The following is a 57,671-nucleotide window of genomic DNA, read 5'->3' on the forward strand; positions in this document are numbered from 1 at the left end:
ATGTTTCCCGAATTCCCTGATTTGAAAGCCTAATGCACGGATATCTGGGAGGAGATCCATGATGAGCTGGAAGTCTGCGCCGTTGAGGGCGATAGTCTGTGGAAAAAGGCTTTGCTGGCTCGCCCCCTGCCGGCTCTCCAGCTGTCCGCGATATTGTTCAAACAGGATGCGCTCATGTGCGGCATGCTGGTCAATGACGATAAACCCTGAGTGAATCTGGGACACGATATAGCGATTGTGCAATTGAAACGGTTGCTTGATGTCAGACTGCGGCCGTTCAGTCATCCCCCCGTCCGTCTCGGCCTCCTCGCCATGCAGCCGAAACTGCTCATGCGAGGCTTTATCAGCAATTTCGTACAACTCGCCCCATTGCTGCGGTATGCCTGCCCGCTGCTTCACGGCGGGCGCACCGCTGTCAAACGGATTGAAATTCGGATTGAAGGTAATTGAAGGCGGAGTGACTTCTTCCAACGGCTTAGGGCTGATCATATGGCTGAATCCCGTTTCTTGGTTGAAATCGAGGGTTGGCGTAATGTTGTATCTTCCCAGCGAACGCTTAATCGCCGATTGGAGGATGGCGTATATGGCCCGCTCATCTTCATATTTGATTTCCGTTTTTGTGGGGTGTACATTGATATCGATTCTGGCGGGGTCGATCTCGATAAACAGCACATAAAGCGGAAAGCTTTCGGAAGGCAATAAGCCCTCATAAGCTTTAACCACGGCGTGGTTGAGGTACGGGTCTTTCACGAACCGGTTGTTCACGAAGAAATATTGCTCGCCGCGGGTCTTCTTGGCAAATTCCGGCTTGCCGACAAAGCCTTTCAGGTTGATGATGGTCGTTTCTTCTTCCACGGGCACCAACCGTTGGTTGTAACCGCTGCCGAAGACGTGGACAATGCGCTGTTTGAGGCTTTCCGCCGGCAGGTGAAACAATTCCTGATCATCGCTGTGCAAGCTGAAAAAAATATACGGATGCGCCAAGGCCAGCCGCTGGAACTCATCCACAACATGACGCATCTCTACCGGATTACTCTTCAAAAAGTTCCTGCGGGCAGGAATGTTATAAAAAAGATTCTTGACACAGATGCTCGTCCCTGCTGGCAGGGCCGCCGGCTCTTGCCTCACCACGGTCGAACCTTCAATCGCTATCAGGGTGCCCAATTCATCCTCCACGCGCCTCGTTTTGAGCTCCACGTGGGCTATGGCGGCTATGGAGGCCAATGCTTCCCCCCGGAATCCCATCGAGCGTATGGCAAACAAATCTTCCGCCTTGCGAATTTTCGACGTAGCATGCCGTTCAAAGCAAAGCCGCGCATCCGTCACGGTCATGCCACATCCGTTGTCAATCACTTGTATGAGCGATTTTCCGCCACTTTTCACAATCAGCCTGATCCTGTCGGCCCCTGCATCTATCGCATTCTCTATCAATTCCTTTACCGCCGATGCCGGGCGCTGGACCACTTCTCCCGCAGCAATCTGGTTGGCCACAGTGTCCGGCAAGAGTTGGATAATATCTGACATACGCTCGCTAAGTTACGAAAACGTCCCAACACCGCGCATTTCTAGTTCAAGAAAGCGCCCCGTCTGGCTCCTCTCGCACTTGATCAAGCCCTCCGGCGTGCCACTGAAAAGCACCTCTCCGCCGCCCGCACCGCCTTCCGGCCCAAGGTCTACCACCCAGTCGGCCACTTTGATGACATCCAGGTTGTGCTCAATGACCAATACCGTGTTCCCCCGGTCCACCAATCGGTTGAGCACGCCCAGCAGCACATTGACGTCCTCAAAGTGAAGACCGGTAGTGGGTTCATCGAGGATATAAAATGTTTTGCCTGTATCTTTTTTGGAAAGCTCTGTGGCCAACTTCACGCGCTGCGCTTCCCCGCCGGAAAGCGTTACCGAAGATTGGCCAAGCGTCAGGTAACCAAGCCCTACGTCTTGAAGTGTCTTTATTTTACGGTAAATGGAGGGGATGTTTTCAAAAAAAGTAACAGCCTCGTCAATGCCCATATCCAAGACATCGCTGATCGACTTACCTCGGTAGCGCACTTCCAGCGTCTCCCGGTTATACCGCTTACCGCTGCACGTTTCACAGGGCACCTGTACGTCGGGCAGGAAATTCATCTCAATGACTTTCATTCCGGCGCCCTGGCAGGTTTCGCAGCGACCGCCCTTAACATTGAAGGAAAATCGCCCGGGTTTATATCCCCGGATTTTGGACTCAGGCAGCTGCACGAACAGTGCACGTATATCCGAAAATACGCCGGTGTACGTAGACGGGTTGGACCGGGGCGTACGGCCGATGGGACTTTGGTCTATTTCGATAACCTTATCGATATGCTCCAATCCTTCCACTTTTTTATAGGGCAGCGGTTTTTTCTTCGCCCGGAAAAAATGGTGGTTCAATATGGGATACAAGGTCTCGGTGATAAGGCTCGACTTACCGCTTCCCGACACGCCGGTGACGAGAATGAGCTTGCCCAGCGGAAATTCTGCAGAAACATTCCGGAGGTTATTGCCCGACGCGCCCGACAGACGTAATGTGTGCCCATTTCCTGCCCTCCGCTGCTCCGGCATACGGATTTCCTTCGTGCCGTTGAGGTATGCCGCCGTAAGTGTGTTGGCCGCCATGATAGCCTCAGGCTTACCCTGCGCTACTACAAGCCCCCCATGCGCGCCGGCTGCCGGCCCCATATCAATGACATAGTCGGCGTTGAGGATCATGTCTTTGTCGTGCTCCACCACCAATACCGAATTTCCGATATCGCGGAGGCTCTTCAAGGCATTTATCAGCCGCTCATTATCGCGTTGGTGCAGTCCGATGCTGGGCTCATCAAGTATATAAAGCACGTTGACCAGTTGGGAGCCGATCTGTGTAGCCAGCCGGATTCGCTGTGCTTCCCCCCCGGACAGTGTCTTGGCTGTCCGATCCAGTGTCAGGTAGTTGAGCCCCACGTCGAGTAAAAACCCCAGCCGCGCACGGATTTCCTTTAGTATTTCGGTGGCAATGATGTTCTGCCGGTCGTCGAGGCGCTGCCCGACATCCGCAAACCAACTGGCTAGCGATGTGATATCCATCGACGCCAATTCAGCGATGTTTTTCCCCCCGATCCGGAAGTGAAGAGACTCCTTTTTAAGGCGGGCGCCCTGGCATGCCGGACAGACCCGCTGCGCACGGTAGTCATCGAGGTTCTGCCCGTTGGGTCCAAGTCGTTCGCTTTGCTCCTCAAGCATCTTGGAAATCCCCTCGAAAGTAACTCTGTAGTCTTTCGTATTCCAGCTACTATACGAGACCGGCACCGTTATCTCCTCGCCCCCGCCGTTCAGCAGGATATCAAGTTGCTCTTCTGTCAGCTTCTCGATAGGGGTGGTCAGTGAAAAGTCATAGCGCTTTGCTACTGCCTTCAGCACCTGGAAACTCCAAGTATCCCGGAATTCTCCCAGCGGGGCCAACCCCCCTTTCGCAATACTTAGCTTCGGATTGGGGATGATCGCATGTTGGTCGATCTCGTACACGTAGCCTAGTCCATCACATCGTTCGCAGGCGCCGTAGGGCGAGTTGAACGAAAACGTGTTGGGCTGCGGTTCGTCGTAGGAAATGCCCGATTCGGCATCCATCAAGTAGCGGCTGTAAAAATACTCCTTGTTGCCCTTGTCACTGACTTTGATCACTCCTTTGGCAGCTTTCATCGCTTGCATTACCGACGCATACAATCGCTTCCGGTCCTTTTCGGACACCAGCAGCCGGTCGATCACCATCTCAATGTCATGGATTTTGTAGCGGTCTACCTGCATTTTTGGTACGATATCCAGCAATTCGCCGTCCACCCTGACTTTCACATACCCCTGTTTGCGGATTTGCTCAAACAGCTCGCGGTAATGACCCTTGCGGCCCTTTACCACGGGAGCGAGTATGTTTACCGCCTGTCCTTCGAATTGCTGGATGATGCGGTCGACCACCTGTTCCTCAGACATACGCTCCATCTTTTTGCCCGTCACATACGAATACGCTTCCCCAGCCCGGGCGAAGAGCAAGCGCATGAAGTCATACACTTCGGTGATGGTCCCGACAGTAGACCGCGGATTTTTGCTCGTAGTTTTCTGCTCAATGGAAATCACAGGGCTGAGCCCGGAGATCTTATCCACATCGGGGCGCTCCAGACCGCCCAAAAACTGGCGACTGTAAGCACTGAACGTTTCCATATACCGCCGCTGGCCTTCCGCATAGATCGTATCAAACGCCAGCGACGACTTGCCGCTACCACTCAAACCGGTGATAACAACCAGCTCATTGCGTGGAAAGCTTACGTCAATATCTCTAAGGTTGTGTACACGTGCGCCGAATACTTGTATTTCTTGTTGATCACCTAAATCAGGTGTTATTTTAGTCGTCATTTAACCCTTGCTGTTTACCTATCATGTGGCAACGCAAATCTACAAAATTTTGTGAAATTTATTAGCAAATGTAGCGGGCCGACCGACTTCCGGCCGACCCCCACTGCTATTTCACACGTATCGGATCGGCCGGCTTTTTCACCTCTTTGTAGGGATACGTTTTCATTTCTTCCAGCAGCAGTTGCACGGTTTTTTCAAGCTGGGGATCCCTTCCCGAGAGCAGATCCTTGGGCATCTGTTCAACGAACACATCCGGTTCTACGCCTTCATTTTCAATGATCCATTGCCCGTTCACGTCGTATATCCCGAAATTGGGTGAAGTGATCCTTCCGCCGTCCAATAATGGTGGATAGCCGCTAATGCCGACGAGGATTCCCATCGTTGTCCGTCCGACCAACTTGCCGAGGCCCTTCAACCGGAACATATATGGCATCATGTCACCTCCCGAACCAGCGTTTTCATTGATGATCATAGCTTTGGGGCCGTAAATCCCGTTACCAGGCGTGGTAAAGCTCCTGCCATCCCGGATACCCCAATAGCTGATCTGCTCCCTCGACAGCAAATCAATCACATAGTCAGCTACCCAGCCCCCGCCATTATTGCGCTCGTCGATCAGCAGCGCCTTCTTATCCATTTGGGCGAAATAATACCGGTTAAAATACGTGTATCCATCAGGGCCGGTGTTAGGCATGTACACATAAGCAATCTGCCCGCCACTGAGCTCGTATGTTTTACGGCGGTTGTTTTCTACCCATTCCATACGCCGAAGCTGCGTTTCATCGCTGAAGCTGATGGGTACTACCGTTACTTCCCGGGCTCCCTCCAACGATGGGATACTGTTGATTCTAAGCACCACTTGCTTGCCCACCGTATGATCAAACAAGCTATAGATATTTGTTGCTGCCGTAAGGGGCATGCCGTTTACCGCTACAATATACGATCCCTCGCTCAGCTGCAGTCCCGGTTCTGCCAGCGGAGCTTTGAAATCCGGATTCCAGTCGAGGCGGGAAAAGATCTTGCTGATTTTATAATGGCCATTGTCGATTTCATAATCCGCGCCGAGCATACCGACGCTTACGGAGGGCGCAGATGGCTCATCGCCGGGGTAAATGTAGTTATGGCCTACCACCATTTCACCCATCATCTCGTTAAGCAGGTAGCCCAGGTCCGAGCGGTGGTTCACAAATGGGAGAAACTTTGCGTACTTTGTTTTCATGGCGGGCCAGTCTACACCATGCATATTCTCCACATAAAAATACTCCTTCTGAAGTGCCCATACCTCGTTAAATACTTGCTGCCACTCAGCTGCCGGGTCAACCAATTGCTTGATGTCTTCAAGCGTTAGCTTTCCCGTTTCTGGTGTAGCAGGCTTTTTACCCGCATCTACAATGAAATAAGAGCCACGTGAAGAATAAATCATCTTCTTCCCGTCAGCACTCACTTCAAATCCGCGGACGTTTTCGATGAGCGTCTTGTTTTCTTTCTTCTTCAAGTCATAAGCGCCAAGGGTCGCACCCCGTTGGTAAACCAGCATGCCTTCTACCGATCCGCTCAGCCGGTAGCTTCCCGCAGGCAGCGGCAGCGCCACAATACGGTTGCCGATATTTTCAACGTCTACGTTGATGTGTTCGTCGGCCTTATTGGCGGTGTCCTTTTTCTTGTCTCCGTCAGTCTTTCCATCCTCCGTGTCAGACTTCTTTTTTTCATCGGTACCTTTCACATCTTCCTCGTCGCTCTCAGGCTTAAAAATGGAGGGGGTGTCCTTTGAAAGGATGAAGGCATAAACGTGGTAGCTAGTTGGCCGCTCATAAGCCGACATATGGAGACCACTGTTGGTAAGTCCCGTGTTGGTGCTGGCGGTAAAAAACAGGTATTTGCCGTCCCTACTGAATGCCGGGCCCCGCACCGCACTCATGCCGTCGGTTATCTGGTGTTTTTCCTTCGTATCCAGGTTATACATAAACAGGGCCGAAACGGTGTTGGGCAAAGTTTTGATATAGCCTATCCATTTCGAATCAGGCGACCAAGTCGGTTGAAAATGATTGTATACGCGGCCCGTGTGCGAGCCCAGCTTATCGTCATCCACCAACACCGCCCTGCGGGAGTCGATGTCGATATAATACAGGTTTAAATGGCTGTCGTTATAAAACAGCTTTTTACTGTCGGGCGACCACGTTGGCTCAAAATAAAACGTGGTTTTCCCTAGTGGGATATAGATGGGTTCCTCTTTTGCTGCCTGGTCGCGGAGTACCAGCTGATAGCTGCCATTGGCATCTGAGATATACGAAATCCATTTTCCATCGGGCGACCAAGCGGGGAAACGCTCATGGGTCGCCGGTGAATTGGATATGTTACGGGCGTCTCCTTTTTCCTTCGGTACGGTAAAAACCTCGCCACGGCTTTCGAAAACCGCCCGTTGGCCTGTCGGCGAAATCCCAAAGGCCCGTATGCCGTCCTTCATTTCCACATAGTGAGCGCGTTTATACGGAGCATCGGCGTGCACGGTAATGGCAGGTGTGTTGATTTTGTTGTCAGTCGTCTGCAACAGGTGGACCTGGCCTGCCTGTTCGAAAGCTAATGTGCTACCGCTGCCTGTCAGCGAGCGCACGTCATAATCCCTATAATTCGTTATTTTTTTTGTTTCTTTAGCTGCGACGTCATAGCTGTAAATATTGACGATCCGTTCGCGGTCGGAGAGGAAAAAAACCTTGCTGCCCAGCCACACCGGCTTCACATTGTTGCTGTTCGCGTCGGGAATGATTTCTACATCGTGCGTTTGCGTATCGAAAATCCAGATGGCAGGCATACCACCGCCTCGGTACCGTTTAAACGCTACGCGGTCGCGCTCGGTGGGGTCCGTATTCTTAATATAGGCCCAGTACCGGCCATCGGGCGACGGCGTTCCCTGATACGCTTCGGGCATAATGAGCGGGCTTTCTACCCCGCCTTTTGTGCTTACCTGATGAAGGCGCGGACTCAGCGCATATTGGAAATCTCGGGTAGACGTAAAATAAACTGTTTCGTTATCTATCCATCCCCGCACTATGTCAGCAGCCGGGTGATGCGTCAAGCGGCGGGGTTCGCCACCTGCAATCGGTATGACGTACACATCGGTATTACCATCATAGTTCCCTGTGAATGCGATATATTTGCCATCTGGCGAGAATAAAGGGTGCTGTTCACTTGCCGGATTCACGGTAAGCCTGCGGGCATTCGAGCCGTCGCGGTCGGCTATCCAGATATCACCGCCGTAAACAAACGCAATATTCCGGTCACTTACACTCGGTGTACGCAAGAGCAGCGTTTCCTGCGCCTTACCGGATAACACGATCATTAGTAGCGCCATGAAAGCAGCGATACTGAAGGGTAGCTTGATGGACTTCATGTGTTAGGGTTTAATAGATTGCTAAGTGTATTTGAATTTAAAAAAAACAAGAACGCCCGGTCGATTATGAGTCCCCGAGCGTTCTGCGTGCTTTGTTTTTTGACTATCGCTTAGGCGACTAGCGAAGACTCTACTTCCTGTACGAGCGCTTCGTCTACCAGTATGCGGCCGCAATGCTCGCATACGATAATTTTTTTGCGCTGGCGAATTTCGAGCTGCATCTGGGGCGGGATTTTGTTATGGCATCCGGAGCAGCTGTCGCGATCGATGGAGACCACGGCAAGTCCGTTTTTATAAGTTGTCCTCAGCCTGCGGTAAACGCGGATTAAGCGCTCCTCGATATCCTTGTCGGCGTCTTCTGCCTGATTCAGCAGGTCGTCTTCTTCTTTCTGGGTCTCCGCGGTAATGGTATCCAGCTCGCCCTTCTTTACTTCCAAATCTCTTTTGGCCGATTCGAGCGTAGCAAGGGTGCTTTCATAAACCTCCGTTTTATTTTTGATTTCGAATTCAAACTCACGGATTTTCTTTTCGCTCACCTGGATGTCCAGCCCTTGAATCTCAATTTCTTTGGTGATGGCATCGTATTCACGGTTGTTCTTTACATCATTAAGCTGCCCTTCATACTTCTTGATTGCTGCCTGTGCATCCGTGATCATGTTGCGCCGGTTGACGATGGAATCCTCCATCTCGTCCAATTCGCTCCTTATTTTCTCGATGCGGGTTTCCAGTCCGGCTATTTCATCCTCAAGGTCACTTACCTCCATCGGCAGCTCACCCCTTACCTGGCGGATCCGGTCTATTTTCGTGTGTATGGTCTGTAGCCGCCAAAGGGCTTTCAGCTTTTGTTCTACCGTCTGTTCCATCTAACTGTAGTATTTTATTGGGTTTGTGTTTATTCCCGTCAAACGGACTGCAAAGGTAGGAAATTTTTTCTGAATAATTTCCAACAATAATTGCTGTGTAAACTGTTCGCTTTCAAAATGTCCCACATCCGCAATGACGATTTTTCCTTCCGCATCAAAAAACTCGTGATACTTGTAATCGGCTGTCACGAGTACATCGGCCCCAGACCGCATTGCCTGGCTGAGCAGGAACCCTCCTGCGCCACCGCAAACAGCCACGCGGGAAACCGGCTTGCCGCGAAGCGCCGTATGCCGGATGACGGTTGCGTCCAGCCGCTTTTTCAACCGGCCGAGAAACTCCAGTTCCGGCATCGGCTGTTCCAGCCGGCCGATCAGGCCGCTTCCCGCCTGTTGGTGGCTGTTCTGTAGGCGGTATACATCATAGGCGACCTCCTCATAGGGATGTGCTTCAAAAAGGCCCAACAGCACGTCACGCTCCAGGTGTACCGGATAGATCACTTCAATGCGCATTTCCTCCTCACGGTGCTGCTCGCCCGGCTTGCCGACAAACGGATCAGTACCTTCGCCTCCGCGAAACGTGCCATATCCGGTCACATTGAAACTGCACTCGTCATAATTGCCGATATGCCCGGCGCCCGCCGCGAATAGCGCGGCGCGCACAGGTTCAGCATAGCTCAAGGGCACATATACCACCAGCTTGTTGAGCAGGTCGCGCTTGGGATTCAGTATCGCAGTTTGCTGAAGGCCCAGCATTTCAGCGATTTTGCTGTTTACGCCCCCCGAAACGTTGTCCAGGTTGGTATGAATGGCATATATCGCAATATCGTTTTTGATGGCTTTCATGACCACACGTTCTACATAGCTTCTTCCGGTAAAGCGCTTTAGTCCCTTAAACACGATCGGGTGGTGGGAGATCACCAGGTCACATCCCAGGCGAATCGCTTCATCAATCACGGCTTCTGTGCAATCGAGCGATATCAGCGCTTGATTGACTTCCCCGTTGGGATCACCTACCAGCAGCCCCGAGTTGTCGTATGGTTCCTGATAGTGCAGGGGAGCCAGGGATTCAAGGTGGGCAGTCAATTCTTGGATACGCATAGACGGTCAGTTTTGTTGTCCCTTTCTGAAATTCTCGTGTTCGGCCAGTAAATTTCTAAAATTATTGAGTTTTACCCAATAAGCGATGAAATAAACAACGCTCAGCAGGCCGACGGTCATCATGATAAAGGGCGGTAGCGGGATATTCGACAATAAGAACATCCAAGCATACCACATGCCTGCGGCCCGCCCAGGATTTTCCTCTTCTGCAATCTTGCGATCAAAGAATTCGTTGGTGAGGGAATCGGCAACCCGAGACGCCACGGAAAAATTCCAGTAAATGTTAAAAAAGGGAATAACCAGCAACCAAGCTTGGTTTGGCGTCATCAACCGGTTCCCAGGTGCAACCAGCAGAAGCAGCTTACGAACCGTATTGGCGTAAAACACCCACACGACCAAGCGGATAAGCAGCACAGTAACCACTACTTGCATCAGTTCGGGCGGGAGATTATTATAGTCGATGTTCATTCGTATTTACTTGCTTTAATGGCCACATAAATCCGCGCTAAATTACGGCGATTTGCATATAACTTTGCGTTCCATCGGCAAAAGTGTCATTTCTATGTGTAAAATGCCTGCATCCATGTACGGTTCACTGGTCTGTTCAAAGCCAAGTCTGTCATAAAAAGCCTTGAGGTGCTCCTGAGCACCTATTTTTATGGATTGCCGGCCAAATAGGGTGTAAATTCCGTCGATGCTACGCAACATCAATTCTTCGCCGAGGCCTTTGCCCCGGAAATCTTTTCCCACCACCACACGGCCGACACTGGTGGCGTCCGAATAGGAAACCCCATAAGGGATAAGTCTGGTATAGGCTGCCAATACAGGCCCCTGCCACGCCATCAAATGATTGCAGTTCTGATCTTTGTTGTCCAAATCACTGTAGACGCATGCCTGTTCAAGGATAAACACTTCCTGCCGCAGTTGGAGAACCTTATACAGCTCGTCCAACGATAGCGCGTCAAATGACTTCCTCTCCCAGACCAGCTGCAGGGCCCTCGGTTGTTCGTTACGTTCCACCGCCCACCTCCTCCAGTAAATCCGCTAATTTTTCTGGCATGGTCATCTGAGGATTATGGTCCGCATGCATAAGGATGACCTTCCACCCCTTGCGTTCAGCCGACGCGGCAAAAAAGGCGAAAGCATCGCGCTCCGAATCATCGCCTTCGTAGGTCAATATGTAGGTGGTCGGTATTTCGAGCCGCTTTTCGTTTTTTAGCACAATTCGCTGGGAAAACGTCTTCGCCGGATGCGGCACGTCCCGCGGAAAACCCTGGCCTTCCTTCGTCCATAACGGGTAAACCAAGCCGTCTTTCGTCGGCATCTCGCTCCCCGGACCGCTTAGGCCCCGTGCGTTGTTTACACTTTGCCCATCCTCCGGCACAAAAGCGTCCAGGTAAATCAATTTCGCGATACGCTCGGGTATACTGTCGGCTACGCCCGTCACCACCATTCCGCCGTAGCTGTGCCCCAGAAGCACGACGTTGTGCAAGTTTTCAAAAAGGATGGTGTTAACCACATCTTTGATGTGGGTATCCAGATCAATATCAGGAGAAGCCAAATGCACCCGTTCGCCGAGGCCTGATAGCGTGGGCCGATACACCAGGTTGCCCGACTGCCGGAGCAGCGAATCGGTTTTTTTAAATGACCAGCCACCGCCCCATGCGCCATGGACAAGCACAAACGTATGTTGCTGTGCGATTCCTCCGGAGGCAAGCAGCGTGCTGCACAGCAGCAGAAAAATTATCCGGTACATCTCATCGGGTTTAATTTTACATAGTTAAGGGATTTCCGGTACATTGTCAAACATTTTCCACCCAATCACCTCTTCCATATACGTATCGATCAGATCCACGTTGAGCATATCGTTCATGTAACCGATATGCATGTCCGGCCTGATAAGCACAATTTTCGTGTTCTCGGCCTTCACCTCAAACGTATCAAATACCTGTTGGTTTGCGGGAGAATAGGGCAGATAAAACAGGTGCATCTCCCTCGGGTACTTTTGCCGCATCCAACGGCCGATAAGATGAAGGTGGTGATGGCTGATGATGCCAAGCACCAACAAGACAAACCCCGGTTTCTCACACCAGCGGTGCAGGTCGGTGTGCGCCTTCGTCTTTTCATCAAATACCTGCAGAAAGGGAATGCGGTCACCGGCCCTCACGCGCTGCCCTGCGGCGTGGTGCACAGCAAGAGACGCCTTGCGGTAATGGAAGGCCAGTTGGGCCATTTCACCGAATAGCTTATTGAGTCGCTGAGCGTTGCTACCGACGACCCGCATTCCCGCAGAGACGGCGTAATCTCTCAGCGGGCTCAGCCATCCGTCCGTATTGATAGCTAACTTGAAAACACGGTCGGTAGCATCAACCGTGGCCTTAGCCACCGGCATCCGTTCCCGCTGATATGAATGCAGGATCTGCGGCGCTATCCGGCCGCTCGCCACGCCGGCCAGTTTCCAGGCCAAGTTAGCGGCATCCTGCAACCCGCCATTCATTCCCTGCCCTCCGACAGGCGAATGGACATGCGCCGCATCGCCAACCAAAAAGCAGCGCTGTCTGGCAAACTGTTCAGCCATACGCCTTTGCAGCAAAAAACTGCTTATCCAGAAGCAGCGGCTCACTTGGAGCTCGAACCCCATTGCATCATCCACTATAGGTTTGATGTCACTATACCGGATGGCGGATCGGCGCTCCGCATCCCATTTCCGGGGCAATATGCCCACGAGGCGGTACCGGCCGGCCGCATCAAGCGGAAAAACGCCCAGAAAGCCGTTTTTCGGCAGAAAGAAATGGATCATCCGTTTATACACTCCATCGATCTGCACATCGGTGAGAAAAAATCGCCCTGGGTAGCGCCTACCTTCAAATGGGATCCCTGCACAGCTTCTCACAGTACTTTTGGAGCCGTCCGCCCCGATTATCCATTTGCATTTCCACCGCTGAATCACGCCCCCCTTTTCCAGTTCAACGGTAGCGGTCCGGTCGTCCTGAAGGAGCGACACGAGCCGGGTTTCCCAGCCAACGGGACAGGCATGCTCAGTCAACCGGTCAATCAACAGCCTTTCCGTTTTTTCCTGCCCCACCAGGTGGATGAAGGGAAAGGGAGTGGTGGGATTCTCCATCATGGAAAAATCGACACGGCCCAATTGTTTCTTTCGGCCCTGTATCTGCACGCCGTAACACGAAGTTCCCTGGCTGAGCAGGCGATCGGCGAGCCCAAGCTGGCGGAACAACTCTAGCGACCGGGCATGCACGGCGATGGCCCTCGACGTTCTGTCCGGACCGTGCTTGGCATCGATAATCATCGGATTGATACCGTAGCGGAGCAACTGGGCGGCCATCATCAGTCCTGAGGGCCCGGCGCCGACGATCAACACATCCGTATATCTGGTAGTCTCCACGTCTCAAAAGATAAGAAAGACTGCCGGTTTCTTATGGAAGTCATGTTGGCCTGCTCTCCATTGGCGAAGCGGCATGCTGATGACCTGCTCGTCGGCTGCCGTCAGGTTACATGCGACGCACAGCCGCGTTTGCGGGTTGCCGGTGCGCACGATTTCGGCCAGCAGCTGGTTATTGCGGAAGGGCGTTTCGATGAAAACCTGCGTCTGTTTTTCCCGTTGGGCCACCTGTTCAAGCATCTTGATTTTCTTGGCCCTCGCGCCCTTATCTATAGGCAGGTAGCCATGGAAGGCGAAGCTTTGCCCATTGAATCCCGAAGCCATCAATGCCAAAAGGATGGCACTTGGCCCCACCAGTGGCGCAACCTTAATGCCTCGGCGGTGTGCTTCAGCCACAATGTCCGCCCCAGGGTCCGCGACGCCTGGGCATCCCGCCTCACTCATGAGGCCGACATCTTTGCCGGCCAACAAGCCTGAAAAAAAAGACATAAGGTCTTCCCTTCCACGTGTGTGCTTACCGTAGTCATGCAAGATCAGCTCACTTTGCGGCCGCTGCAATCCCGCTTGCTTAAGAAATTTCCTGGCAGATTTTTCGTTTTCAACAATGTACTCATCTAGTGTATTAATCACCTGCATGAGATAGGGAGTATAGGAAGCCGGGGCGGCGCCATCCGCCAACGGCACTGGGAGAAGGTACAATGTTCCGTAGGGCATGCACAAAAGTAGGAAATATTAGGCTACAGCCGCTTGTTTAATTCCGCGGAAACCGGAATTAAACAGTATACATTGATTAATCGCCCCAGCAACGACAATGTCCGTACCGCTGCGGCCATCCTGCGCATCGTCCAGGATGCAAGGGCAAGCGCACAAGCGTGGCACCGGTGTGCCACGTCGCCTGATGCCACGGCAATGGGACTCATGCTCCCAATTTCTTCTCCTTTCCTTTTCTTATATGGATGACATTTAGTAACTTGGCCGCAAATAAAATGCAACATGGCTACGCAGATAACTGATGGCGTAAAAGTTTCTGTTGAAACGGTGTATCAGCCGGAATACTCCAATCCGGAAAACGAGCATTACATGTTTGCGTACAGAATTACCATTGAAAACCTTGGCGACCATAGCGTTCAGCTGCTGAGACGGCGCTGGTTCATTTTTGATTCAAATGGCAGCCGACGTGAAGTGGCGGGGGAGGGTGTCGTTGGCCAACAGCCCGTTATCGATCCGGGCGAACAACACGAATACGTTTCGGGGTGCAACCTCAAAAGTGACATGGGCTCCATGATGGGCACCTACCAGATGTTACGGGAGTTTGACGGGAGCCTCTTTGAAGTAACCATCCCAAAGTTCAATCTGATTGCCCCGCACCGGTTGAACTGACGTCAGCATTTCCAGCGCCAAAAAAATCCGAAGCCAGCCCTCGTTATTAGCAGCTCGTATTTCGCGGCCGTGAATGCCAATCGAACGGTGTAACGAGGGTATTTTTCAACAACTTTCACGTGTGTCCAGCACGTTCCAAACATCAAGAAAAATAGAAACCAGCCAAATCTAACATAACGTTGAACTAAGTTTGGCATCTAGCGGTATAGCAGATGTAACATCATCGTATTTTTATCGTTTAGGTTCGATCAAAATACGATGAAAATACGATATAAATACGATCATATTACATAATCATATAGTTTTAAGCTCTATTTAAGCTGTTAGCCTTTCCGAAACAGCGTAAAAGCGACTTCTGTCAGAATATGGGGCTCTACTACTGAAGCGATAAATTTTCCGTATTTTTGCAAAAATAATGACGGTGCAAAAATCAGCTATCATATTCGGGGCCACAGGATTAGTAGGCAGGCATGTCCTTCGTGAGCTACTAAACAATCCTAGATACGGGAAAGTCACCACGGTGGCCCGTCGGGATATGAATATAAAACACGCCAAGATTAATCAGTTAATTGCTGATTTTCAGACAATTGAAGAAATAAAAGACCAGCTTGTGGCTGATGACGTATTCTGCTGCCTCGGTACAACCCGCAAGAAGACGCCCGACCTGCAGGAATATTACCGCATCGATCACGATTACCCAGTTGCCTTGGCGAGACTAACTAAAGCGAACGGGGCCAAGGCATTACTCGTGGTGTCAGCCGTCGGTGCTGATGCGGATTCAGCCAACTTCTACCTTCGGATGAAAGGACAAATGGAGCGTGACATTGTTGCGGTAGGACTGGATCGCACACACATCTTCCGGCCGTCGCTGATCACCGGAAAGCGATCCGAAAAAAGGCGGTCTGAATCTCTCGCCAAAGGGTTATTCACAGTGATTGACCCTTTCTTAATCGGCGGGTTGTCCAAGTACCGTAGCGTCCCGGCAGCCTGGGTGGCGAAGGCAATGAACAGGGCCGCGGAGCAGGAGCATGGCGGTGTTCGTGTATATTATTGGAAGCATATCAAAAATCAACTGTGAGCATATTATCAACAGAGCGGCTGGGCCATAGCTACCATGATAGGTGGCTGTTCAGGAACCTTCATTTCGGTTTGCAAAGGGGCGATCGCATTGCACTCGTCGGACCCAATGGAGCGGGTAAATCATCCTTGCTTCGAGCCCTTGCTGGCGAGCTAGATCCAGTGGAGGGAACCGTCGTACGGGAACGGGGAGTCCGGATCGGCTTCCTTTCGCAAGACCCGGCATTCGACGAATATGCAACAGTCAATGATTTCATCTACCATGCCGATAATGAGCAGCAACGGCTTGTACGTGCTTATGAGAAGCTGATAGCCGATCCCGAGGCAGATGTCCGGCGGATCACCGAGCTAACTGAACAACTCAGCGCATTGAATGCTTGGGAATATGAACATCATATCAAGAGCATCCTGACCCGCTTGCAGATCGCCGACTTTTCACAACGCGTAGCCAACCTATCGGGTGGGCAGCGCAAGCGTCTTGCCTTAGCTAAATTGCTCATTGATGAACCGGACATCTATATCCTCGACGAGCCAACAAACCATTTAGATATTGAGACCATCGAATGGTTAGAAAAGCTGCTTACCGGCGGCCAAAAGACGGTATTGCTGGTGACGCACGACCGTTACTTTCTGGATACTGTGTGCACGCAGATCCGCGAGCTAGACCGCGGAAAAATAAACAACTATGCGGGCAACTATAGCTACTATCTCGAACGGAGGGCAGAAGCCGAAGAGGCCGCAGGAATGCAGCTGGAACGGAATCGCAACCTGCTACGTAGGGAGCTGGAATGGATGCGCAGGCAGCCGCAGGCGCGGGGAACCAAGTCGAAAGCACGTATTGATGCTTTTTATGACTTGGAGGAAAAAACCAAAGGGCAGCAAAGTAACCAAACGATCCAGCTCAGCGTCAATGTAAGCCGCCAAGGCGGCAAAATACTGGAACTTGATCGCATATCAAAAAGCTACAACGGCCGACATCTCATTGGGAATTTTTCCTATGTTTTCAAGAAAGGCGACCGTATCGGGCTTGCGGGTCGCAATGGCACCGGTAAGTCGACGTTTCTGAACCTGATTACTGGCAACGAACAGCCCGATAGCGGCGCAATCACTGTCGGCGCCACCACCGTTTTCGGCTACTACCGGCAAGGAGGTTTGGCGTTGCAGGGCAACGAACGCGTTATTGACGTTGTCAAAGGGGTAGCTGAATATATTAAGATGGCCAATGGGGAATCACTCTCGGCCTCACAGCTCCTCACTCAATTTTTATTTCCACCGGAAAAACAATTCGGCTTAGTAGGCAAGCTCAGTGGGGGCGAACGAAAGCGGCTCCAATTGATGCGTGTGCTGATGCAGAACCCCAACGTACTTATATTGGACGAACCTGCCAACGATCTGGATATCGATACGCTAAATGTGCTTGAGGCCTTTCTTCTAAATTACAGCGGAGTGCTGATCCTGGTATCTCATGACCGATACCTGCTCGACCGGCTAACCGATCAACTGTTTATTTTCGATGGTGCCGGTGCTGTATCCATCTATAATGGTAACTATGCGGCCTACAAATCGGAACAGGCAGAAGTAGAACGAGAGGTAAAAGCGATCGAAGCCCCTAAAATAGCCGAAAGTTTTCCCACACCATCCAAGAAAATAAAACTCAGCTACAAAGAACGCCTCGAGTTTCAAGCCTTGGATCAGGAGATAATGCATTTGGAGCAACGCATACAGGAACAGACCGAGATATTAAATAACATAACGGACCATACCGAACTTGCCGATATCGCAACTGAATTAACGAAACTCAATCAAGAGCTTGATGCCAAATCGGAGCGTTGGATTGAGTTAAGCGAATATAATTAAATGTTCCACGTGGAACGTAGTGGAAGTCTCGTGTTCCACGTGGAACAAAAATTTCGAAATCATGTTTAAAAAATATAACGTTATTGTAGTAGGAGGGGGGCATGCTGGCTGTGAAGCCGCTGCGGTTGCAGCCAACTTGGGTTCTTCGGTGCTGCTGATCACAATGAATATGGGGACTATCGCGCAAATGAGTTGCAATCCAGCTATGGGCGGGGTAGCCAAAGGCCAGATTGTTCGCGAAATAGACGCCATGGGGGGTTATTCAGGAATTATCGCTGATAAGACTACCATACAGTTCCGCATGCTAAACCGCTCTAAAGGGCCCGCCATGTGGAGTCCGCGGACGCAAAACGACCGCATGCGCTTTGCTGAAGAATGGCGTCTTCAACTAGAGTCTTTGCCGAATCTTGACATGTGGCAGGATACGGTCCGCGAAATCGTGGTGAAAAACGGAAAGGCCACCGGGGTGATGACATCACTCGGGATATCCATCGAAAGCGATGCGGTAATACTTACCAACGGCACGTTCCTCAACGGCGTTATCCATATCGGTGAAAAAAAATTCGGAGGCGGCCGCACAGGCGAAAAGGCCGCCACAGGCCTAACGGAACAACTCATCGCATTGGGTTTTGAATCCGGTCGTATGAAAACCGGTACCCCGCCGAGGATAGATGGGCGTTCGCTCGACTACAGTAGGATGGAGGAGCAATGGGGTGACGAGGAGCGTGGACGCTTCTCGTTCACGGATGTTCCGCTCGCTGCCGAACAGCGGTGCTGCTGGATCACCTACACGAACGAACGGGTTCATGAAACACTAAAAAAGGGATTCGAAAGATCACCGATGTTCACCGGTCGTATTAAGGGATTGGGACCACGCTATTGTCCCTCAATAGAAGACAAAATCAACCGCTTCGCTGAACGCGACAGGCACCAGATATTCGTGGAACCAGAAGGATGGAAAACGGCCGAAATATACGTTAACGGTTTTTCCACGTCCCTGCCTGAAGATGTGCAACAAGATGCATTGCGTTTAATTCCTGGCTTTGAAAACGCAAAAATGTACCGTCCGGGGTATGCCATAGAATATGATTATTTTCCCCCGATGCAGCTTGACCTTACCCTGGAAACGCATCACATCAAGCACCTTTTCTTTGCGGGTCAGATCAACGGTACCACAGGCTATGAAGAGGCAGCGAGCCAGGGATTCATAGCGGGGATAAATGCGCACCAACGCATAAACGACCAGCAAGAGCTTATACTTAAACGATCTGAATCATACATCGGGGTGCTCATCGACGACCTGGTGACTAAAGGTACCGAAGAACCGTACCGTATGTTTACCTCACGCGCCGAGCACCGTCTCCTTTTGCGCCAGGACAATGCAGATGCACGACTTACGCCAATTGCGCACCGGCTGGGCTTGATTTCGGATGAACGGCTTGAACGAGTGAAACGGAAAGTAGAATCAGCGGATGAGATCGTGGACTACATGCGCAAACAATCGGTGACCGCGGCAGATATGAATCCGATCCTTATCCAATTGCACTCAAGCCCAATCACGCAGAAGACGCGCCTATTCCATTTACTTACCAGGCCCCAAGTGTCGATATTCGATGTGGCACAAGCGCATGCACCGTTTGCAGAATTGGTCAACCGATATGATAAGGAGATAATTGAGCAAGCAGAAATCAAAGTAAAATATGACAGCTATTTCGAAAAGGAAATGGATATCGTAAACAAAATGCGAAAAATGGAGGATCAAGAAATCAATCCGGATTTTGACTATAGCTCCTTGGTCTCCCTTTCCAAAGAAGCTCGTGAAAAATTAGTAAAGGTGAAACCACGTACATTAGGTCAAGCAACCCGGATTTCCGGCGTCTCGCCCTCGGATATCTCTGTTTTAATGATACATATGTCTTAACTTATTGATTTACAAATAATTAAGCTAAAAACAAGGCGACCTCCATAGTTTGGATATAACGCACTTTCTTAACCCCGACCGATGACAGATTCACCGAAATCAAAAAAGCGCTCATATCGGCTAAAAAGCATCTTAAATCCAAAATGGCTTTTTCAACTCTTTTTTATTACCCTGATTTCGCTTACATGGCAATGCGCAAGCATGCAACAGCCTACAGGCGGTCCGAAAGACACCATCCCGCCGACAATCATCAGCGAGTTGCCACCGAACATGACGCGAAACTTCGATGCGGAAAAAATCATTATTGAATTTGATGAATACATTAAGCTGTCCAATCCGTTAAAAGAAATAAGCGTTTCGCCAGACATCGAACAACCGATAAATCCGAGGATCAAGCGAAAAACCATTGAAATCGCCCTGCCGGATTCTCTTGAAGAGAATACAACCTATACTATAAACTTCGGCAAATCGATTGGGGATTTCAACGAGGGAAATCCAATTCTGAATTATAGCTACGTCTTCTCCACCGGAGATGTAATTGATTCCCTTTCCATATCAGGGCGAGTAATAAATGCACTCACCAAATTGCCAGAAAAGGAAATAACAGTAATGCTTATACCCACACGACAGGATTCCATCTTCGGCAAACGTAAAGCAAACATATTCACACTGACGGACACCGCAGGAAATTTCAGGCTGAACTACCTTCGGGAAGACACGTACCGAATCTACGGCCTAAAAGAAGAAAACAACGACCGAATCTATAATGCTCCGGGTGAATCGATCGGCTTCCTCAATGACTCGATCGTGCTTAACCGTGACACCGCAGGAATCCTCATCGAACTGTCCCGTGGCATCCCACGGGACTTCCGACTGCTTGATCGGAAGATTGAATCCAATGGAAAGGTGCTATTCGCCTTCAATAAACCACTGGAAAATCCTGAGATCACAATCAGCTCCCCGTCTAACCTCGATACCGATAAAATCATTGAGTATACCAGTAACAGAGACTCAGCCACCGTTTGGTTAAGTGATCTAACATTTGATTCGTTAAAGGTAAAATTTTCGGACAATGGCGTCCTGCTCGATTCAGTGACAATGCGGCGTGGACGCAACGACAAATATGACCGCGATTTCATCGTCACCAATAATCTCAATAGAAACCGCGTGACGCGGACAAAACACATCGAACTGACAGCGGGTTCGCCCGTACAATCAATAGACCGAAGCAAGATCATTCTTCTGGAAGACTCCGTGGCAAGAACCAATTTCCAACTCGCAAAAGACACCACGGCCCTGCGCCGCTATATCCTCCGATATAATTGGCGTCCGAAACGGAACTATCAACTAACCTTAGAAGAGGGCGCCTTTAGGGGCTTCTTCGGCGACAAAAGCAAAAGCGTGGATAACTCGTTTACATTGGACGAAACGGATAACTTTGGCGATATCGTCCTGAAAGTTACGGTCCCGGACACGTCACACCAGTATCTCGTGCAGCTTATCAACGAAAAAATGGACGTCATCTACCGAAGTGTTCCGATCTCAGCTTCGCAAAGCATCCCATTTCGCCAGTTTCCAGGCGGAAAATACACCATACGGGTAATTTACGACACAAATAACAATGGAAAATGGGACACCGGAGATGTCCATCAACGGCGCCAACCCGAACGTGTATGGTATATCGGAAAGACCTTTATTATCCGAGCCAACTGGGAGCAAGAAGAGGTCTTAAACGTGCCAAACTAAGCCTCAGGAAAACCAGCCGGAGTACATAACATAACGGTTGGGCAGCTCATCAAGCAATCCGCGCTGCTCCTCCGTAATAGGTTTTATTTTCTTTGCAGGAACGCCCGCATAGAGGTAACCGCTCTCACATACGGTGCGCTCGAGCACGACGGCCCCCGCCGCTATAATCACATATTCTTCCACCACCGCATGGTCCATTACAATAGCACCCATACCAACCAGTACCCTATCCATCACTGTACACCCATGCACTATCGCCTGATGGCCGACATTTACATGATTGCCAATTACTGTCGCTGCAGCCTGGTAAGTGCAATGAACCACGGCACCATCCTGGATGTTGGTATAACGCCCTATCCGTATACTATTCACGTCCCCCCTTACAACAGCACTAAACCAAACCGAACAATGGTCGCCCAATTCCACATCACCCACCAACGTAGCATTGTCCGCGATAAAACATTCATCGCCTATGGTGGGATAAATTCCGTTAACCGGAAGTATTAACGCCATGATCCTTGTCCTTTATCAGTGGTTAATGCCACAATTTCCAATCACCAGCATGACCTTAGTCATCAAAATATAGTGTCCGTGCGCAACTCAGACCGTTGCGGATAATCCGTCGTGTAATGCAATCCCCGGCTTTCCTTTCTTGCCATCGCAGCCTTAATCACTAAATAAGACACCTGAATCACATTGCGCAATTCACACAACTTCACAGAAAGTTTGGTATTCTTATAAAAGCTTTCCGTTTCATCATATAACAGCCCGAGCCGCCGCATCGCCCGTTCCAGACGGAAATCGGAGCGTACAATACCTACGTAATCGCTCATAACCTTCTGTGTTTCCCGAAGGTTGTGTGTGACCAAAATGTCTTCGTTTGATAATACTGTGTCCGAATCATCCCAATCAGGAATATCTGGAGGCAACGCCATCTGTCCAATCCGTTCAACCGCATCGGTATATATACGATGTGCAAACACAGTTGCCTCCAATAATGAGTTGGACGCCAATCGGTTAGCACCATGAAGACCTGTCGAAGCACATTCACCGCAGGCATAAAGATGCTGGATCGTAGACCGGCCGCACTCATCTACCATAATCCCGCCGCAAAGGTAGTGCGCGGCCGGAGTAACAGGAATATAATCCCTTGACATGTCAATGCCTATCGAAAGGCATTTCGCATATATGTTTGGGAAATGCTTCAAAATCTCTTCCTTGCTCCGGTGAGTGATATCTAGAAATACAAAATCATCCCCCGACTTCTTCATCTCCGAATCGATTGCCCTTGCCACTATATCCCGTGGTGCTAAGGATGCCCTGGCGTCATACCCCTCCATGAATGGCGTCCCATCCCTTCTCTTTAACACCCCACCAAAGCCCCTGACCGCCTCCGAAATCAAGAAAGCAGGATATTCGCCGGGATTATAAAGGGCTGTTGGGTGAAACTGAATAAACTCCATGTTACGAACCTTCCCCTTAGCGCGGTAAACCATCGCTATCCCGTCTCCCGTAGCGATGACAGGATTCGTAGTGCTCGAATAAATGTGACCCGCCCCTCCGGATGCCATCACCGTCATCTTACTAAGCACCTTTTCCACACGATTATCCACTGTATTGAGCGCATATACGCCGTAACAGGTGATATCCGGTGTACTCTTGTCCACAAACGCGCCTAAGTGATGCTGTGTAATCAGGTCGATGGCGAAATAATGGGTCAGTATTTCTATATTGGGATTTCCGTGCACATTACTAAGCAAAGCCCGCTCAATCTCAAATCCGGTAATGTCCTTATGATGCAACACCCGATGTTCGGAATGCCCCCCTTCCTTTGCCAAATCATACATGCCGCTCGTCGTTTTGTCGAAATGTGTACCGTAGTCGATGATCTCCTGTATACGCAACGGACCTTCGCGGACAACGTTTTCCACAACAAGCTCATCACAAAGTCCATCGCCAGCCAACAGTGTATCAGCAATATGCTTCTCAAAAGAGTCAGACTTATCCACAACAACCGCTACGCCGCCTTGTGCATACTTGGTGTTTGATTCGTCTTCGTTAGCTTTGGTAATAATCATCACCTTCCCGTGTTTCGCGGCCTTCAACGCAAAACTTAAACCGGCTATTCCCGAACCAATAACTAAAAAATCAACGTGATGCATAGCAAAAAATAAACCGGTAAAAAGAACAGCTTAACACGTGTGCATTGTTGTGAATAACGTGTAAACTAACCGTTGAATAAAAATGAAAAGTTCCTCAATAAGTACTCTTTCACAACTTCTAAACAACGCGCATCAAAAAATCCCCACTTATCCGCCGCAATATTAACAAATAACCGACAATAAACAGTGAACATGCTACTGGTGAAAAACAAAAAATGAAAAATAAAATCCCTTGAAAATCAGCCTTCATTAGTTAATTTCATGTTAAAAAGTTGTTAAGAAAAAGTCAGAAATAACAAATCAAATAATTTCCGGCATCATTTTCTCACAAAACCAACACCCTAATAAACAATAAAACAAGTTATTTAAAAAAGTATTATTACTTATTGAGCACCTTCGAATCGTGGAAACAAGTCAATTTGTTTAGTTATCTTTGCATATGGTGAAGCGAACAATGAATGTGCGCGGCCTACCGAAGGAGATCACTCACAAATGAATGCTTATCTTACCGAATTAGACACGAAAGGTTATATCGACGAACCAATCGATCCGACACTTGATCTGGTAGAGGAAATAAACAAGCTAAAAAAGGAGAAAAATGCGGTTCTTTTAGCCCACTATTATCAAGACTCCGAAATTCAGGATATTGCCGATTACATCGGCGACAGCTTAGGTCTATCTCAGGAGGCCGCAAAGACGGATGCGGATGTCATAGTTTTTGCTGGTGTTCACTTCATGGCCGAGACGGCCAAGATCTTGTCACCGGAGAAGAAGGTGCTGCTTCCGGATCTTAAGGCCGGATGTTCGTTGTCGGATAGTTGTCCACCGCATCTATTTGCAAAATTCAAAGACCGGTATCCCGATCACATTGTCATTACTTATGTCAACTGTACGGCCGAGCTAAAAGCGCTAAGTGATATTGTCTGCACCTCCAGTAATGCGGTGCAAATCGTGGAAAGCCTGCCGCCCGACCAACAAATCATTTTCGGACCTGACAAAAATCTAGGTGATTATGTAAAACGGAAGACAGGACGTGACCTTGTGCTCTGGAACGGCGCATGCATGGTACATGAGCTGTTTTCACAGGAACGCATACAGCAACTTCGGGAACGTTATCCACAAGCCAAATTCATTGCACATCCGGAATGTGAGAAAGAACTGCTGGATGGTGCAGACTACATCGGTTCGACATCCGGCTTGTTGAAATATACTAAAGAAAATACTGCGGATACCTTCATTGTTGCAACTGAAAGCGGGATTATTCATCAAATGCAGAAAGCCAGTCCGGGGAAAACGTTCATACCGGCGCCACCGAACAATGCGTGCGCTTGCAACGACTGCCCGTATATGAAACTGAATACGTTGGAAAAGCTGTATAACTGCATGAAATTCGAGCTTCCTGAAGTCGATTTGCCGGCGGACGTGATAGCGCGCGCGAAGCGCCCGATCGAGCGGATGCTGGAAATATCAGAACGGTTGGGGCTTTAGTAGCGACCAAGTGGATTATTGATAAGTTGAATGAAAAGCTTGCAAGAAAGAATATGTTTGACAATATAGCGAAAACAAACCTGGAAAGCTTAGGTGAATTCGGGCTGATAGCGCACATTACCAGCGCTGTAAAATTCAAACAGCCTACTACCGTGAAGGGGATCGGAGACGATGCTGCTGTGCTGGATTTTTCCGGTAAAAAGACCTTGGTTTCCACTGACCTGCTATTAGAGGGGATTCATTTTGACTTAAGGTATGTACCGCTCAAACATCTAGGTTATAAGGCGGTACAGGTTAACCTTAGCGATATCTATGCCATGAACGGGGTGGCTTCACAAATTACGTTTTCTTTAGGCTTGTCAAGCAAATTTCCGCTTGAAGCCGTCGAAGAGCTCTATTCGGGGGCATTGCTCGCATGTGAAAAGTACCATGTCGACTTGGTTGGTGGGGACACATCGGCTTCCGCACAGGGCTTGGTAATCAGTGTGACCAGTATTGGGCATGCGGCGGCGGAGGATATCGTTTATCGAAGCGGCGCGCAGGAGGGAGATCTGCTTTGTGTATCCGGTGATTTAGGTGGAGCGTATGTCGGCTTGCAGTTGTTGGAGCGTGAAAAGCGCATATTTTTGGAAAACCCGAACATACAGCCGGATCTGGAAGGAAAAGATTATGTCGTAGAGCGCCAACTGAAGCCCGAATCGCGTAAGGACATCGTCCAATTGCTGGCCGATTTAAGTGTCAAGCCGACGGCGATGATCGACGTGTCGGATGGTTTGGCTTCTGAAATTTTGCATATCTGCCATGCCTCAGATAAAGGCTGTAAACTGCATGAAGATAAGATACCGATAGATCCAATGACGTATGATACGTCGCGGGAATTCGGGTTAGATCCGACCGTATGCGCTTTGAATGGTGGAGAGGATTATGAATTGCTCTTTACGATCCAGCAAGCCGATTATGATCGCATAAAAAATCAACCGGATATCAGCGTAATCGGATACATCACCGAAAAGTCTGCCGGTTGTGAATTAATATCGAAGTCGGGAAAGGTACATCCCATCAAAGCACAGGGCTGGAATGCATTCAGGGATAATTCCTGAAGACCTTGACATCAGGTCTTCAGGAATCCCCGTAGTACATAGTGAAGTATCCCGCCGTGGCGGTAATACTCGATTTCGATGGCCGAATCGAACCGTGCCCTTGCCTGGAATTCAATAATTTTACCAGTTGCTTTGGTAGCCTTCACGTTCAAGAATTTGAAGGGGTGCAAGCCTTCCGACACGCCGGAAATGTCGAAAGATTCTGTCCCATCCAATCCCAAGGATGCTGCGTTTTCTCCTTGTGGAAACTCCAGCGGGATTACCCCCATTCCAACGAGGTTGCTGCGGTGTATGCGCTCAAAACTCTCGGCAATGACTGCTTTTATTCCGAGCAGGTTGGCACCTTTCGCCGCCCAGTCCCGTGAGGAACCACTGCCATATTCTTTACCCGCCAATACGATGAGCGGTGTCCTGTCGTCGGCATACCGCATGGCTGCATCATATACCGCTAACGTGTCACCAGTGGGAAAATAAGTTGTGTATCCACCTTCTCTATCGGTAATTCGGTTGCGGATGCGTACGTTGGCAAACGTGCCACGCATCATTACTTCATGATTGCCCCGGCGGGAGCCATAAGAGTTAAAGTCTTTAAATTCCACGCCTTTCGAGATAAGGTATTGACCGGCGGCCGAATCGGATTTGAATGAACCGGCAGGCGAGATATGGTCTGTGGTGACAGAATCTCCAAGGTAAAGCAATACACGGGCGCCGGTGATATCCTGTGTGGGCTGAGGCGCTGTAGAGATGTTTTTGAAGAAAGGTGCTTCCTGGACATAAGTTGATTGTTCGTTCCACACAAAGTTTTTTCCCTCCGGCGCTGTAAGCTGTTTCCAGTCATCGCCCCCGTCGAAGATGACATCGTAGACTTTCTTGAAATCTTCCTGTCGCATGCATCGGTTGATCGTATCTGTAATTTCATCTTGGCTTGGCCATATATCGCTGAGGTAAACGGCATTGCCATTCGGATCGTAACCTACAGGGTCACTGAGCAGGTTTATGTCTACCCGGCCTACGAGCGCGTAAGCGACTACGAGCATAGGTGACATCAAAAAATTCATGCGGACCTGCGGATGCACCCGAGCTTCAAAATTACGGTTGCCGGAAAGTACAGATGCCACGACCAGGTCGCCCTTGTCCACCGCTTCGGCGATGTGCGGCGGCAGTGGTCCGCTGTTTCCGATGCAGGAGGTACAGCCATATCCCACCGTATGGAAGCGAAGCGCTTCCAAATCTTCCAACAGGTTGGCCCGTTGCAGGTACTCGGTTACCACTTTGGAGCCGGGGGCAAGGCTGGTCTTCACCCACGATTTGGTACGGAGTCCCTTGGCCACCGCTTTGCGGGCAACCAATCCGGCTCCCACCATCACCGTCGGGTTTGAGGTATTGGTGCAACTGGTAATGGCTGCTATTACGATGCTGCCATCACTGAGGATGTATTCCTGATTTTTTATTTTTACGCGTACAGAGCGTATTTCATCCGTTTCAACAGCGACGTCGTCTGAAACCGGTCGTTCCTCAAAAGTGAAGGCACTACCTGAGCCACCTTCCGAGAGCCATGCCTGTTCCTGACGGCCTTTTATTGGGGCATACCTGCGTTGGTAGTCTTTTTCCATCAGGTTACTGAATTGCACGGGTAGATCTTTTGCCAATATCTTATCCTGCGGCCGTTTCGGACCTGAAACGGTAGGTTGTAACGTATCCAGATCTAATTCAAGTACATGCGTATACGTAATATCTTCCTTGCCTGTTCGCCACAGAAGGTTGTCTTTGCAATAGTTTTCTACCAACGAGATGTGTTCGTCCGACCGGTTGGTACGCCGCATATAATCTAGCGTCTGGTCGTCAATAGGGAAATACGTAATGGTACACCCGAATTCGGGCGACATATTGGAAATAGTAGCCCGGTCGGTAACACTCAGGTAATCCAACCCATCTCCGAAAACTTCAACGAATTTGCCCACCACACCATAGTCACGCAACAGTTTGGTAATGGTTAACACCATATCCGTAGCGGTACATCCAGCCGGGATCCTTCCGTTCAACTTCAGTCCGATGACCTGTGGGCAAGTAAAATAAATGGGTTGTCCGAGCATGGCAGCTTCTGCTTCGATGCCGCCCACACCCCAACCTACCACGCCAATGCCGTTTACCATAGGGGTGTGCGAATCCGTTCCAACCAGTGTGTCCGGAAACGCCCAGCCGTCGCGGACAATCACTCCTTTCGCCAGGTATTCAAGGTTTACCTGATGACAGATGCCCATACCCGGCGGCACGACAGTAAAATTGTCAAGGGCCTGTTGCCCCCATTTTAGCAGCTGGTAACGTTCGGCATTGCGTTCGTATTCCAGCGCTACGTTCCTTTGATACGAATAGTCGGTTCCGAAGTAGTCCACCTGCACGGAGTGATCAATAACAAGGTCAACAGGTATAGCCGGATTTATCTTACTGCCGTCGCCGCCTTTGCGGATTACCTCTGCACGTATGGAGGCCATGTCGACGACGGCCGGCACACCGGTGAAATCTTGCATAAGCACACGGGCCGGCTTAAACGGAATCTCTTTGTCAGTTCCGGTGGGGCTCCAGTTGACCAGCGTGTCTATGTGTTCATCGGTTACGGCAAACCCATCATGGTTGCGCAGTGCATTTTCGAGCAGTATGCGGATGGAGAAGGGAAGCTTACCTACTTTTTTTCCACCATCGGCTATTTCTTTCAGTGATGCAATCTGATAGTTCATGGTATTTTGTTAGCATTTACCTATTATCATATTAATACTTTTTCCCTACTGATTGTTTACGTAGTTGCTAATAATTTCAAAATAGTTTGTCATATACATACGAATCTGCTTGAAACAAAAAGCAAAACGGCTGCAGTGTATACAGCACAGGGTATTAGCCACTTGCTAAGGTATAAAAAAACCGAGAGAAAACGATATGGTGTTTACGCCTTGGCATAGATTAATAACTAGTCTGCGTTTTTTTGATTTGTTTACAAAATAAATATACATACCTTTGGTTTTTATTATTTTATAATTTTTATTACAATGGCAGAAGGAGTAGTTAAATTCTTCAATGAAACCAAAGGTTTTGGTTTCATCGTTCCCAATTCTGGTGAAAGCGAAATTTTCGTGCATTCATCAGGCCTTATTGACAAAATTCGGGAGAACGACAATGTTTCTTACGATGTCGAACAAGGCAGAAAAGGTTTAAATGCGGTAAATGTTAAGGTAATCTAAGGATAGCCTTTCAACTATATTTATTGTATTGCCAAGCCGGCCCTCATCCGTTGACGGCCGGCTTTTTTTTGTGCTGCCCAGATGTAATGCCTCCAATCGGTTATTGCGCTGATGAGGAAGGGGGCAGCAAGTTATCGATGTCGCGGGCGAGTTTCCGGTCTTTTTCCGTAATGGTGTTACCTGCATCATGTGTGGACAACCAAATTCCCACCTTATTCCATGTATTGTTCCATGTAGGATGATGGTTATGTTGCTCGGCGAGCAAAGCTACCCGAACCATAAATGCAAATGCCTCGGAGAAATCAACAAACGTGAACGATCGGTAAAGCGTGTTATTTTCTTCTTTCCACATTATAAAATGAGTTAGCTGGCACAGTAAATCAGTACATAAAACAAAGAGCAGCAGATATTGTTTTGTGAACGGTGCGTTAGCTGAGCACTTCCTCGAGAACGGTGTGTGATTTTATTTCGCCTAAATTGTCGATGTGGAGCTGGTAGAAATCGATAATTTTAGCGAGCAGGAAACGTCGGTCGGCCACAGGTAGCTGCAAGTTTCCCAGATTTTCGACAGCACATGCCATCAGACCGGCCATTTGCGAAACGTGGGGTTGTTGTAATATGAGGGCGTGCGTAGGTAATCTGTCGCAAAAAACACCGTCTTTCAGATCGAAAAAACCTTGCCCGTGCTTGGGTGCTGCAGCGCCGAAACCAAGAAAGCGCGAAAGTCTGAGCAGAAAGAACAGGTGGAAATCCGGTGGCATCTTTTCGGCGGAGTCCAGCCAAGAAATGGCGTTGAATACAAAATTGAACAACGGTTCGTCAGCAGCTTGTTGGCGGAGGCTCTTATGTAATATTTCATTAAGGAATAAGACAACAGTACTTTTCATGATGTCATATGGGATGGATTGAAAAGAAGGCTGCTGTCGGGCTTCGGCAATGCGTTGCAATGTAGATTGCTCACGAAAGTGCACCACCATATCGAGCAGGGATAATGGCTGGAAGAGCATCATACCGATTTTCGCTTTTGGTCTCCGGGCGCCCTTGACAAGGTAAGACTGGAGACCAAGCTTTTCTGTAAAAACCTGTGCGATGAGACTACTCTCAGAATAGTTCGTCGACTTCAATACGATGCCCCGCGTCTTGTGCAGCATGTTATCCAAAAAAATACGTCCAGACTTTAGGAAAAAAAATCGAAACTCCTATTACAGCTGCGAGGCCGGAAGCCACCAGTACCGCGCCCGCCGCGGCATCCTTGGCTTTTTTAGCCAACGGGTGATCGTTAGGGGATACCAGGTCAACGAGGGTTTCGATCGCGGTGTTTGCCAGCTCAGCAATGAATACCAACGCAATACACAGCCCAATCCACCGCCATTCGGAGGCCCGCAGATCCATCCATACGCCGAGGGTCACCGCCAACAAGCCCAGCACGAGATGAACTTTCATGTTACGCTCCGTGTGGTAACTTGCTACTATACCCCTGAAAGCGTTAGAGAACGGGTTTGAATGGCCTTTATTCATTTTCGTGCTGTCGCTCTTTGCGTTCTTCCAAGATACTTTGGCGCTCGATTTTTCGGATAAAACTATAAAAGACCGTCAAGAAGCCGATGCCGAAAATGACGACACCGATTGCCATCACCCATTTATACAGATCGATCTCCTTATCCATCAGGTAATATCCCAATATACAGCATGCAGCCCCACAGGTAGTGAAAATTAAGCCTCTACGTAAGTATTTGTTCATAATCATCATTTATTAAACAATGACAACTGCACAAAGATAAGGTTTATCAACTGATGCATTTATTACTATATTTAGGCTTTATTTTATGTCATGGCCAATATGACTTTACGTGATATCGCGAAAGCGCTGGATCTGTCTGTTTCGACGGTATCCAAGGCGTTGCGTGATAGCTATGAAATAGGCGGGGAGACTAAAAAACGGGTTGTGGATTATGCGCGGGCGAATCATTACCAGCCAAATCGGATGGCAAAAAGTCTAAAGGAGGGAAAAAGCGGATCCATCGGCGTTGTCATCTGTTCGATCGATAACAGCTTTGTCTCTCGCATGCTTGACGGTATTGATGGGGCATGTTCAGCAGCGGGGTATGATATGATTATCATGCAAAGTAAAGAATCGTTATTTCAGGAGAAATCATGCCTGAAACAGCTTGAAGCCCGCGGGGTGGAAGGCGTGTTGATATCGCCATCTGCCGAAACAATGAATTTTGAACACCTTTCCGCGCTCAGGGACCAAGGCATACCCCTGGTTTTGTTTGACCGAATCTGCGATGACTTCCCTTCGGATCAAGTCGGTATTGACAACCATAAGGGTGCTTTCCAAGCCACGCAACACCTGATCGCTAATGGCTACAGGCGTATCGCGATGCTAAATATAGACCCGGGTGTCCATTTTGCGTCACAGCGCAGCAACGGGTATGCTGATGCATTGAAGGCCAATCGCATCGCGTACCGAAAGGAGTATGTACGTTTTTGCAGGTGTTCTGACAACGAGGGATTGAAAGATTGTGTGGATGAAAGCATCCGGTCACTTCTCGAATTGGCGGAACCTCCCGACGCGCTTTTCACGGCTACTGACCAGCTGTCAACGCATAGTCTCAGCGTCATGCATCAGCTGGGCTGTCGCATTCCGCAGGACATTGCACTTATTGGTTTCAGCAATACTGAATTGGCCGGGATGCTCACCCCTCCGCTATCTACGGTATACCAGCCGGCTTTTGAGATCGGACAACGTGCCGCGGAAAAACTTATCAAGCTGATTAGGGGAAAAAACCTGCAGGACAATTTTTATGAAACGGTCCGGCTTCCTATTCGGTTGGACATCCGGAACTCATCAAGTCGCACTAAGAATCAAGCAGTTGTATAATACGGGTACAGATGTCTTGTGCAACCGCCGTTTTCGGTTTGAGTTCAAAAACTTCCATGGATGCGTGCTTATCGATGATGGTGATCTTGTTGTGGTCTCCCGCAAATCCGGCGCCTTCGTCGCGCATTGAGTTCAATACGATAAAATCAAGGTTTTTCCTACGCAGTTTATCAATGGCATTGGCGTGCTCGTCGTGGGTTTCTAACGCGAAGCCTATGAGCACCTGACCTTTTTGCTTACGTTTACCCAATGTGGCGAGTATATCTGTCGTTTTTACCAATTCTATCCCGAGGTTTTTGCCCTCGTTTTTCTTGATTTTAAGGTCGGCCACCGACTTAGGAGTGTAGTCAGCTACGGCCGCGCCCATGACCGTAATGTCCGCTTCGGTGAAATGTGTCAAACATGCTTCGAGCATATCGGCGGCTGAAGTAACGGCTACATGCCGGACGGCTTCGGGCGGCGCCAAGTCTGTAGGCCCACTCACCAAGGTAACATCTGCACCAAGTCGCCGCAATTCAGCAGCTATTGCATATCCCATCTTGCCGCTGGAGTGGTTGCTGATATAGCGGACCGGATCAATAGCCTCGTGGGTAGGACCGGCCGTCACCAACGCCTTTTTGTTCGCCAGGGGCAAGCCTTCCGTAAAGTAAGTGTCGAGGGCGGTCAGGATGGCTTCAGGTTCGGCGAGCCGTCCCTCGCCGTTGAGGCCGCTGGCTAGTTCCCCTGTTCCGGGTGGAATAATGCGGTTGCCAAACGTCTGGAGCCGGGCGATGTTGGCTTGGGTACTGCCATGATTCCACATGTCCAAATCCATGGCCGGTGCAAGGAAGACGGGACATTTGGCCGAAAGATAAACAGCGCAAAGCAAGTTGTCGCAAAGACCTTGTGCAAATTTCCCAAGTGTGTTCGCACTCGCAGGAGCAATCACGATGGCGTCTGTAGCCAATGCGAGATGCACGTGGTTGTTCCACACCCCAGTGGAGGGATCAAAATAATCTACCAGTACTGGCTTACCTGAAAGCGTAGCAAGCGTTAGCGGAGTAATGAAATGCGTAGCTTCGGGAGTCATCACTACCTGTACCTGTGCGCCGGCCTTGACCAACAGGCGGGTCAGAAGGGCCGACTTGTAGGCAGCTATGCTGCCACAGATACCCAGGAGAACGTGCTTTCCCCGAATACTCATTCACTACTCTTCTTCTTTTTCCGCAACGGGATTCCGGAAATAGACCTTGCCATTCAGGAACTCGTCGACAGCTATCAACGTGGGTTTAGGTAGGCGTTCGTAGTGCTTGGAGATCTCGATCTGCTCACGATTCTCGAAAACCTCTTCCAGATTATCGTTAGTGGTTGCGAATTCGGCCAGCTTACTGTTCAGCTCTTCCTTCATATCCACCGCGATCTGGTTGGCTCGCTTGCTGACGATGACGATCGATTCGTAGATGTTGTCCGTCTTCTTGTCCAACTCCCTTAAATCACGGGTCACGGTGGTGTTGGGAACGGTTTTGCTTATTTGAATACTCATATTTTGTTCCTTATCTTATTTATTTTCTGGTAACGAGGCTGTTTCCCTTTCTGCCGATTCGCCCTCCGCTGAAGAGGCAGCTGCGAGTTGGGCACTATATCGCTTAGCGGTTTCAGCCCCCTTTTCAGCATCCTGTTTAAGCTGATCCGCTTCCTTGCGGAATTTGCTGTCAGGATAAGCGGATATGAAATTGTTATACAAATCAATGGCCTCCCCGAAACGCTCTTCCTGCCTTCTTGGATGGCTTTGGTTGGCGTAAAGGCATTGTGCCTTGATACTTAGAAACTCCATCTCTTCTGCATATTTTGTGTCGGGAAATTCCCGGAGCATGTTGTCGAAAGCAATTACAGCAGCTCTATAATCTCCGTCCAAGCCCATATCAAGGTACAGCTTGGCGTTGTTAAACGCCTTGGTTTCCAATTTATCCCGCAACTGCTGGATCAGGCCGGAAGCCTCTTCGGCGCGCTCACTTGTGGGATACAGATTGATGAACAGCTGGAGGGCTTCGATCGCGCGGTAGGTATATTCTTGGTCGAGTCCCACTTTCGGGGATTCAAGAAAATAGCAATAGGCGCCCATATAACGGCATTCTTCTGCCCGTGGGCTATTCGGATATGTATCTGTAAATTGCTTGAAGTGAAATCTTGCGGTAGGATAATCCCGCAAGTGATAGTTAGTATAAGCCGTGTAGTAATACAGGTCTTCGGCTTCTGCCTGACCGCGGTACTTCGTCACCAAATCATCAAACAGGATGCGGGCCTTTTCATACTTTTTGTTGTTGTAATATTTAATGGCTTCTTGGTATTTCTGTGCGATATTGTTACTGGCCCGCAATTTCTCGAATTTGCTCTTGCACCCAGCAACCGTCACTACCAAAAACACGAGGGCAGCCCACGCCACTATTCGCCTATTTATAAACATTCTGCAAAGATAAGTGAAATTAAAATAGCTGTCAATTAAATTTTTAGGGGCAAGATAGGGTGAAAAAGCAGTACCGTCAAGCGGTTTAACAGAGTTTAACAGATGGCGGCATGCATGGCTGCTGATTTTTCGGTTACACGAATTACATCTTCGGTTATTTTAGTTACTTTGTCATCGGTCATTCCACACAAATGAAAAGGGTTTGCGTCAGCCATTTAACAACAAAGTCACAAACATGAGGGGTTTCTTAATCGCATTTATTTTGTTATGCTATGTTTTGGTTTGTGCCGGTGCACAGCCAAAGTCGCCTAAGGAATTTCTAGGTTACGAACTTGGTGAGCGGTTTACGCCACATCACCGGGTAGTCGCCTATTTCGAGCATGTAGCAGCGACAAATGACAACGTACACCTTTTGCATTATGGGACAAGCTACGAGTGGCGTCCGCTTGTCGTCGCGTTTGTGTCGTCGACTGCTAATATGGCACGGCTGGAAACCATCCGGCAGGATAATCTTCGGCGGGCCGGAATTGAACCCGGTGAGGTCACGACCCGGATCCCGGTTGTCTGGTTCAGCTATAACGTGCATGGCAATGAAGCCGTTTCATGCGAAACAGCCATGAAAACGTTATGGGAGCTGGTAAACCCAGCCAATGCGGAAAACAAGGGATGGCTGGAAAACACGGTGGTGGCGATAGACCCTTGCCTAAATCCCGACGGACAGGAGCGGTATGTCAATTGGTACAACCAGAAGGTAAATCGAAGGTTGCAACCGGACCCCCAGTCGGTGGAACATCATGAGCCGTGGCCCGGTGGGAGACCAAATCACTACCTCTTCGATCTCAACCGGGACTGGGCGTGGCAGGTGCAGCGTGAGTCTCAGGCGCGCGTTCGGCTGTACAACCGATGGATGCCACAGGTGCATGTAGATTTCCATGAGCAGGGGATTAATGCTCCATATTACTTTGCCCCCGCTGCGGAACCCGTGCATGCCCTTGTTTCCAATTTCCAGCGTGAATTTCAGGAGACCGTGGGCCGCAACAACGCCCGTTATTTTGATAAACATGCGTGGTTATACTTCACCCGGGAAATATTTGACCTGTTTTATCCCAGCTATGGCGACAGCTGGCCGATGTTCAATGGTGCAATCGGCATGACTTACGAGCAGGGTGGGTCCGGCCGTGCGGGGCTCGGTGTACTGACAGCCCTTGGCGACACCCTCAGCCTCAGAGAGCGTATCGCCCACCATTATACTTCCGGCATGGCCACGATCGAGACCGTGTCTACCCATTCCGGGCGGCTGCTGGACGAATATGCGGCCTATTTCGAGGAAAGCCAGTCGAACCCCCAAGGACAATATAAAGCCTATGTCGTCAAACCCGGAGGAACCCCAGAGCGGTTGGAAACGTTGAAAACACTACTTGACCGCAACGGCATTCGCTATGGGCACGCCGAACGCGGGGCCCGGCTGGAGGGATTAGATTATTTCAGCGGTAAAACGGTATCCTTTACCCTTGATGCCGGCGATCTTGTTATCAGCGCGCATCAGCCCAAATCCATCCTCGTGCAGACACTTTTCGAGCCGAACCCCTCGCTATCGGACAGCCTGACGTACGACATTACGAGTTGGGCACTTCCGTATGCATACGGGCTTCACGCGTACGCGTTGGAAAGCCGATTGGAGGTCGCTGGCCCACGCCAGGGCACACTGTTTGAAGCAAACCACTTCGAAGGCAATCCGTTGGCCTATATTTGCCCATGGTCATCGGTGGCACATGCCCGTTTTGCCGCGGGATTGCTTAACGAAGGGGTACGGGTGCGCTATGCCGAAAGACCGTTTAAACTTAACGGGAAAGCCTATCCCTCCGGTTCGTTGGTCATTGGGCGCGCGGGCAATGAAAGCATCCCCAATTTTGCTAAACGGGTGGTTCAGTTAGCCGATACTTATCAAATTCGACTCGACGCGGTCATGACAGGTTACGTAGAGGCGGGAAAAGACTTCGGATCAGGAGCAGTGAAGGCGATACAGGCGCCGAAGGTGGCGCTGATCGGGGGAAACGGAGTCTCTTCGCTTAGTGTCGGTGAAGTGTGGCATTTTTTCGAACAGGAGCTTGACTACCCCCTTTCCATATTGGTACCGGAGCAGCTTGCATCGGCTGATCTTAGTCAATATAACACCATCATCTTGCCTTCGGGCAACTATGATGTTTGGGGTGATGACGAAGTACGCAAACTCCATGCTTGGGTAACTGCCGGCGGTAAATTGATTGTTATCGAGGCCGCGGTAGGCTTTCTCGCTGGCAGGGAGGGCTTTGGCATAACGACTTACTTGAACGACGCGGAACGGAAAGAAGCAGAAGAACGGCATGAGCGCGATGCCAAAGCAGCGCGCGTCATGGACTTTCAACATAGGGAACGAGAACGTATATCCCATACGGTCTCAGGTGCGATTGTAGAAGTAAAAATGGACCATTCATATGCGCTGGGGTTCGGTACCGGCGGTGCCTATTATACCCTTAGGAACGGTGGACGACGCTATGCGTATCTGAAGAATGGCATAAATGCCGGCATTATCCCTGATCCAACGTACCACCGAGCCGGTTTCGTGGGGGCGAAAGCCAAAATGGGACTTCGGGAATCACTGGTATTCGGGGTAGAACATAAAGGAAGAGGACAGATAATCTATATGGCGGACAATCCGCTGTTCCGTGGGTTTTGGGAATATGGAAAGCTGATCATGAGCAATGCGCTGTTCATGGTAGGGTATTAAAAAATTTCCGTATCTTTACGACTTTGAATAATCACAACGGATTATGGAAATACGGGAAAGAGTAGAACAGGCTTTGGACTCCATTCGGCCGTACCTTGAGACGGATGGGGGGAATGTGCGGATAGACGAGATTACGCCGGAGAATGTGGTGAGACTGAAGCTTTTGGGATCTTGTGCTTCATGTGCGATGAGCATCATGACATTCAAGGCAGGTCTGGAGCAAGCCATTAAAAAGGCCGTTCCTGAAATAACCGCTGTTGAGGCCATCAATATCACAGACATGGATGACCCCAATGCTACGATGCCCGTTCCGAAAGTGAACGGATAGGCTTGGGGGATTTAACATTATTTAACGGAAGGAAAAACCTACGAATGTGTAGTTTTGTTGCATGGGTATGAGGTCAATCCGAAATATTTTGGTATTGTTGTTAACCGTCGGGGTGACGATCTCTTCCGTTGCCCAGCAACGGAAGCTTGTGCAGTTCAGCGGTGTCATCCATAATGCCGATACCAATGTGATCGTTCCCTATGTCACAGTGACAAATCTGTCGTTCAACAACCAGACATTTACCGCGAACCATCAGGGATACTTTTCATTTGTGGCCCATGAGGGCGACACAATCCTGTTCAGTTCTGTTGGTTACCGTGCGACCAGTATTGTTATCCCGGAGGTGCCAGCGGATAAATATACCGCTATGGTAAACATGACCGCTGAAATCAAGGAGCTGCCCATGGTAACGCCATATCCTTGGGCGAGTATTGACGAATTCAATATGGCGTTTATGTCGCTGGAAATCGCCGATGATGATATCATTGTTGCCAAACGGAACCTTTCGCCTGAGTCATTAGCTGCAATGGCTGCGGTGACGCCGCGTAGTGCTGAGGAGATCCAGAATTTCAGCGCGATGCAGAACCATATCGGTCTCACCAACAAAGCCGTGAACCAGCGGATGGCCAATCCGTTATTGAGCCCGTTTGCTTGGGGTAACCTAATCCGGCAGATCACGGAAGGAAACAAAAGCCGGCAGCGGAGCGGCCAATAGTGGCTTTAAACGACAACCGATCATGATAGCCTCACCGTTTGCTTTACGCTAAGACGCGACGACACCGATGAGATCAGTGCGGAAACGAGGAAAACAGTAAAGAAGACCAGCAGGAAGTCGCTGTACCGAATATCCACCGGGTACACATCGGTAACAAAATTCTCTCCCTCGGCAAAGCGAATCCAGCCGAAGACCTGCTGGGATAGGCAGAACAACAGGCCCAAAACCAATCCAGCAAGGCACCCGATAAGTGAAATCAATAACCCCTCATAAAAGAAAATGCGGCGTATAAGCCGATTATCTGCACCTAACCCCATAAGCACGGATATATCTTTCTTTTTATCGATGACCAGCATGGTCAATGACCCTACGATATTGAAAATGGCAATGAAGCCCATTAAAGCAATGATAAGGAATACAGCCCATTTTTCCGTGCGCACAATTTTATACAACGTCGGGTTTTGCTGTTCCCGGTTTTTGACGACATAGGATGCGCCCAGAAGCGAGGTTAGCTCCTGTTGCACAGCGTCAACATCCCGGTGGCGCATCAGGTTAAGCTCAATGGCGGACACCTGTTCGAATTCGCCAAGCACATCCCGCGCGAACTCCATCGGTACGATGAGCAGATCATCAAATTCTGGCTGGTATTCAAGGATTCCGGCGGGTCTGATGGTGCGCATCGTAAATTCCGCTGCCGGATTTATACTGCGCTTTACGCCTTTTCGAGGTGAGAAAACCTCGATTGAACGGGACTCGTCGTGCATAGATACGCCTAACGTGCCCTGCACCCGGGCACCCATGATCGCAAAATGCTCATCACCCCGAGTCAGCATGAATCGGCCGTCCTGCAATAGCGTATCCATCGATTGTTGTGATGATTTGCCGGTGGTTATTCCCTTTATGGACGCAATGTACTGCGCTTCGCCGTACCGGAGTAATACCCGCTCCTGCAACACCTCTTGGTACTCCGCGATGGCGGGGTGCTGTTGAAGGATATCGGAGGTTTCAGCGTTCAGGACAAAACTTTTGCCTTTTGCGGATTCTATGCGGAGCTCCGGGGTGAATGCGCTATACATGGAGAAGATCAGCTTCTCCAGCCCGTTATAGAAAGACAGTATCACGATGAGCGATGCGCTGCTTACCAATACCCCAAGCACACTGATACCAGAGATGATGTTGATGGCATTGACCGTTTTCTTTGAAAACAGGTAGCGTTTGGCGAAATACAGCGCGGTGTTCATGTATTATCCCTTCACAAATGGGTTTGTCTTTTTTTCGTAACCGATAGTGGTTTCCGGGCCGTGCCCCGGATAAACCACAGTGTTGTCCGGAAGAGTATAGAGCTGGCTGGTAATACTATCCAGCAATTGCTGATGATTTCCTCCGGGCAGGTCCGTGCGGCCGATGCTGTTTCTGAACAGCACGTCGCCTCCGATCAGAAAACTATCCGTTGGACTATAAAAGCAGAGATGGGCGGGAGAATGTCCAGGGGCAAAAATAAGTGTCAGTTTGCTTTCCCCGAAAGAGACGGTACCCTGTTCAGGGAGGAAGTGCTCGGCAATCGGCGACACCTCGTAGCGAATGCCCATCTGGGGGGCGTAATTTTGCACCTCTACGAGCAAGGTAAGCTCGCCCTCATGGAACTGCGGGAGCAACCCGAACGTTTCGTAGCTATATCGGTTGCCCAGCACATGGTCGACATGGCAGTGTGTATTGAGCAGCAACTCGGGCTTAAGGCCTTCTGCGTCAATGAACCCTTTTACCTGCGCTTCTTCATGCGGGCCGTACATCCCAGGATCAATAATGGCGGCGCTGCCTGTATCATCATACAATACATAAGTGTTTTCCTGATACGGGTTGCAGACAAACGATTTGACGTGGATCATAACTACAAAGGTAGTGTTTTTTCAGACCTTTTATGGAAGCTGTCACTTCCAACGCAGGGTGTGGATAAGTGTATCGATATCCGCTTTTAGGAAATCCAATACAGGTTGGATTGAATCAAGCCGCGGTTTTTCATGGAAGTACAGGGCTCCGCGTAGGTAATGCTTAGTGCTGTCGGTTACAAAAAACTGAATACCAGATGCAGCATTTCCTTTGATTTCATATTTCAATCCGTACACGTGCTGATCTGGATGGTGAATGCGCGTTTGGTCGATGGCTGTGGCTCGGATCGTATGGTTGAAGGCAAAGGTCCGTGCGTCTTCCACCAAACGGTTGAAGTTGTCCTCGCCCTGAACTTGCATATAACTCAGGTGGATACGGGCATTGAACTCGGGAAATACCACATCGACCCAACACGGTTGGGAATCTGCTGTGCGGTCGGGACGCATCTCGGCGTAAACCGGGATTGCGAACGTAAATGGGCATTCCGAAGAATAGGCGTAGTAAGCCTTTTCAGGGAAAGCGATGCGGTGGTAGCCCCGGGGCTTTGGTGAGTAATGCGGTGTGCAGGCACATGCGATAATTGCGGCCAGACCAACGAAGGAACCCAGGTTGAGCAATCTTGGCATCAGTTTCCGTTCCAGATTTCCCAATTCCGCTCAGCTTGCAGCTCCAGCATTTCCAAACCGTTTTTCACCGTGGCACTGCGCGCCAGGCCCTGCCTAAGGAAAGCTGTTTCGGCGGGGTTATATACCAGGTCATAAAGCAGGTGCTCGCTGCCAATATGCTGGTACGGGATATCGGGACAGCCTTCTACGGCGGGGTAAGTACCCAAAGGTGTTGTATTGACAATGAGCGTATGGCTGGCCATAATGGTATCGTCCAGCTGGTCATAGCCGTACTGCCCATCCGTTGGCGTTCGTGAAACGGTGGTGTAGGAAATGTCCAGCTCGGCAAGCGCGAACGTGACAGCTTTGGCTGCGCCGCCATTACCCAGCACCAGCGCCTTACGATGGTATGGCCGGAGCAAGGGTTTGAGTGACTCAGTAAAGCCATACACGTCTGTATTGTAGCCAGTAAGCATCGGATTTCCCTGACGCGGCCGCTCAATCCGGATGCAGTTTACAGCAGCGATAGCCTTGGCTTCAGGCGAAAGGTGATTTAAATAATCCATTACGGCGATCTTATACGGGATGGTCACATTAACCCCCATAAGCAGTGGATCTCTTTCCACCAGTCGCGGAAACTCCCTAATCGTAGAAATAGGGTAGAGCTCGTACTGGACATCAGTAATCTGCTGCTGCGCAATTTTGGTATCATAATAGCGCTTCGAAAAGGAATGCGTAAGCGGAAACCCGATCAGCCCAAATTTCATCATGTCCAATATATATCAGTGTCAGATAAAGCTATGGAATGTGTCGCCCCGCAATCCCAACCGTGTGGTTTCAAGGGCCATAATTTCATTCGGATTGATGTTACCTAGGTTGACATTGGTGCCGATGAGATGGATGAAATACACTTGCTGCGATTTGAGCGGAGCTTCCCAGATGATTTTCTCGCTTGGAATCTCGTTGAGGATTTCATCGACTAGTCCCTGTCTTACCTCACCAGATTCGCGGTACAGCCCTACATTGCCGCTCTCTCTTGATTCGGCGATCAGCCGCCAAGTGCCAGATTCGAGTTCTGCTTTCATCAGCGAGATCCACTTATACGGGGCCATGATTTTGGTATTGTCCTTAGAACCGACTTCAGAAATGACCGTAGCATACTGCGCCACCTTGGCGATGTACTTGCATTTTTCTTCGTGAGGAAGTGCAATAGACCCATCGGATACCTCCGCATATTCCAAACGGTAGCGTTCAAGTAATCGAAGGAAGTCGTCGAATTGATTGCGGACGACAAAAGCTTCGAACAGGGTGCCGCCGAAATAGGGATGTATACCGGCATCGCGGTACACGGCGAGCTTTTCGTCTAACCGCGGGGTAATATAAGCGGTAGTCCAGCCCAATTTCACAAAGTCAGTATATGGTGCACCTACTGCCATGAAATCTTCAGCCTGGCGTACGCTCAGTCCTTTATCCATAACCATGGTCATTCCGCTAATCCTTGGTTTTTGCGTTCTCTCGGGAATATTATTCAGTTGAAAGTTCATTAGAAGTTAATTTGTTCTTAAGGGTCTATGGAACCTGCATTTTCATCGCCTTTTGTGCCAGGCGCCGCAAGGCAGGTTTCATGTATGTAAAATTGTTTACGGCTAAGATGGAATAATAGGGGCAAATAGTGAACAAAATCTGAAAAATTCCTGGAATCGCTGGTGCAATAACGGGGCAACATAGGCAGTATATCAAACCTTCAAAGCTAAGGCATATACTTCCTGATTACTTCGGCAATGGCTTTATTGTCTCTTAACTGCGGGAGGTATTCAAACAACACCGTATGTTTCCGTGGATCAGCAGCCAGGCCCAGCTCTAAGTAATTCAGTGCCTCATTATATCTGCCGGAGGCGATGAGGTAAGCGACCATGCGATAATACAGCTCTGCTCCGTCGGGGTTGTTCTTGATCGCTTCGGCAATAGTTTCGACGGCCCTGTCTAACTTATTGCGTTCGTAAAGGATGGAGGAGTAGTCCAGCCACGCCTCAAGATCTATCGGGTTGAGCTCTACGACTTTTTCATAGGCCTGCTCGGCTTCGTCCAACTGTTTCAACTTGTACCTCGCGTCCGCGATCGCAAACCAATAGTCAGGATTTTCCGGCTCGATATCAAGTGCTTTTTTATAAAAGTGCAACGACTCGAAGTACCGGTCCTCGTAGTCTAGCGTTACCCCGATTCCGAACCAAGCATCGGCCAGGTTAGTATCGATCTTTACGGCCTTTTTATAATAGGATCTTGCTTCATCCATCTGCTCCAGCTTTTCATAGCACTCACCGATGGCACAATAAGTTTCCGCTCCCGGCGGCTCGTATTCGAAGGTTTGTTTATAGACGGCGATGGCTTCACTGTATTTATCCAGATTTACCAATGCATTTCCTTTGTTGAAATATGCCGAGGCAAAATTCTCCTTGATAAGGATCGCGTAGTCGTATGCATCAATCGCTTCTTCATACCGGCTTAATTTATGATAGGCGTTTCCCAGGTTGTACCACCCAGCGTAGGAGTACGGATCGTTATCGATATACTGCTTATAAAACGTAATGCTTTCTTCCTGCTTTTCCAGCACATCGTAACAGAACGCCAACTCATACAGCGCATCCTGGTTTTCCATATTCAGTTCCAAGCTCCGCTTGAAATGCTGAATAGCTTTTTCGTAATCGCCTTTGTTTTGATGCAAAAGAGCGATTTGTAAATAAATGTCGTCGGGATTTTCGGCGAGTTCCAATGCCTTGTTTAAGCTACTGAACGCCTCATCATAGCGTTCCAAATTGCCGAGGATACCGCCTTTTATGAGATAAATATCACCGTCTGACGGCTCTAGGGTTTCTGCCCTGTTCAGGGAGTCGAGAGCCCGAGAAAATTGGTTGGTCACAGCAAACAACTGGGCCTGCTTAAGGAAAAAAACGGCGGCAAATGGATGTTGGCTCACCGCGTATTCGACTACTTGCAAAGCCTTAATGGGATCATTTTTGTCCATATAGTAGTCAATAATCCCTTCAAATGCCTGTGTATCAAAAAAATATTGATCCTTATTGCGAATCATTTCCTCGTAACGTGCTACCGAAAACTTAGGATCTTCGGCAGGCCCATATTCGAAATCGTCTTCCATCTATACTCCTAATTTTAAGAACTAACACTTAGGCTTCCCTCATCACGTCCAGCTACCGTTTGATGATAACAAAATAGGGTTTGTTGAGCGATATTGTTAACACAAGTTTTCAACAATTTGACAGTTATGCCCGAAAAGCATAGAAACTCAACCAGTTAATATTCCGAAGCTTGTAGATAATACGGTCGAGTTTAAGCACCTTCAATCTCTTCTTTTGCTCATTTCCCACTATGCCTGTGTTAAATAGTGCTACAAAGATACGCAATCCTAATCGAAAAATGTACCTTTGAAGACATGGTTGTTGCGTGGGGCACAGGCACGGGAGACCGGAGTCGGAAAGCCATAGCATCTCAAGACCTGTAAAAATGGAAAAAATGACGAGTGCAATCGATATTTCTGCTGTTTTCGAGCGGATGGCAATCAAACCAATTAATCCAGCATGGAGCACGGGCCGCATTGAAGGGGATGCGGCAGGAGAGGTAGCAATAACAAGCTTTTCTCCTGTTGATGGGCAAGAGATCGCGGCCGTTGCTGCGTTGGATGAAGGAGCATATGATGAGGTGATTACCCAGGCGCAAGCAGCCTTTCTGCAGTGGCGAAATGTTCCGGCGCCCGAACGAGGCGAAATGGTAAGGCAGTTTGGTGAAGAACTGCGCAGGCACAAACAGGATTTGGGTGCGTTGGTGTCCTATGAAATGGGGAAAAGCCTGCAAGAAGGGTTTGGCGAGGTACAAGAGATGATTGACATCTGTGATTTTGCCACGGGTTTAAGCCGTCAGCTCTACGGATTCACTATGCAATCCGAGCGACCTGGCCATCGTATGTACGAACAGTGGCATCCGCTGGGTGTCGTAGGAATCATCTCCGCGTTTAATTTCCCGGTAGCGGTGTGGAGCTGGAATGCGGCAATCGCATGGGTCTGCGGCAACGTGTGTGTTTGGAAACCGTCGGAGAAAACGCCGCTTGTCGCTGTGGCCTGCCAACGCATCCTCGCCCGCGTGCTTGCCAGAAACGGTCTTCCCGAAGGGATATCCTGTTTGGTGCAGGGCGGGCAGCCACTTGGCGAGCGGTTAGCGGGTGACCACCGGGTTGCGCTGATATCCGCCACCGGATCGACGCGCATGGGCAAATCAGTCGCAGCTACCGTAGCCGCCCGACTGGGTAAGAGCATTTTGGAGCTGGGTGGCAATAATGCCATCATTATCACGAAGTACGCTGACCTGGATGTTGCTTTGCCGGCAGCGGTGTTCGGTGCCGTCGGAACTGCTGGCCAGCGCTGTACTTCTACGAGGCGGCTGATTATCCACGAAGATATCTATGAGGCCTTCAAAGAACGGCTGGTCAAAGCCTATAGGCAATTGCGTATCGGCAACCCGTTGGATGAAAGCAACCATGTGGGACCGTTGATTGATAAAGACGCCGTAGCTAACTATATGGGGGCCATAGCGCGCTGTAAGGCTGAGGGGGGGCGCTTTATCATCGAGGGAGAGGTGCTGAGCGGGCAGGCGTACGGATCGGGATGCTATGTGCGGCCCTGTATTGCCGAGGTATCGGCAGACTATGCCATTGTGAAAACGGAAACCTTCGCACCGATTTTATACGTGATGAAATACCGCACAATGGATGAAGCTATTCATATTCAGAACAGTGTACCTCAGGGGCTTTCTTCGGCAATCATGACGTTAAACATTCGCGAGGCTGAGCAGTTTCTGTCTGCTGCTGGCTCCGACTGCGGCATAGCCAATGTAAACATTGGGACCTCAGGCGCTGAAATCGGTGGGGCTTTCGGCGGTGAAAAGGAAACAGGAGGAGGCCGTGAATCCGGTTCGGATGCATGGAAAGCATATATGAGGAGGCAAACCAATACCATTAATTACTCGGATAAACTACCGTTGGCGCAGGGGATCAAGTTTGATTTGTAGCACCGGGTTCCCCGGCATATAGTGGCTACGTGTATTGTGTCCGGCTACGATCGGAATACCCAGTTTGACTCATAATTCCCATAACGCTTACACGTATAGCCAGAATGTGAAGAATGGCGACGCGTAAACGTTTGCATTGCTGAGAAAATGTTTCTAACTTTAGGGCTTTTCCAATTGTGTTGGATGATGAAACCGAAAAAGCAATTATTGGCAATCAAATAGAGCGAACAATGAGTGTACATTACGAATCCCGTTATGCCATCGGGCCGCGGGAAGCCAAAGCGCTAGATACTGGGGCACTGCGCGAACAGTTTTTAATAGCAGCTATTTTTACGAACGACGAGATCCGGGTTGTCTATACGCATTATGACCGCTATATTGCTGGTGGGTCCAAGCCCGTATCTAAAGCGTTGACATTGGAAACCATCGATCCGCTGAAAGCGGATTATTTCCTTGAACGGCGAGAACTGGGCATCATCAATGTGGGCGGCGCAGGAAAGGTGACTGTGGACGGCCAGGTGTATGAGCTGGGTTTTAAAGAGGCGCTGTATGTAGGTAAGGGCAATAAAGAGGTTTCCTTTTCGAGTGATGACCCCGCCGTTCCGGCCAAGTTTTACTTTAATTCCGCTCCTGCACACCATGCTTATCCAACGAAAAAGGTGACTAAGGCCGAGGCCGAAATCGTAGAACTGGGTAGCCCGGAAACGGCAAACCACCGAGTAATCAACAAGCTGCTGGTGAATAGCGTCGTCGAAACGTGCCAATTGCAGATGGGCATGACCGAACTTAAGAAGGGCAGCGTGTGGAACACCATGCCCGCCCACACGCACGACAGGCGTATGGAAGTTTACTTCTACTTTGAAGTGCCGGAGGGGCAGGCGGCGTGCCATTTTTTGGGACAGCCGGATGAAACCCGCCATATTTGGATGCACAACGAACAGGCCGTAATTTCCCCGCCATGGTCTATCCATGCGGGCGCCGGAACAAGCAACTATACGTTTATATGGGGTATGGCTGGCGAAAACCTGGATTACGATGACATGGATAAACGTACAATTACTGAACTAAGATGACCAGCTAAACGGGAACCGGAAATGACAAAAAAGCATCTATTTGATCTGACAGGAAGGACCGCCTTGGTTACCGGCTGCAAACGGGGCATCGGCAAAGCCATTGCCGAAGCGCTGGCCGAAGCGGGCGCGGATATCATTGGGGTGTCGGCTTCCTTGGAACTGCAGAATAGTGAGGTGGCGAAGGCTGTGGTGGCAACCGGGCGCAGATTTTATGCCTATCAAGCTGATTTTGGCAATCGGGCGGCGGTATATGCGTTTATTGAACAAGTCAAGGCGGACCATCCGCGGATAGATATCCTGTTTAACAATGCGGGAACAATTTTGCGCAAACCAGCTACGGAGCATCCGGACGAATACTGGGACAAGGTGATTGAAATCAACCAAAACGCCCAGTTCGTGCTGACGCGCGAAATCGGTAAAGACATGGTGGCCCGGAGCTATGGGAAAATCATCTTCACCGCGTCGCTGCTAACGTTTCAGGGGGGTATCAATGTGCCGGGTTACGCAGCATCCAAAGGAGCTGTAGGCCAGCTCACCAAGGCCTTTGCTAATGAATGGGCGTCTAAGGGGGTAAACGTTAACGCCATTGCGCCGGGCTATATTTCAACGGATAACACTGAGGCACTACGAAGCGATCCGGACCGAAGCCATTCGATTCTGGAGCGTATCCCGGCGGGCCGCTGGGGCGAGCCGGAAGATTTCAAGGGGCCTGCGGTGTTTTTGGCATCTGATGCGTCTAAATACGTGCATGGGACCATCCTTACCGTCGACGGTGGATGGATGGGACGGTAACTGGGTCGCGAGTGATCGGCGGCTTACTGATACAGGCCTTTGCTATCTATAAACTCGAATACATTGTCGGGGACGAAGTACCGGATGTTTTTCCCTTGTTTCACCGCGTTGCGGATAAAGGTGGAAGAGAACTCCATGAGCGGCGTATCCGTGATTGTGACCGACGGATGTGCGGCCAGATCTTGCGGGACGTGGTAAGCCGGACGGGGATAAACATGGATGTGGTAGTCGCGCAAGATGATTTCATAATTCTTCCACTTGTGAAGCGAGGCGAGATTATCTGACCCCATGATGAGTACGAAAGATTTATCGGGATGTTTTTCACGGAGATGGGCGAGTGTGTCAATGGTATACGACGGTTGGGGCAGGGAAAACTCGATGGTGCTGCTTCGGATGTTCTCAGCTTGTTCGATTGCAAGATTGACCATCTCCAGCCGGTCATACTGGCTGATCAGGCTGTCTTTCTTTTTTAAGGGGTTGTGCGGGGTGATGACTAGCCAAACTTCGGTTAAATCGGTGTAATTAGCCATGTAGTTGGCAATGATGAGATGGCCCGTGTGGATGGGATTGAACGAACCGAAAAACAATCCGATGCGCTTCATGGAAATAATTTATGTGGTTGACAGAAAATCCAACATCAGTTTTTCTGCGTCGGTGCAAGCCTTATACAGATCGTCGTTCTGGAGAACCACATCGAAGCGGTCAGCATATGCTAGTTCCTTCTCCGCTTTGACAATCCGTTCGGCCAGTTTATCCTCGCTGTCTGTTCCACGGCCACGCAACCGTTGGATCAGTGTTTCTATCGATGGGGGCTGTACAAAAATGGCCAATGCTCGGTCGGCAAACTTGCGTTTGAGGTGAAGACCACCCTCCACGTCAATATCAAAGATGACATGCCTTCCCAACGACCATATGCGCTCCACCTCGGCCCGGAGAGTCCCATAGAACGTGCCGGAATAGACTTCTTCGAATTCGATAAACTCTTTCTTGGCGATACGGTGAAGAAATTCCTCTTTAGAGATGAAATAATAATCCCGGCCGTCCACCTCGCCCTGGCGGGGCGCCCGCGTGCTGGCTGAAATGGAGAAGCTAATTTTATCGGGATGCTTTGCCAGCAGGTGTTTGACGATGGTCGTTTTGCCGGCACCAGAGGGCGCCGAGAATATGATGAGTTTTCCTTCCATTACAGCACATTTAATAGCTGTTCTTTTACCTTTTCCAATTCTTCTTTCATCCGCACCACCACTTGCTGGATGCCAGCGTGGTTGGCTTTCGAGCCCAACGTGTTGATTTCACGCCCCATTTCCTGCGAGATGAAGCCGAGCTTTTTCCCGTTGGCATCGGCCGCCTCAAGCGCTTGGAGGAAATAGTTGCAGTGGCTGCGCAGGCGCACCTTTTCTTCGGTGATATCCAGCTTATCAATATAGAAGACGAGCTCTTGTTCGAAGCGGTTCATATCGACGTTTTCCTTGCCGACAGTTTCGTCCATATATTGGCGTATTCGTTCGCGGATAAGCGGTATGCGATCGGTTTCGACTGTTTCCACTTCGCCGAGCAGGCGCAGGATTTCTGCGGACCGCGACGATAGATCCTGCCGGAGCACTTCGCCCTCGTCTTTGCGGAACAGATCGAGCTGGCCAACGGCTTCCTGAAAAGCGCCCATCAACAGGGCGGCTTCTTCTTCGTCGGCCTCCTCCTCGTAATGGCTGACGACCTCCGGCATATTCAGCGCGAGCTCGAAAAGGTTTCCCTTAGCGGTGCCCAATTCGACAGCTATGGCCTCGAGCTGCCGGTAGTAGTTTTTCAGCAATTCAGCATTGATTGTGGCTGCGGCTGCCGATTGATCGACATATTCGACATTGACCGTAATGTTTACTTTTCCGCGCTCGATAAGCCGCGAGCATTCACTACGGAGCGTAAGCTCCTTGTCGGAAAAAGCCTTGGGCAAACGCAGGTTGAGCTCCAGAAATTTTGAGTTCAATGACTTGATTTCAACGGTATACTTTACTTTCTGGTTACCTTTGGTGCCCAGGCCGTAGCCGGTCATGGATTTGATCATGTGCAAAGGTAATAAATAGGTTTTAGGTTTGCGGACAATCGGGGTAGGAAAGGGGGACAATTGACGATTGAGAAGGGAATGCCGAGAAATTACCAATCGTGTTTGGCAATAATGACACAGATGTATGACTGGTAGCGGCTACCGGACGGCACCCGTACAAAGCCGATACCAACGTCGTTGAGTGAAGCGTTCCATTCGTCAAGGCCGAGCAGGTGCTTGCGATGTCCAAATCCCGGCGAATTTTTCCCTATAATCATGGATTTGATCCCGTCGACTGCCGACGGATGGTTGGCTCCGATAGATTCGAAATTGTTCGCGGCTTTTTGCTTCAGCCAATCGGGGTTAAGTGTATATCCCGCGCGGTTGATGTGGTAATTGGGACCGAACCCGTCGGGGTCAGTGTGGTCGAAGTAATCACGTCGCGCCATGTCCATGGCTCTTGCCTCTGCCACCTTAGCCAATGTACTGTTCCAGTGTAGAGGCGTTCTGGTGATGCCTTTGAGGCTGCTTATGCCAAGTTCTCGCTGGAACGCATCCGGGCGTTGGCGGATGTCATTGAGCAACGCAAAAGCCGCCTTGGCTTCACCGCGGTCTATGTGGGGGCGTCCAGTTGAATCATTGCGGACCGAAAAACAAGAGAGCAGGGCACATGCGGTAAAAAATAGGAGCAGTTTCATGGACGCGTTTGCCAAGGCAGTGCAAGGATTATGCCGCTTTCTTAAATTTCTCTCTCGCCACTTCGACGATAATCGGCACGATAGAGAGAAAGATAATTAACAATATCACTTTGGAAAAATTATCCCTTACGATGGGAATGTTCCCAAGAAAGTAGCCGGCCAGGGTAATGCCCACGACCCACAGGACAGCCCCTACAACGTTGTAGGTTAAAAAAGTTCCGTAGTGCATCCGCCCAATCCCGCCAACAAAGGGCGCAAGCGTCCGGACGATCGGCACGAAGCGGGCAATTACAATGGTCTTACTGCCGTATTTTGCATAAAACGATTGTGTTTTTTCAATTTGCTCGTTCTTCACGATTTGTTTACCGAAAAGTTTGAGACGGGTGACCCGCATCCCGAAGTGTTTTCCAATGGAGTAGTTCAGGGAATCTCCTGCGATTGCTGCGATCAATAAGAGAAGGATCATCACCCAGACATTCAGATCATTTGGTTGCGCCGCAAGCATTCCGGCTGCGAAAAGCAGGGAATCGCCTGGAAGAAAGGGCATGACCACCACACCCGTTTCAATAAAAATAATTAGGAATAGGATGAGGTATGTCCACGTTTTGTAATCGTTGACGATTTCGACCAGGTGTTGGTCGATGTGGAGAATAAAATCGATAAGCGACGAGATTAGCTCCAAAGCCTTAACCCAAATTGTTCAACATAACGGGCATCACCAACATCAGGATGTCCTCGCTTTTCTCCGGGGTAGCCGGAAGCAGTAGGCCTGCACGATTTGGCGTGCTCATCTCGATGACCACTTCTTCACTATCCAGGTTAGTTAGCATTTCTACCAGAAATTTTGCATTGAACCCGATTTCCATGTCGTCTCCCTCGAACTGGCAGCTGAGCCGTTCGTGCGCCTCATTGGAGAAATCGAGGTCTTCAGCGGAAATGTTCAGCTCGCTTCCCGAAATCTTTAGCCGCACTTGGTGGGTAGTCTTATTGGCGAAAATAACCACTCGGCGCAGTGAATTCAGGAATGTCTGCCGATCAAGAGTCAGCTTGTTCGGATTTACTTTTGGGATAACAGCTTCGTAGTCAGGATAGCGTTCATCAATCAACCGGCAGATGAGGTGTATACTGGCAAATTTAAAAAATGCGTTGGTGCTATTGTATTCCATGGAGACGCTGGCGTCTTCTGCGGGCAAAGATGATTTCAGCAGCGACAGTGCCTTCTTCGGTAGGATGAGCGACGCTGGTTTGGGGCTTCCGATGTCATTGCGCCGGTAGCGAACCAACTTGTGCGCATCAGTGGCGACAAATGTCACAGACTGTTCGGCCAGCTGTACCAATACACCAGACATTGCGGGGCGTAGCTCGTCATTGCTCACCGCAAATATCGTTTTGTTGATTGCCTCTGCCAGCACAGACGCGGGGACGGTTACCGAGGACGCGTTGTCGACCACCGGGATTTTCGGAAAGTCGTCTGCATTTTCCCCGCTGAGTTTGTACTTGCCGTCTCCGGCGCTTATTTCAATCGCCATCGTTTGGATGTCAACGGAAAAAGCTACCGGTTGGTCAGGAAGCGTTTTTAACGTTTCGATCAATATCTTCGACGGCATAGCTACACGGCCTTCCTCTTTGGCCTCTATGGGCAACGAGGTGACCATGCTGGTTTGTAAATCCGTGGCTGAAATGGTGAGAATATTGTTTTTGATTTCAAACAGGAAATTTTCCAGTATCGGAAGCACGGTGCTGCTGCTCGACGCACCGCTGACGGCCTGTAACTGCTTTAATAATATCGACGTAGAAACAATGAACCTCATGGCTGAATAATCTTCCGTGCAATGATAAGGAAAAGATTTGTATTCGGAAAATGAGATTGTGATTTACGCATAACTAAACAAAACAGGAGTGTTGTTGTTGGTTTATTACAAGGACCAAAGAATTAGTGTTATGGAAACCAATAACAGTCATCGGAGAGATCAAGAAGGGAATATAGAAGCGGAAGACAACTATGCGGCACACCAAGACGATCCGGCCCCTTCACCGGAGGCAATAAAAGAGCCCAATGATCGGTCGGCGAGTTTTACCATCTGGGTGGCGGTGTTTATTGCCATCGCCATATTGGGAGTCATCTATTTGATTTATATTTTCGCGTAATGTTTTCTGACTACCGTCGGCTGCCTGTGCCGGCGGAACACATTTTTAGTGTACCTTTGCCTAATGATGCGTGTTATGGCGTTTGATTATGGAACTAAGCGGGTCGGCATTGCCGTGACCGACCCGCTGCAACTAATCGCAACAGCGCTTGATACGGTACACGCCAAGGATGTGCTGGACTATGTAAAGGCGTACCTAGCACGCGAAACCGTGTCAACTTTTGTGGTAGGCATGCCTCGACAGATGGATGGCACCGACTCCCAATCGGCGCCGCATGTAAAAGGTTTCATACGGTCATTGCGGCGGACATTCCCAGGCACTCCCATCGAAACCATCGATGAGCGGTTTACTTCCAAGATGGCGTCTGCAAGTATTTCCCAAAGTGGAATGCCCAGGAAAAAGCGGCAGGAGAAAGGGCTGATTGACAGCGTTTCGGCAGTGCTTATCCTGCAATCATTTCTAGAGAAGCGCGCGTTTCAGGGGTAAATTTTTACCTTTGGCATCATCGAGATACCATGCGTAACATTCACTTCTTCTCAGAGGATACAGATTTTCAACTCAAGCAAAAGGGGGCCGTAAGGCATTGGCTCTCAAATTCTGTGGTAGCCGAAGGCTTCCGGACCGGTGAGATCAATATCATTTTTTGCAGTGATCCCTACTTGTTAGACATCAACAAACAATACCTAAAGCACGACACGTATACCGACATTGTAACGTTCGACAGCAGTGAAAAAGAAAACGTTGTTGCAGGGGATATTTTCATCAGTGTCGACCGTATACGCGAAAATGCTGCTAAGTTTGGGGTGCCCGAACGAGACGAGCTGCACCGGGTGATCATCCATGGTATCCTTCACCTTTGTGGATACCGTGACAAGAAGAAAGCGGATAAATTGCAGATGACGGAAAAAGAGGACTTCTACCTTGCCAAGCGGGTGTTTGTGTAACCTCGCTTTCGCATCCACGTATCGTAACATGATCCTGTGCATCGGCGGAACACATGCATCCAAGTTAGCATTTTCGGCTAAACAAAGTAGTAAACTAAGAAACGGTTTTGCCTCAAACCCCTTTGCCCTAAGATGCTTAACGGGTTCTTTTGCGATCCCGTTAAGCCGAAGTACATATTTCAATAATTCAATGAGCCGACTGAAGGCCGCTTCGGGGTAAGACCCTAGGCGTTAAAACCGTTCGAATTCGGAAAAGAAGAAGCTGCCTTCAATTTCCGCGTTCTCGTCAGAGTCAGAGCCATGTACGGCATTGGCTTCAATGGACTTCGCGTATTTATTACGGATAGTTCCAGGTTCGGCCTTCGCAGGGTCGGTGGCCCCGATAAGCTTACGGAATTCCTCAACGGCATTTTCTTTTTCAAGGATGGCGGCCACGATCGGACCAGAGGTCATAAAGTCTACCAGCTCACCGTAAAACGGGCGCTCTTTGTGTACTGCATAGAACGCCCCGGCGGTTTCCCGGGTCAGGCGAATGTATTTCATTGCAACGAGCTTAAACCCCCCAGCAATGATATCGTTCAGAATCGCTCCGGTGTGGCCATTGCATACCGCGTCGGGCTTGATCATGGTGAAAGTTTTGTTTGTCGTTCTTGCCATTTGGAAAAATTTGCGCAAAGGTAGGTATATTGCATTGCTTATGCAAGATGCGAGCGGCCGCTGGCCGCTCGAGCAATGACAGTCAAAAATATGATTATATTTACACCATGAACCAAAGCAATTCGCAAAGGCTGGCCGTGATTGCGTTCGCCTTATTATTTGTTGCCAATCCGTGTCGCGCACAGCGCGTGGCGCAGGCCGAAGAGGACCTTATGGCGATAATGGGTCGCCACCAAGCCATTGGACTGTCTGTGGCGGTAGTGAAGGGCAGCGATATTCTCTATAGCCGATCTTTCGGTCTGAAAGACCGGGAGCGCGGAGAACTGTTGAGTAGCGATGACCTCTTCCGCATTGCTTCGATATCGAAATCGTTCGTAGCTACGGGCATCATGCAGCTGGTGGATGAGGGAAAGCTTTCACTGGAAGATGATGTGAGCCGCCTTATCGGGTTCCGTGTACGTAATCCCGCCTATCCCGATTCGGTAATCACGTTGCGGATGATCCTGTCTCACCGATCCAGCATCAGCGACAAGGGCGGGTATTTCACGTTGGACGCGCTCAACCCGGAGAAGAACGCCGACTGGGCCAAAGCTTACAATACCTACGCACCCGGTATGGATTACCAATATTGCAACCTCAACTTTAACCTTGCAGGAGCGATCCTTGAAAAGCGCTCCGGCCAGCGGTTTGATCACTATATTAGACAGCATATTCTCGAACCGCTTGGGCTGTATGGGGGATATAATGTAGATGACTTAGATAGCCAGCGCTTTGTCACACTGTATTCATACAATGGTGAAGCCAACCGCTTTACGGCTTCCCCGGCAGCGTACCAATCGCGCGCAGAAGCAATCAAAGATTACGTCCACGGTTATAGCACCCCTGTCTTTTCGCCAACAGGCGGAATGAAACTCTCAGTGAATGACCTGGCGAGGTACATGATTATGCATATGCATTACGGCCAAGCCCGGGGGGTCCGTATTCTATCGGAAGAAAGTAGCCGCATGATGCAAGCGGTGCTCACTCCTAAGTCGGGCTACGGGTTGGCGCTACGCACCATAGACGACCTCATCCCCGGCAAGGCGCTTACCGGCCACGAGGGCATTGCATACGGCTTGTACAGCGCCATGTACTTTCAGCCCGAAGAGCAATTTGGCATCGTAGCAATTACCAACGGCTGTATTACCGGATTTAAGGATGACGTGATCAACGATTTTCTTAACGCGGTATACAACTGCCTGTACCATAATTTTTTGTTATAGCTGTCGGATTTTATATACCTTTGCAAAGGTATGGGCTATAACTTAAAGGTGACCATCGACAAAGATTCCGGGTTCTGCTTCGGGGTGGTGTATGCCATTGATATGGCAGAGGAGATACTCCAACAGGACGGACACCTGTATTGCCTTGGCGATATCGTGCACAACGATGAAGAGGTGAACCGCCTGAAGGCCAAGGGGCTTCGGATCATCAGCCATGAACAGCTGCCCGCATTGAAAAACGAAAAGGTACTCATCCGTGCGCATGGCGAAGCCCCTGAGACCTACCGCATCGCGCTCGAAAATAACATTACGCTTATTGATGCTTCCTGCCCGGTGGTGCTCAAGTTGCAGAACCGGGTGAAAACATCCTACGATCAGCAGGAGAAAATCCTGATCTACGGCAAGCATGGCCATGCGGAAGTCATCGGCTTACATGGTCAGACCAACGGCGACGCCATCGTTTTTCAGGATATAGCCGAATTGGACGGAATGGAATTGCCGGATAGTTTTACGCTTTACAGCCAGACTACCAAAAGCGTGGATAAGTTTTATGCCATAAAAGACGAACTGCTCAGCCGAGGGTATGATGTGAAAGCCAATGACACGATCTGCCGGCAAGTGTCAAACCGCTATGACGAGTTGGGCGATTTTGCCGCCCGCTTTGACAAGGTGGTGTTCGTGTCGGGCAAAAAGTCGTCAAACGGCCGGGTATTGTATGATGTATGCCTTCGTCGCAACGCTAACAGCTATTTTGTATCGGACTCTTCGGAACTGAAGCGCGAGAACTTCAGTCCGGGTGATACCGTCGGCATATGCGGCGCAACATCCACCCCGATGTGGCTGATGGAACAGGTGAAAGCTGCATTGGAAAAATTTTAATCGTCAAGTCATCTAAGCATCAAATTATCACTGTATTAAGGGTGCTCCCTTGATAAATTCGTATCTTTGCTGTCCATGAGTAAAGTGAAGAAGGGCGTATTGTTAATCAACCTCGGCACACCGGACAGTCCTGCTGTGCCGGACGTGAAGCGTTATCTTATCGAGTTTTTGATGGATGGACGGGTCATCGATATACCTGCTTGGCGGCGGACACTGCTGGTAAAGGGAATTATTGTGCCGTTCCGCGCGCCCAATTCGGCAAAGCTTTACCGGGAGATATGGGATAGCCAGACTGGTTCGCCTCTGCTGCATTACAGCAAAGTACAGCGGCAGCTGCTCCAGCAGCAGCTTGGCGCCGACTACCACGTGGAACTGGCCATGCGATATCAAAATCCGTCTATCCCTAAAGCATTGGCAAATTTGAAGCGGCTAAATGTGGATAGTATACGGATTGTACCGCTGTTTCCGCAGTATGCTTCGGCTACTACGGGGTCCGTAATCGAAAAGATAACGGAAGAGATAAGGGATTGGCCGACGTTTCCGGCGCTATCGGTGGCCAACCACTTCTATGATAACGAGTTGATGGTGGAGGTGTTTGTGGAAAACGCCAAGAAACACCGGCCGGAAACATACGACCATTTTCTCTTCAGTTACCACGGGCTGCCGGTGAGGCAATTACTTGATGTGGATGGTAGCGGCAAGCATGTTTGTGACCAAGCGGGTTGCCGGGAACGGATTGATGGGCTCAATAAATTTTGTTACGTGGCGCAGTGCTACGCTACCACGAGGCTCATCGCCGGGCGCCTTGACTTGAAAACGGACGATTATACCGTGTGCTTTCAGTCGCGGCTTGGCAAAACACCGTGGATACAGCCATACACGAGCGACGTACTGAAAGAGGCAGCAGCAAAAGGTAAAAAGCGACTGCTCGTGTTCAGCCCGGCGTTCGTAGCGGATTGCCTGGAGACCATCTACGAAATTGGCACAGAATATGCAACTGAATTTAAGGAGCTTGGCGGAGAAAAGGTGCAACTGGTGGAAAGCCTTAATGACCATCCCAAGTGGATTGCAGCACTGGAACAATTGGCGCGGGGAGAGCTGTCAGGGTGGCCGAAAAGTGAAAGTTTGACGTTATAAGATGATTGTTTTCAATACGTTTATATTACTCGTAATAGACTTCTATATTTACAAAGCGTTACGGGCTTCGTCGTTGAAATGGGCAAAAACCGCCTTGTTTTCGCGGCTATGGTGGACTTATAGTTTAGCCCTTGCCGGAGCGATGGTACTCAGCATCTACATCAGTATGCCATTGATGATGCGCTCCATTATTCTCGTCGCCTTTTTTCTGACGTTTGTCGCTAAATTTATTT

General features: G+C 49.7%; 56 protein-coding genes (2 of these 56 only partly in view). 23 read left to right on the plus strand and 33 right to left on the minus strand.

Annotated features, from left to right (window positions below; genetic code table 11):
- The 10 genes from mutL to ACFOET_RS06270 all read right to left on the minus strand — a co-directional run.
- Nucleotides 1-1,524, minus strand: the 5' portion of a protein-coding gene (gene mutL / locus ACFOET_RS06225; protein ID WP_379020671.1) for a DNA mismatch repair endonuclease MutL. 306 nt of this gene lie to the left of the window's left edge; the window shows 1,524 of its 1,830 coding nt (coding positions 1-1,524); its start codon is at nt 1,522-1,524; its stop codon lies off the left edge, out of view.
- A 12-nt stretch (nt 1,525-1,536) separates the two neighbouring features.
- Nucleotides 1,537-4,395, minus strand: coding sequence for an excinuclease ABC subunit UvrA (gene uvrA, locus ACFOET_RS06230; RefSeq protein WP_379020673.1), 2,859 nt, complete (start codon nt 4,393-4,395; stop codon nt 1,537-1,539).
- A gap of 106 nt (nt 4,396-4,501) precedes the next feature.
- Nucleotides 4,502-7,780 (minus strand): S41 family peptidase, encoded by a 3,279-nt coding sequence (locus ACFOET_RS06235; protein ID WP_379020675.1) that lies wholly within the window; start codon nt 7,778-7,780, stop codon nt 4,502-4,504.
- Between the two features lie 110 nt (nt 7,781-7,890).
- Nucleotides 7,891-8,643 carry a zinc ribbon domain-containing protein gene (locus tag ACFOET_RS06240; RefSeq protein ID WP_379020677.1) on the minus strand — a complete coding sequence of 251 codons (753 nt, stop codon included), beginning with the start codon at nt 8,641-8,643 and terminating at the stop codon, nt 7,891-7,893.
- Complete coding sequence (locus ACFOET_RS06245) at nt 8,644-9,741, minus strand: Nif3-like dinuclear metal center hexameric protein (protein WP_379020679.1); 1,098 nt, start codon at nt 9,739-9,741, stop codon at nt 8,644-8,646.
- A 6-nt stretch (nt 9,742-9,747) separates the two neighbouring features.
- A complete protein-coding gene (locus ACFOET_RS06250) occupies nt 9,748-10,209 on the minus strand; it encodes a hypothetical protein (protein WP_379020681.1) in 462 nt (153 codons plus the stop codon).
- A 42-nt stretch (nt 10,210-10,251) separates the two neighbouring features.
- Nucleotides 10,252-10,761 (minus strand): GNAT family N-acetyltransferase, encoded by a 510-nt coding sequence (locus ACFOET_RS06255; RefSeq protein ID WP_379020683.1) that lies wholly within the window; start codon nt 10,759-10,761, stop codon nt 10,252-10,254.
- On the minus strand, nt 10,751-11,497 hold the full coding sequence (locus ACFOET_RS06260; RefSeq protein WP_379020685.1) for an alpha/beta fold hydrolase: 747 nt from the start codon (nt 11,495-11,497) through the stop codon (nt 10,751-10,753). The genes ACFOET_RS06255 and ACFOET_RS06260 overlap by 11 nt, the downstream gene beginning before the upstream one ends.
- A gap of 24 nt (nt 11,498-11,521) precedes the next feature.
- A complete protein-coding gene (locus tag ACFOET_RS06265; RefSeq protein WP_379020687.1) occupies nt 11,522-13,144 on the minus strand; it encodes an FAD-dependent monooxygenase in 1,623 nt (540 codons plus the stop codon).
- Between the two features lie 3 nt (nt 13,145-13,147).
- The gene (locus ACFOET_RS06270; RefSeq protein WP_379020689.1) at nt 13,148-13,855 is read right to left on the minus strand and encodes an SAM-dependent methyltransferase; all 708 of its coding nucleotides are present in this window, start codon (nt 13,853-13,855) and stop codon (nt 13,148-13,150) included.
- 72 nt (nt 13,856-13,927) lie between these two features.
- On the opposite strand from ACFOET_RS06270, the gene ACFOET_RS06275 reads away from it, so the two are divergent.
- The 6 genes from ACFOET_RS06275 to ACFOET_RS06300 all read left to right on the plus strand — a co-directional run bounded on the left by ACFOET_RS06275 (nt 13,928) and on the right by ACFOET_RS06300 (nt 21,122).
- Nucleotides 13,928-14,101 (plus strand): hypothetical protein, encoded by a 174-nt coding sequence (locus ACFOET_RS06275; protein WP_379020691.1) that lies wholly within the window; start codon nt 13,928-13,930, stop codon nt 14,099-14,101.
- Between the two features lie 33 nt (nt 14,102-14,134).
- Nucleotides 14,135-14,521, plus strand: a complete 387-nt coding sequence (gene apaG / locus ACFOET_RS06280) for a Co2+/Mg2+ efflux protein ApaG (RefSeq protein WP_379020693.1) — start codon at nt 14,135-14,137, stop codon at nt 14,519-14,521.
- Nucleotides 14,522-14,936: 415 nt separating this feature from the next.
- A complete protein-coding gene (locus ACFOET_RS06285; RefSeq protein ID WP_379020695.1) occupies nt 14,937-15,599 on the plus strand; it encodes an oxidoreductase in 663 nt (220 codons plus the stop codon).
- Entirely contained in the window at nt 15,596-17,455 is a 1,860-nt protein-coding gene (locus tag ACFOET_RS06290) for an ABC-F family ATP-binding cassette domain-containing protein (RefSeq protein ID WP_379020697.1), read from the plus strand. The genes ACFOET_RS06285 and ACFOET_RS06290 overlap by 4 nt, the downstream gene beginning before the upstream one ends.
- Nucleotides 17,456-17,516: 61 nt before the next feature.
- The gene (gene mnmG / locus ACFOET_RS06295; RefSeq protein ID WP_379020699.1) at nt 17,517-19,376 is read left to right on the plus strand and encodes a tRNA uridine-5-carboxymethylaminomethyl(34) synthesis enzyme MnmG; all 1,860 of its coding nucleotides are present in this window, start codon (nt 17,517-17,519) and stop codon (nt 19,374-19,376) included.
- Between the two features lie 201 nt (nt 19,377-19,577).
- Entirely contained in the window at nt 19,578-21,122 is a 1,545-nt protein-coding gene (locus tag ACFOET_RS06300) for an Ig-like domain-containing protein (RefSeq protein ID WP_379020701.1), read from the plus strand.
- A gap of 3 nt (nt 21,123-21,125) precedes the next feature.
- Here the strand turns inward: ACFOET_RS06300 and ACFOET_RS06305 are convergent, their stop codons facing one another.
- Together ACFOET_RS06305 and nadB are read right to left on the minus strand one after the other, a co-directional pair.
- Complete coding sequence (locus ACFOET_RS06305) at nt 21,126-21,635, minus strand: gamma carbonic anhydrase family protein (protein ID WP_379020703.1); 510 nt, start codon at nt 21,633-21,635, stop codon at nt 21,126-21,128.
- Nucleotides 21,636-21,697: 62 nt separating this feature from the next.
- The gene (nadB, locus tag ACFOET_RS06310; protein WP_379020705.1) at nt 21,698-23,284 is read right to left on the minus strand and encodes an L-aspartate oxidase; all 1,587 of its coding nucleotides are present in this window, start codon (nt 23,282-23,284) and stop codon (nt 21,698-21,700) included.
- A gap of 492 nt (nt 23,285-23,776) precedes the next feature.
- Here nadB and nadA point away from each other — a divergent pair, with 492 nt between their 5' ends.
- The gene (gene nadA / locus ACFOET_RS06315) at nt 23,777-24,772 is read left to right on the plus strand and encodes a quinolinate synthase NadA (protein ID WP_379020707.1); all 996 of its coding nucleotides are present in this window, start codon (nt 23,777-23,779) and stop codon (nt 24,770-24,772) included.
- 53 nt (nt 24,773-24,825) lie between these two features.
- Entirely contained in the window at nt 24,826-25,872 is a 1,047-nt protein-coding gene (thiL, locus tag ACFOET_RS06320) for a thiamine-phosphate kinase (RefSeq protein WP_379020709.1), read from the plus strand.
- A gap of 11 nt (nt 25,873-25,883) precedes the next feature.
- On the opposite strand, the gene acnA is transcribed toward thiL, so the two are convergent.
- Nucleotides 25,884-28,607 (minus strand): aconitate hydratase AcnA, encoded by a 2,724-nt coding sequence (gene acnA, locus ACFOET_RS06325; RefSeq protein WP_379020711.1) that lies wholly within the window; start codon nt 28,605-28,607, stop codon nt 25,884-25,886.
- A gap of 306 nt (nt 28,608-28,913) precedes the next feature.
- On the opposite strand from acnA, the gene ACFOET_RS06330 reads away from it, so the two are divergent.
- Entirely contained in the window at nt 28,914-29,105 is a 192-nt protein-coding gene (locus ACFOET_RS06330) for a cold-shock protein (RefSeq protein WP_090626780.1), read from the plus strand.
- Between the two features lie 100 nt (nt 29,106-29,205).
- On the opposite strand, the gene ACFOET_RS06335 is transcribed toward ACFOET_RS06330, so the two are convergent.
- The 4 genes from ACFOET_RS06335 to ACFOET_RS06350 form a co-directional block, all read right to left on the minus strand.
- A complete protein-coding gene (locus ACFOET_RS06335; protein WP_379020713.1) occupies nt 29,206-29,457 on the minus strand; it encodes a 4a-hydroxytetrahydrobiopterin dehydratase in 252 nt (83 codons plus the stop codon).
- A 76-nt stretch (nt 29,458-29,533) separates the two neighbouring features.
- Nucleotides 29,534-30,256: a DNA repair protein RecO gene (gene recO, locus ACFOET_RS06340; protein ID WP_379020715.1), complete on the minus strand. Its 723-nt coding sequence runs from the start codon at nt 30,254-30,256 to the stop codon at nt 29,534-29,536.
- Nucleotide 30,257: 1 nt separating this feature from the next.
- Nucleotides 30,258-30,623, minus strand: a complete 366-nt coding sequence (locus ACFOET_RS06345) for a diacylglycerol kinase family protein (protein WP_379020717.1) — start codon at nt 30,621-30,623, stop codon at nt 30,258-30,260.
- The gene (locus tag ACFOET_RS06350; protein ID WP_379020719.1) at nt 30,616-30,846 is read right to left on the minus strand and encodes a signal peptidase; all 231 of its coding nucleotides are present in this window, start codon (nt 30,844-30,846) and stop codon (nt 30,616-30,618) included. Before ACFOET_RS06350 ends, ACFOET_RS06345 begins: the two co-directional genes overlap by 8 nt.
- A gap of 99 nt (nt 30,847-30,945) precedes the next feature.
- Here ACFOET_RS06350 and ACFOET_RS06355 point away from each other — a divergent pair, with 99 nt between their 5' ends.
- Nucleotides 30,946-31,989 carry a LacI family DNA-binding transcriptional regulator gene (locus ACFOET_RS06355; RefSeq protein WP_379020721.1) on the plus strand — a complete coding sequence of 348 codons (1,044 nt, stop codon included), beginning with the start codon at nt 30,946-30,948 and terminating at the stop codon, nt 31,987-31,989.
- Here the strand turns inward: ACFOET_RS06355 and coaBC are convergent.
- From coaBC to ACFOET_RS06370, 3 genes are read right to left on the minus strand one after another with little or no spacing between them, the layout of a single operon-like run.
- A complete protein-coding gene (gene coaBC / locus ACFOET_RS06360; protein WP_379020723.1) occupies nt 31,967-33,172 on the minus strand; it encodes a bifunctional phosphopantothenoylcysteine decarboxylase/phosphopantothenate--cysteine ligase CoaBC in 1,206 nt (401 codons plus the stop codon). The genes ACFOET_RS06355 and coaBC overlap by 23 nt on opposite strands.
- Nucleotides 33,173-33,175: 3 nt before the next feature.
- On the minus strand, nt 33,176-33,511 hold the full coding sequence (locus ACFOET_RS06365) for a DNA-directed RNA polymerase subunit omega (RefSeq protein WP_379020725.1): 336 nt from the start codon (nt 33,509-33,511) through the stop codon (nt 33,176-33,178).
- Between the two features lie 15 nt (nt 33,512-33,526).
- Nucleotides 33,527-34,432: an outer membrane protein assembly factor BamD gene (locus tag ACFOET_RS06370; RefSeq protein ID WP_379020727.1), complete on the minus strand. Its 906-nt coding sequence runs from the start codon at nt 34,430-34,432 to the stop codon at nt 33,527-33,529.
- A gap of 235 nt (nt 34,433-34,667) precedes the next feature.
- Between ACFOET_RS06370 and ACFOET_RS06375 the strand changes: the two genes are divergently transcribed.
- The 3 genes from ACFOET_RS06375 (at nt 34,668) to ACFOET_RS06385 (ending at nt 38,242) form a co-directional block, all read left to right on the plus strand.
- Nucleotides 34,668-37,199, plus strand: coding sequence for a M14 family metallopeptidase (locus ACFOET_RS06375; protein ID WP_379020729.1), 2,532 nt, complete (start codon nt 34,668-34,670; stop codon nt 37,197-37,199).
- A 43-nt stretch (nt 37,200-37,242) separates the two neighbouring features.
- Nucleotides 37,243-37,527, plus strand: coding sequence for a NifU family protein (locus ACFOET_RS06380; protein ID WP_379020731.1), 285 nt, complete (start codon nt 37,243-37,245; stop codon nt 37,525-37,527).
- A 67-nt stretch (nt 37,528-37,594) separates the two neighbouring features.
- Nucleotides 37,595-38,242, plus strand: a complete 648-nt coding sequence (locus ACFOET_RS06385) for a peptidase associated/transthyretin-like domain-containing protein (RefSeq protein ID WP_379020733.1) — start codon at nt 37,595-37,597, stop codon at nt 38,240-38,242.
- Nucleotides 38,243-38,262: 20 nt separating this feature from the next.
- Here ACFOET_RS06385 and ACFOET_RS06390 read toward each other — a convergent pair whose 3' ends face one another.
- The 6 genes from ACFOET_RS06390 to ACFOET_RS06415 form a co-directional block, all read right to left on the minus strand.
- A complete protein-coding gene (locus ACFOET_RS06390; RefSeq protein WP_379020735.1) occupies nt 38,263-39,483 on the minus strand; it encodes an FtsX-like permease family protein in 1,221 nt (406 codons plus the stop codon).
- Nucleotides 39,484-39,486: 3 nt separating this feature from the next.
- Entirely contained in the window at nt 39,487-40,128 is a 642-nt protein-coding gene (locus tag ACFOET_RS06395; protein WP_379020737.1) for an MBL fold metallo-hydrolase, read from the minus strand.
- Nucleotides 40,129-40,170: 42 nt separating this feature from the next.
- Complete coding sequence (gldD, locus tag ACFOET_RS06400; RefSeq protein ID WP_379020739.1) at nt 40,171-40,755, minus strand: gliding motility lipoprotein GldD; 585 nt, start codon at nt 40,753-40,755, stop codon at nt 40,171-40,173.
- Nucleotides 40,755-41,504: a shikimate dehydrogenase family protein gene (locus ACFOET_RS06405; protein ID WP_379020741.1), complete on the minus strand. Its 750-nt coding sequence runs from the start codon at nt 41,502-41,504 to the stop codon at nt 40,755-40,757. Before ACFOET_RS06405 ends, gldD begins: the two co-directional genes overlap by 1 nt.
- Before the next feature lie 18 nt (nt 41,505-41,522).
- Nucleotides 41,523-42,278, minus strand: a complete 756-nt coding sequence (locus tag ACFOET_RS06410) for a phosphosulfolactate synthase (RefSeq protein ID WP_379020743.1) — start codon at nt 42,276-42,278, stop codon at nt 41,523-41,525.
- Nucleotides 42,279-42,484: 206 nt separating this feature from the next.
- Nucleotides 42,485-43,888 carry a tetratricopeptide repeat protein gene (locus ACFOET_RS06415; protein WP_379020745.1) on the minus strand — a complete coding sequence of 468 codons (1,404 nt, stop codon included), beginning with the start codon at nt 43,886-43,888 and terminating at the stop codon, nt 42,485-42,487.
- Nucleotides 43,889-44,262: 374 nt separating this feature from the next.
- Here ACFOET_RS06415 and amaB point away from each other — a divergent pair, with 374 nt between their 5' ends.
- From amaB to ACFOET_RS06430, 3 genes are all read left to right on the plus strand, one after another.
- A complete protein-coding gene (gene amaB / locus ACFOET_RS06420) occupies nt 44,263-45,810 on the plus strand; it encodes an L-piperidine-6-carboxylate dehydrogenase (RefSeq protein WP_379020747.1) in 1,548 nt (515 codons plus the stop codon).
- A 230-nt stretch (nt 45,811-46,040) separates the two neighbouring features.
- A complete protein-coding gene (gene kduI / locus ACFOET_RS06425) occupies nt 46,041-46,883 on the plus strand; it encodes a 5-dehydro-4-deoxy-D-glucuronate isomerase (RefSeq protein WP_379020749.1) in 843 nt (280 codons plus the stop codon).
- A gap of 21 nt (nt 46,884-46,904) precedes the next feature.
- Nucleotides 46,905-47,675: an SDR family oxidoreductase gene (locus ACFOET_RS06430; protein WP_379020751.1), complete on the plus strand. Its 771-nt coding sequence runs from the start codon at nt 46,905-46,907 to the stop codon at nt 47,673-47,675.
- A gap of 23 nt (nt 47,676-47,698) precedes the next feature.
- Here the strand turns inward: ACFOET_RS06430 and nadD are convergent, their stop codons facing one another.
- The 6 genes from nadD to dnaN all read right to left on the minus strand — a co-directional run bounded on the left by nadD (nt 47,699) and on the right by dnaN (nt 52,222).
- The gene (gene nadD, locus ACFOET_RS06435) at nt 47,699-48,277 is read right to left on the minus strand and encodes a nicotinate (nicotinamide) nucleotide adenylyltransferase (RefSeq protein WP_379020753.1); all 579 of its coding nucleotides are present in this window, start codon (nt 48,275-48,277) and stop codon (nt 47,699-47,701) included.
- Nucleotides 48,278-48,286: 9 nt separating this feature from the next.
- The gene (gene gmk, locus ACFOET_RS06440; RefSeq protein ID WP_379020755.1) at nt 48,287-48,859 is read right to left on the minus strand and encodes a guanylate kinase; all 573 of its coding nucleotides are present in this window, start codon (nt 48,857-48,859) and stop codon (nt 48,287-48,289) included.
- Nucleotides 48,859-49,734, minus strand: coding sequence for a YicC/YloC family endoribonuclease (locus tag ACFOET_RS06445; RefSeq protein WP_379020757.1), 876 nt, complete (start codon nt 49,732-49,734; stop codon nt 48,859-48,861). The genes gmk and ACFOET_RS06445 overlap by 1 nt, the downstream gene beginning before the upstream one ends.
- An 89-nt stretch (nt 49,735-49,823) precedes the next feature.
- Nucleotides 49,824-50,411 (minus strand): CAP domain-containing protein, encoded by a 588-nt coding sequence (locus ACFOET_RS06450; RefSeq protein ID WP_379020759.1) that lies wholly within the window; start codon nt 50,409-50,411, stop codon nt 49,824-49,826.
- A 28-nt stretch (nt 50,412-50,439) separates the two neighbouring features.
- A complete protein-coding gene (locus ACFOET_RS06455; RefSeq protein WP_379020761.1) occupies nt 50,440-51,093 on the minus strand; it encodes a DedA family protein in 654 nt (217 codons plus the stop codon).
- 4 nt (nt 51,094-51,097) lie between these two features.
- Nucleotides 51,098-52,222, minus strand: a complete 1,125-nt coding sequence (gene dnaN / locus ACFOET_RS06460; protein ID WP_379020763.1) for a DNA polymerase III subunit beta — start codon at nt 52,220-52,222, stop codon at nt 51,098-51,100.
- A gap of 130 nt (nt 52,223-52,352) precedes the next feature.
- Here dnaN and ACFOET_RS06465 point away from each other — a divergent pair, with 130 nt between their 5' ends.
- From ACFOET_RS06465 to ybeY, 3 genes are all read left to right on the plus strand, one after another.
- Nucleotides 52,353-52,559, plus strand: a complete 207-nt coding sequence (locus tag ACFOET_RS06465) for a hypothetical protein (protein ID WP_379020765.1) — start codon at nt 52,353-52,355, stop codon at nt 52,557-52,559.
- Between the two features lie 63 nt (nt 52,560-52,622).
- Nucleotides 52,623-53,045 (plus strand): Holliday junction resolvase RuvX, encoded by a 423-nt coding sequence (gene ruvX / locus ACFOET_RS06470; RefSeq protein WP_379020767.1) that lies wholly within the window; start codon nt 52,623-52,625, stop codon nt 53,043-53,045.
- A 29-nt stretch (nt 53,046-53,074) separates the two neighbouring features.
- A complete protein-coding gene (gene ybeY, locus ACFOET_RS06475) occupies nt 53,075-53,503 on the plus strand; it encodes an rRNA maturation RNase YbeY (RefSeq protein WP_379020769.1) in 429 nt (142 codons plus the stop codon).
- Between the two features lie 231 nt (nt 53,504-53,734).
- Here the strand turns inward: ybeY and ACFOET_RS06480 are convergent, their stop codons facing one another.
- A complete protein-coding gene (locus tag ACFOET_RS06480) occupies nt 53,735-54,160 on the minus strand; it encodes a nucleoside-diphosphate kinase (RefSeq protein WP_379020771.1) in 426 nt (141 codons plus the stop codon).
- A 107-nt stretch (nt 54,161-54,267) separates the two neighbouring features.
- Here ACFOET_RS06480 and ACFOET_RS06485 point away from each other — a divergent pair, with 107 nt between their 5' ends.
- From ACFOET_RS06485 to ACFOET_RS06500, 4 genes are all read left to right on the plus strand, one after another.
- Nucleotides 54,268-55,422: a serine hydrolase domain-containing protein gene (locus ACFOET_RS06485; protein WP_379020773.1), complete on the plus strand. Its 1,155-nt coding sequence runs from the start codon at nt 54,268-54,270 to the stop codon at nt 55,420-55,422.
- Between the two features lie 30 nt (nt 55,423-55,452).
- Nucleotides 55,453-56,301: a 4-hydroxy-3-methylbut-2-enyl diphosphate reductase gene (locus tag ACFOET_RS06490; RefSeq protein WP_379020775.1), complete on the plus strand. Its 849-nt coding sequence runs from the start codon at nt 55,453-55,455 to the stop codon at nt 56,299-56,301.
- A gap of 75 nt (nt 56,302-56,376) precedes the next feature.
- Nucleotides 56,377-57,438, plus strand: coding sequence for a ferrochelatase (gene hemH / locus ACFOET_RS06495; RefSeq protein WP_379020777.1), 1,062 nt, complete (start codon nt 56,377-56,379; stop codon nt 57,436-57,438).
- A 1-nt stretch (nt 57,439) separates the two neighbouring features.
- Nucleotides 57,440-57,671, plus strand: partial view of a metallophosphoesterase gene (locus tag ACFOET_RS06500; RefSeq protein WP_379020779.1) — the beginning only. 1,037 nt of this gene lie beyond the right edge of the window; the window shows 232 of its 1,269 coding nt (coding positions 1-232); its start codon is at nt 57,440-57,442; its stop codon lies off the right edge, out of view.

Source organism: Parapedobacter deserti (assembly GCF_042646065.1).
GTDB classification, from domain to species: Bacteria; Bacteroidota; Bacteroidia; order Sphingobacteriales; family Sphingobacteriaceae; genus Parapedobacter; species Parapedobacter deserti.

Bases quoted from the DNA above. Each gene is read 5' to 3' on its own strand.
- gmk (WP_379020755.1), bottom strand. From the start codon at position 48,859: ATGGAAGGAAAACTCATCATATTCTCGGCGCCCTCTGGTGCCGGCAAA.
- ACFOET_RS06395 (WP_379020737.1), bottom strand. From the start codon at position 40,128: ATGATCCACGTCAAATCGTTTGTCTGCAACCCGTATCAGGAAAACACT.
- ACFOET_RS06365 (WP_379020725.1), bottom strand. From the start codon at position 33,511: ATGAGTATTCAAATAAGCAAAACCGTTCCCAACACCACCGTGACCCGT.
- ACFOET_RS06285 (WP_379020695.1), top strand. From the start codon at position 14,937: ATGACGGTGCAAAAATCAGCTATCATATTCGGGGCCACAGGATTAGTA.
- mnmG (WP_379020699.1), top strand. From the start codon at position 17,517: ATGTTTAAAAAATATAACGTTATTGTAGTAGGAGGGGGGCATGCTGGC.
- ACFOET_RS06380 (WP_379020731.1), top strand. From the start codon at position 37,243: ATGGAAATACGGGAAAGAGTAGAACAGGCTTTGGACTCCATTCGGCCG.
- ACFOET_RS06375 (WP_379020729.1), top strand. From the start codon at position 34,668: ATGAGGGGTTTCTTAATCGCATTTATTTTGTTATGCTATGTTTTGGTT.
- acnA (WP_379020711.1), bottom strand. From the start codon at position 28,607: ATGAACTATCAGATTGCATCACTGAAAGAAATAGCCGATGGTGGAAAA.
- recO (WP_379020715.1), bottom strand. From the start codon at position 30,256: ATGCTGCACAAGACGCGGGGCATCGTATTGAAGTCGACGAACTATTCT.
- ACFOET_RS06350 (WP_379020719.1), bottom strand. From the start codon at position 30,846: ATGAACAAATACTTACGTAGAGGCTTAATTTTCACTACCTGTGGGGCT.
- coaBC (WP_379020723.1), bottom strand. From the start codon at position 33,172: ATGAGTATTCGGGGAAAGCACGTTCTCCTGGGTATCTGTGGCAGCATA.
- ACFOET_RS06235 (WP_379020675.1), bottom strand. From the start codon at position 7,780: ATGAAGTCCATCAAGCTACCCTTCAGTATCGCTGCTTTCATGGCGCTA.
- ACFOET_RS06405 (WP_379020741.1), bottom strand. From the start codon at position 41,504: ATGATGAAATTTGGGCTGATCGGGTTTCCGCTTACGCATTCCTTTTCG.
- nadD (WP_379020753.1), bottom strand. From the start codon at position 48,277: ATGAAGCGCATCGGATTGTTTTTCGGTTCGTTCAATCCCATCCACACG.
- ACFOET_RS06330 (WP_090626780.1), top strand. From the start codon at position 28,914: ATGGCAGAAGGAGTAGTTAAATTCTTCAATGAAACCAAAGGTTTTGGT.
- ACFOET_RS06240 (WP_379020677.1), bottom strand. From the start codon at position 8,643: ATGGAACAGACGGTAGAACAAAAGCTGAAAGCCCTTTGGCGGCTACAG.
- ACFOET_RS06430 (WP_379020751.1), top strand. From the start codon at position 46,905: ATGACAAAAAAGCATCTATTTGATCTGACAGGAAGGACCGCCTTGGTT.
- ACFOET_RS06485 (WP_379020773.1), top strand. From the start codon at position 54,268: ATGAACCAAAGCAATTCGCAAAGGCTGGCCGTGATTGCGTTCGCCTTA.
- ACFOET_RS06270 (WP_379020689.1), bottom strand. From the start codon at position 13,855: ATGCCCTACGGAACATTGTACCTTCTCCCAGTGCCGTTGGCGGATGGC.
- ACFOET_RS06385 (WP_379020733.1), top strand. From the start codon at position 37,595: ATGAGGTCAATCCGAAATATTTTGGTATTGTTGTTAACCGTCGGGGTG.
- ACFOET_RS06480 (WP_379020771.1), bottom strand. From the start codon at position 54,160: ATGGCAAGAACGACAAACAAAACTTTCACCATGATCAAGCCCGACGCG.
- nadB (WP_379020705.1), bottom strand. From the start codon at position 23,284: ATGCATCACGTTGATTTTTTAGTTATTGGTTCGGGAATAGCCGGTTTA.
- ACFOET_RS06465 (WP_379020765.1), top strand. From the start codon at position 52,353: ATGGAAACCAATAACAGTCATCGGAGAGATCAAGAAGGGAATATAGAA.
- ACFOET_RS06305 (WP_379020703.1), bottom strand. From the start codon at position 21,635: ATGGCGTTAATACTTCCGGTTAACGGAATTTATCCCACCATAGGCGAT.
- ACFOET_RS06355 (WP_379020721.1), top strand. From the start codon at position 30,946: ATGACTTTACGTGATATCGCGAAAGCGCTGGATCTGTCTGTTTCGACG.
- ACFOET_RS06245 (WP_379020679.1), bottom strand. From the start codon at position 9,741: ATGCGTATCCAAGAATTGACTGCCCACCTTGAATCCCTGGCTCCCCTG.
- amaB (WP_379020747.1), top strand. From the start codon at position 44,263: ATGACGAGTGCAATCGATATTTCTGCTGTTTTCGAGCGGATGGCAATC.
- nadA (WP_379020707.1), top strand. From the start codon at position 23,777: ATGAATGCTTATCTTACCGAATTAGACACGAAAGGTTATATCGACGAA.
- ACFOET_RS06490 (WP_379020775.1), top strand. From the start codon at position 55,453: ATGGGCTATAACTTAAAGGTGACCATCGACAAAGATTCCGGGTTCTGC.
- ruvX (WP_379020767.1), top strand. From the start codon at position 52,623: ATGATGCGTGTTATGGCGTTTGATTATGGAACTAAGCGGGTCGGCATT.
- ACFOET_RS06370 (WP_379020727.1), bottom strand. From the start codon at position 34,432: ATGTTTATAAATAGGCGAATAGTGGCGTGGGCTGCCCTCGTGTTTTTG.
- ACFOET_RS06445 (WP_379020757.1), bottom strand. From the start codon at position 49,734: ATGATCAAATCCATGACCGGCTACGGCCTGGGCACCAAAGGTAACCAG.
- hemH (WP_379020777.1), top strand. From the start codon at position 56,377: ATGAGTAAAGTGAAGAAGGGCGTATTGTTAATCAACCTCGGCACACCG.
- gldD (WP_379020739.1), bottom strand. From the start codon at position 40,755: ATGCCAAGATTGCTCAACCTGGGTTCCTTCGTTGGTCTGGCCGCAATT.
- ACFOET_RS06450 (WP_379020759.1), bottom strand. From the start codon at position 50,411: ATGAAACTGCTCCTATTTTTTACCGCATGTGCCCTGCTCTCTTGTTTT.
- ACFOET_RS06415 (WP_379020745.1), bottom strand. From the start codon at position 43,888: ATGGAAGACGATTTCGAATATGGGCCTGCCGAAGATCCTAAGTTTTCG.
- apaG (WP_379020693.1), top strand. From the start codon at position 14,135: ATGGCTACGCAGATAACTGATGGCGTAAAAGTTTCTGTTGAAACGGTG.
- ybeY (WP_379020769.1), top strand. From the start codon at position 53,075: ATGCGTAACATTCACTTCTTCTCAGAGGATACAGATTTTCAACTCAAG.
- ACFOET_RS06410 (WP_379020743.1), bottom strand. From the start codon at position 42,278: ATGAACTTTCAACTGAATAATATTCCCGAGAGAACGCAAAAACCAAGG.
- uvrA (WP_379020673.1), bottom strand. From the start codon at position 4,395: ATGACGACTAAAATAACACCTGATTTAGGTGATCAACAAGAAATACAA.
- ACFOET_RS06260 (WP_379020685.1), bottom strand. From the start codon at position 11,497: ATGTACCGGATAATTTTTCTGCTGCTGTGCAGCACGCTGCTTGCCTCC.
- ACFOET_RS06250 (WP_379020681.1), bottom strand. From the start codon at position 10,209: ATGAACATCGACTATAATAATCTCCCGCCCGAACTGATGCAAGTAGTG.
- kduI (WP_379020749.1), top strand. From the start codon at position 46,041: ATGAGTGTACATTACGAATCCCGTTATGCCATCGGGCCGCGGGAAGCC.
- ACFOET_RS06335 (WP_379020713.1), bottom strand. From the start codon at position 29,457: ATGTGGAAAGAAGAAAATAACACGCTTTACCGATCGTTCACGTTTGTT.
- dnaN (WP_379020763.1), bottom strand. From the start codon at position 52,222: ATGAGGTTCATTGTTTCTACGTCGATATTATTAAAGCAGTTACAGGCC.
- thiL (WP_379020709.1), top strand. From the start codon at position 24,826: ATGTTTGACAATATAGCGAAAACAAACCTGGAAAGCTTAGGTGAATTC.
- ACFOET_RS06300 (WP_379020701.1), top strand. From the start codon at position 19,578: ATGCAACAGCCTACAGGCGGTCCGAAAGACACCATCCCGCCGACAATC.
- ACFOET_RS06390 (WP_379020735.1), bottom strand. From the start codon at position 39,483: ATGAACACCGCGCTGTATTTCGCCAAACGCTACCTGTTTTCAAAGAAA.
- ACFOET_RS06345 (WP_379020717.1), bottom strand. From the start codon at position 30,623: ATGAATAAAGGCCATTCAAACCCGTTCTCTAACGCTTTCAGGGGTATA.